This window comes from Streptomyces sp. MRC013 (assembly GCF_023614235.1).
In the GTDB taxonomy this organism is placed as follows: domain Bacteria; phylum Actinomycetota; class Actinomycetes; order Streptomycetales; family Streptomycetaceae; genus Streptomyces.
Genome location: NZ_CP094264.1, coordinates 4,463,476 through 4,520,588 on the forward strand (window position 1 = coordinate 4,463,476; position 57,113 = coordinate 4,520,588).

General features: G+C 75.8%; 43 protein-coding genes, 1 tRNA gene and 10 pseudogenes (2 of these 54 only partly in view). 30 read left to right on the forward strand and 24 right to left on the reverse strand.

Going from position 1 to position 57,113, the window contains the following annotated elements; translation table 11 throughout:
* Together LUW75_RS20235 and LUW75_RS20240 are read left to right on the forward strand one after the other, a co-directional pair.
* Window positions 1-321, forward strand: partial view of an SGNH/GDSL hydrolase family protein gene (locus tag LUW75_RS20235; RefSeq protein ID WP_250336883.1) — the 3' end only. It extends 489 nt beyond the left edge of the window; the window shows 321 of its 810 coding nt (coding positions 490-810); its start codon lies beyond the left edge, outside the window; it ends in the stop codon at window positions 319-321.
* 328 nt (window positions 322-649) lie between these two features.
* Window positions 650-913, forward strand: a complete 264-nt coding sequence (locus LUW75_RS20240) for a hypothetical protein (protein WP_250336884.1) — start codon at window positions 650-652, stop codon at window positions 911-913.
* A gap of 334 nt (window positions 914-1,247) precedes the next feature.
* Here LUW75_RS20240 and LUW75_RS20245 read toward each other — a convergent pair whose 3' ends face one another.
* The gene (locus tag LUW75_RS20245; RefSeq protein ID WP_250336885.1) at window positions 1,248-4,208 is read right to left on the reverse strand and encodes an AfsR/SARP family transcriptional regulator; all 2,961 of its coding nucleotides are present in this window, start codon (window positions 4,206-4,208) and stop codon (window positions 1,248-1,250) included.
* Between the two features lie 523 nt (window positions 4,209-4,731).
* Here LUW75_RS20245 and LUW75_RS20250 point away from each other — a divergent pair.
* Window positions 4,732-5,418 (forward strand): DUF4232 domain-containing protein, encoded by a 687-nt coding sequence (locus LUW75_RS20250; RefSeq protein ID WP_250336886.1) that lies wholly within the window; start codon window positions 4,732-4,734, stop codon window positions 5,416-5,418.
* 740 nt (window positions 5,419-6,158) lie between these two features.
* Here LUW75_RS20250 and LUW75_RS20255 read toward each other — a convergent pair.
* Window positions 6,159-6,908: a GntR family transcriptional regulator gene (locus LUW75_RS20255; protein ID WP_250336887.1), complete on the reverse strand. Its 750-nt coding sequence runs from the start codon at window positions 6,906-6,908 to the stop codon at window positions 6,159-6,161.
* 48 nt (window positions 6,909-6,956) lie between these two features.
* Window positions 6,957-8,291 carry a homogentisate 1,2-dioxygenase gene (hmgA, locus tag LUW75_RS20260; protein ID WP_250336888.1) on the reverse strand — a complete coding sequence of 445 codons (1,335 nt, stop codon included), beginning with the start codon at window positions 8,289-8,291 and terminating at the stop codon, window positions 6,957-6,959.
* 273 nt (window positions 8,292-8,564) lie between these two features.
* Here hmgA and LUW75_RS20265 point away from each other — a divergent pair, with 273 nt between their 5' ends.
* The 6 genes and pseudogenes from LUW75_RS20265 to LUW75_RS20285 all read left to right on the forward strand — a co-directional run bounded on the left by LUW75_RS20265 (window position 8,565) and on the right by LUW75_RS20285 (window position 13,308).
* Window positions 8,565-9,239, forward strand: a complete 675-nt coding sequence (locus LUW75_RS20265; RefSeq protein ID WP_250336889.1) for a hypothetical protein — start codon at window positions 8,565-8,567, stop codon at window positions 9,237-9,239.
* 90 nt (window positions 9,240-9,329) lie between these two features.
* Complete coding sequence (locus LUW75_RS20270) at window positions 9,330-10,046, forward strand: class F sortase (protein ID WP_349816445.1); 717 nt, start codon at window positions 9,330-9,332, stop codon at window positions 10,044-10,046.
* Window positions 10,047-10,179: 133 nt separating this feature from the next.
* Entirely contained in the window at window positions 10,180-10,380 is a 201-nt protein-coding gene (locus LUW75_RS25010) for a hypothetical protein (protein WP_462933760.1), read from the forward strand.
* On the forward strand, window positions 10,377-10,646 hold the full coding sequence (locus LUW75_RS25015; protein WP_462933761.1) for a DUF3574 domain-containing protein: 270 nt from the start codon (window positions 10,377-10,379) through the stop codon (window positions 10,644-10,646). Before LUW75_RS25010 ends, LUW75_RS25015 begins: the two co-directional genes overlap by 4 nt.
* Window positions 10,647-10,771: 125 nt before the next feature.
* Complete coding sequence (locus LUW75_RS20280) at window positions 10,772-12,163, forward strand: aldehyde dehydrogenase family protein (protein WP_250336890.1); 1,392 nt, start codon at window positions 10,772-10,774, stop codon at window positions 12,161-12,163.
* 61 nt (window positions 12,164-12,224) lie between these two features.
* Window positions 12,225-13,308: pseudogene (locus tag LUW75_RS20285) on the forward strand (zinc-binding dehydrogenase).
* Here LUW75_RS20285 and LUW75_RS20290 read toward each other — a convergent pair.
* Together LUW75_RS20290 and LUW75_RS20295 are read right to left on the reverse strand one after the other, a co-directional pair.
* Entirely contained in the window at window positions 13,305-14,312 is a 1,008-nt protein-coding gene (locus LUW75_RS20290) for a DMT family transporter (RefSeq protein ID WP_250336891.1), read from the reverse strand. The pseudogene LUW75_RS20285 and the gene LUW75_RS20290 overlap by 4 nt on opposite strands.
* Before the next feature lie 85 nt (window positions 14,313-14,397).
* Window positions 14,398-15,114 carry an ArsR/SmtB family transcription factor gene (locus LUW75_RS20295; RefSeq protein WP_250336892.1) on the reverse strand — a complete coding sequence of 239 codons (717 nt, stop codon included), beginning with the start codon at window positions 15,112-15,114 and terminating at the stop codon, window positions 14,398-14,400.
* A 311-nt stretch (window positions 15,115-15,425) separates the two neighbouring features.
* Between LUW75_RS20295 and LUW75_RS20300 the strand changes: the two genes are divergently transcribed.
* The 3 genes and pseudogenes from LUW75_RS20300 to soxR all read left to right on the forward strand — a co-directional run.
* Window positions 15,426-15,713, forward strand: a complete 288-nt coding sequence (locus LUW75_RS20300) for a YiaA/YiaB family inner membrane protein (RefSeq protein WP_250336893.1) — start codon at window positions 15,426-15,428, stop codon at window positions 15,711-15,713.
* Window positions 15,714-15,784: 71 nt separating this feature from the next.
* Window positions 15,785-16,411, forward strand: coding sequence for a TetR/AcrR family transcriptional regulator (locus LUW75_RS20305; RefSeq protein ID WP_250336894.1), 627 nt, complete (start codon window positions 15,785-15,787; stop codon window positions 16,409-16,411).
* A gap of 553 nt (window positions 16,412-16,964) precedes the next feature.
* Window positions 16,965-17,438, forward strand: a pseudogene (gene soxR, locus LUW75_RS20310) (redox-sensitive transcriptional activator SoxR); the annotation flags it as partial.
* Between the two features lie 279 nt (window positions 17,439-17,717).
* Here soxR and LUW75_RS20315 read toward each other — a convergent pair.
* Together LUW75_RS20315 and LUW75_RS20320 are read right to left on the reverse strand one after the other, a co-directional pair.
* Window positions 17,718-18,337 (reverse strand): annotated as a pseudogene (locus LUW75_RS20315) (hypothetical protein).
* Between the two features lie 186 nt (window positions 18,338-18,523).
* Window positions 18,524-19,801: an exo-beta-N-acetylmuramidase NamZ family protein gene (locus LUW75_RS20320; protein ID WP_250336895.1), complete on the reverse strand. Its 1,278-nt coding sequence runs from the start codon at window positions 19,799-19,801 to the stop codon at window positions 18,524-18,526.
* Window positions 19,802-19,961: 160 nt separating this feature from the next.
* Here LUW75_RS20320 and LUW75_RS20325 point away from each other — a divergent pair, with 160 nt between their 5' ends.
* Window positions 19,962-20,726 (forward strand): SDR family oxidoreductase, encoded by a 765-nt coding sequence (locus LUW75_RS20325; RefSeq protein WP_250336896.1) that lies wholly within the window; start codon window positions 19,962-19,964, stop codon window positions 20,724-20,726.
* A gap of 79 nt (window positions 20,727-20,805) precedes the next feature.
* Window positions 20,806-21,402, forward strand: coding sequence for a TetR/AcrR family transcriptional regulator (locus tag LUW75_RS20330; RefSeq protein WP_250336897.1), 597 nt, complete (start codon window positions 20,806-20,808; stop codon window positions 21,400-21,402).
* 292 nt (window positions 21,403-21,694) lie between these two features.
* On the opposite strand, the pseudogene LUW75_RS20335 reads toward LUW75_RS20330, so the two are convergent.
* From LUW75_RS20335 to LUW75_RS20360, 6 genes and pseudogenes are all read right to left on the reverse strand, one after another.
* Window positions 21,695-22,381: pseudogene (locus LUW75_RS20335) on the reverse strand (phosphotransferase family protein); the annotation flags it as partial.
* 187 nt (window positions 22,382-22,568) lie between these two features.
* The gene (locus LUW75_RS20340; RefSeq protein ID WP_250336898.1) at window positions 22,569-23,480 is read right to left on the reverse strand and encodes an MBL fold metallo-hydrolase; all 912 of its coding nucleotides are present in this window, start codon (window positions 23,478-23,480) and stop codon (window positions 22,569-22,571) included.
* 106 nt (window positions 23,481-23,586) lie between these two features.
* The gene (locus LUW75_RS20345) at window positions 23,587-23,883 is read right to left on the reverse strand and encodes a hypothetical protein (RefSeq protein ID WP_250336899.1); all 297 of its coding nucleotides are present in this window, start codon (window positions 23,881-23,883) and stop codon (window positions 23,587-23,589) included.
* A 258-nt stretch (window positions 23,884-24,141) separates the two neighbouring features.
* The gene (locus tag LUW75_RS20350; protein WP_250337747.1) at window positions 24,142-24,456 is read right to left on the reverse strand and encodes a DUF202 domain-containing protein; all 315 of its coding nucleotides are present in this window, start codon (window positions 24,454-24,456) and stop codon (window positions 24,142-24,144) included.
* Between the two features lie 31 nt (window positions 24,457-24,487).
* Complete coding sequence (locus tag LUW75_RS20355) at window positions 24,488-24,880, reverse strand: YidH family protein (protein WP_250336900.1); 393 nt, start codon at window positions 24,878-24,880, stop codon at window positions 24,488-24,490.
* Between the two features lie 9 nt (window positions 24,881-24,889).
* Complete coding sequence (locus LUW75_RS20360) at window positions 24,890-25,411, reverse strand: NUDIX domain-containing protein (RefSeq protein ID WP_250336901.1); 522 nt, start codon at window positions 25,409-25,411, stop codon at window positions 24,890-24,892.
* 112 nt (window positions 25,412-25,523) lie between these two features.
* On the opposite strand from LUW75_RS20360, the pseudogene LUW75_RS20365 reads away from it, so the two are divergent.
* Window positions 25,524-27,180 (forward strand): annotated as a pseudogene (locus tag LUW75_RS20365) (FAD-binding dehydrogenase).
* 332 nt (window positions 27,181-27,512) lie between these two features.
* Here LUW75_RS20365 and LUW75_RS25020 read toward each other — a convergent pair.
* Window positions 27,513-28,100, reverse strand: a pseudogene (locus tag LUW75_RS25020) (ASCH domain-containing protein); the annotation flags it as partial.
* 385 nt (window positions 28,101-28,485) lie between these two features.
* Between LUW75_RS25020 and LUW75_RS20380 the strand changes: the two are divergent.
* A pseudogene (locus LUW75_RS20380) lies at window positions 28,486-29,950 on the forward strand (amino acid permease).
* Between the two features lie 12 nt (window positions 29,951-29,962).
* On the opposite strand, the pseudogene LUW75_RS20385 reads toward LUW75_RS20380, so the two are convergent.
* Both LUW75_RS20385 and LUW75_RS20390 read right to left on the reverse strand, forming a co-directional pair.
* Window positions 29,963-30,888 (reverse strand): annotated as a pseudogene (locus LUW75_RS20385) (pseudouridine synthase).
* Window positions 30,889-31,040: 152 nt separating this feature from the next.
* A tRNA-Leu gene (locus tag LUW75_RS20390) sits at window positions 31,041-31,128 on the reverse strand.
* A 168-nt stretch (window positions 31,129-31,296) separates the two neighbouring features.
* Here LUW75_RS20390 and LUW75_RS20395 point away from each other — a divergent pair.
* The 3 genes from LUW75_RS20395 (at window position 31,297) to LUW75_RS20405 (ending at window position 33,886) form a co-directional block, all read left to right on the forward strand.
* Window positions 31,297-32,625, forward strand: a complete 1,329-nt coding sequence (locus LUW75_RS20395) for a M20/M25/M40 family metallo-hydrolase (protein ID WP_250336902.1) — start codon at window positions 31,297-31,299, stop codon at window positions 32,623-32,625.
* A 153-nt stretch (window positions 32,626-32,778) separates the two neighbouring features.
* A complete protein-coding gene (locus LUW75_RS20400; RefSeq protein WP_250336903.1) occupies window positions 32,779-33,012 on the forward strand; it encodes a chaplin in 234 nt (77 codons plus the stop codon).
* Window positions 33,013-33,160: 148 nt separating this feature from the next.
* Window positions 33,161-33,886 carry a chaplin gene (locus tag LUW75_RS20405; RefSeq protein WP_250336904.1) on the forward strand — a complete coding sequence of 242 codons (726 nt, stop codon included), beginning with the start codon at window positions 33,161-33,163 and terminating at the stop codon, window positions 33,884-33,886.
* 86 nt (window positions 33,887-33,972) lie between these two features.
* On the opposite strand, the gene LUW75_RS20410 is transcribed toward LUW75_RS20405, so the two are convergent.
* Complete coding sequence (locus tag LUW75_RS20410; protein ID WP_005319466.1) at window positions 33,973-34,161, reverse strand: DUF5703 family protein; 189 nt, start codon at window positions 34,159-34,161, stop codon at window positions 33,973-33,975.
* 47 nt (window positions 34,162-34,208) lie between these two features.
* Here LUW75_RS20410 and LUW75_RS20415 point away from each other — a divergent pair, with 47 nt between their 5' ends.
* On the forward strand, window positions 34,209-34,871 hold the full coding sequence (locus LUW75_RS20415; protein ID WP_250336905.1) for a hypothetical protein: 663 nt from the start codon (window positions 34,209-34,211) through the stop codon (window positions 34,869-34,871).
* Window positions 34,872-34,928: 57 nt separating this feature from the next.
* On the opposite strand, the gene LUW75_RS20420 is transcribed toward LUW75_RS20415, so the two are convergent.
* Window positions 34,929-37,076 (reverse strand): helix-hairpin-helix domain-containing protein, encoded by a 2,148-nt coding sequence (locus tag LUW75_RS20420; RefSeq protein WP_250336906.1) that lies wholly within the window; start codon window positions 37,074-37,076, stop codon window positions 34,929-34,931.
* A complete protein-coding gene (locus LUW75_RS20425) occupies window positions 37,073-38,062 on the reverse strand; it encodes an aldo/keto reductase (protein ID WP_250336907.1) in 990 nt (329 codons plus the stop codon). Before LUW75_RS20425 ends, LUW75_RS20420 begins: the two co-directional genes overlap by 4 nt.
* A 139-nt stretch (window positions 38,063-38,201) precedes the next feature.
* On the opposite strand from LUW75_RS20425, the gene LUW75_RS20430 reads away from it, so the two are divergent.
* Window positions 38,202-39,254, forward strand: coding sequence for an LLM class F420-dependent oxidoreductase (locus LUW75_RS20430; protein ID WP_250336908.1), 1,053 nt, complete (start codon window positions 38,202-38,204; stop codon window positions 39,252-39,254).
* 228 nt (window positions 39,255-39,482) lie between these two features.
* Window positions 39,483-40,268 carry a ferritin-like domain-containing protein gene (locus LUW75_RS20435; RefSeq protein WP_250336909.1) on the forward strand — a complete coding sequence of 262 codons (786 nt, stop codon included), beginning with the start codon at window positions 39,483-39,485 and terminating at the stop codon, window positions 40,266-40,268.
* Window positions 40,269-40,342: 74 nt separating this feature from the next.
* Here the strand turns inward: LUW75_RS20435 and corA are convergent, their stop codons facing one another.
* On the reverse strand, window positions 40,343-41,335 hold the full coding sequence (gene corA, locus LUW75_RS20440) for a magnesium/cobalt transporter CorA (RefSeq protein WP_250337748.1): 993 nt from the start codon (window positions 41,333-41,335) through the stop codon (window positions 40,343-40,345).
* A 52-nt stretch (window positions 41,336-41,387) separates the two neighbouring features.
* Between corA and LUW75_RS20445 the strand changes: the two genes are divergently transcribed.
* The 4 genes from LUW75_RS20445 (at window position 41,388) to mshC (ending at window position 44,883) form a co-directional block, all read left to right on the forward strand.
* A complete protein-coding gene (locus LUW75_RS20445; RefSeq protein ID WP_250336910.1) occupies window positions 41,388-42,074 on the forward strand; it encodes a histidine phosphatase family protein in 687 nt (228 codons plus the stop codon).
* An 81-nt stretch (window positions 42,075-42,155) separates the two neighbouring features.
* Window positions 42,156-42,746, forward strand: coding sequence for a DUF3090 domain-containing protein (locus tag LUW75_RS20450; RefSeq protein WP_250336911.1), 591 nt, complete (start codon window positions 42,156-42,158; stop codon window positions 42,744-42,746).
* Complete coding sequence (locus LUW75_RS20455; RefSeq protein ID WP_250336912.1) at window positions 42,710-43,543, forward strand: SCO1664 family protein; 834 nt, start codon at window positions 42,710-42,712, stop codon at window positions 43,541-43,543. Before LUW75_RS20450 ends, LUW75_RS20455 begins: the two co-directional genes overlap by 37 nt.
* A gap of 110 nt (window positions 43,544-43,653) precedes the next feature.
* Window positions 43,654-44,883 carry a cysteine--1-D-myo-inosityl 2-amino-2-deoxy-alpha-D-glucopyranoside ligase gene (gene mshC, locus LUW75_RS20460; protein WP_250336913.1) on the forward strand — a complete coding sequence of 410 codons (1,230 nt, stop codon included), beginning with the start codon at window positions 43,654-43,656 and terminating at the stop codon, window positions 44,881-44,883.
* 190 nt (window positions 44,884-45,073) lie between these two features.
* On the opposite strand, the gene LUW75_RS20465 is transcribed toward mshC, so the two are convergent.
* The 4 genes from LUW75_RS20465 to LUW75_RS20480 form a co-directional block, all read right to left on the reverse strand.
* Window positions 45,074-46,165, reverse strand: coding sequence for a PAC2 family protein (locus LUW75_RS20465; protein WP_250336914.1), 1,092 nt, complete (start codon window positions 46,163-46,165; stop codon window positions 45,074-45,076).
* A gap of 386 nt (window positions 46,166-46,551) precedes the next feature.
* Entirely contained in the window at window positions 46,552-48,084 is a 1,533-nt protein-coding gene (gene glpK, locus LUW75_RS20470) for a glycerol kinase GlpK (RefSeq protein ID WP_250336915.1), read from the reverse strand.
* Window positions 48,085-48,129: 45 nt separating this feature from the next.
* Entirely contained in the window at window positions 48,130-48,888 is a 759-nt protein-coding gene (locus LUW75_RS20475; protein WP_250336916.1) for an MIP/aquaporin family protein, read from the reverse strand.
* A 261-nt stretch (window positions 48,889-49,149) separates the two neighbouring features.
* Window positions 49,150-49,914: an IclR family transcriptional regulator gene (locus LUW75_RS20480; protein WP_250336917.1), complete on the reverse strand. Its 765-nt coding sequence runs from the start codon at window positions 49,912-49,914 to the stop codon at window positions 49,150-49,152.
* Window positions 49,915-50,153: 239 nt separating this feature from the next.
* Here LUW75_RS20480 and metH point away from each other — a divergent pair.
* The 4 genes and pseudogenes from metH to LUW75_RS20500 form a co-directional block, all read left to right on the forward strand.
* Window positions 50,154-53,685, forward strand: a pseudogene (metH, locus tag LUW75_RS20485) (methionine synthase).
* Window positions 53,686-53,836: 151 nt separating this feature from the next.
* The gene (locus LUW75_RS20490; RefSeq protein ID WP_250336918.1) at window positions 53,837-54,568 is read left to right on the forward strand and encodes an HAD family hydrolase; all 732 of its coding nucleotides are present in this window, start codon (window positions 53,837-53,839) and stop codon (window positions 54,566-54,568) included.
* 440 nt (window positions 54,569-55,008) lie between these two features.
* Window positions 55,009-56,614, forward strand: a pseudogene (locus LUW75_RS20495) (ABC transporter substrate-binding protein).
* 38 nt (window positions 56,615-56,652) lie between these two features.
* Window positions 56,653-57,113, forward strand: partial view of an ABC transporter substrate-binding protein gene (locus LUW75_RS20500; protein WP_250336919.1) — the beginning only. The gene runs 1,126 nt beyond the window's last position; the window shows 461 of its 1,587 coding nt (coding positions 1-461); it begins with the start codon at window positions 56,653-56,655; its stop codon lies off the right edge, out of view.

Consider the following 57,113-nt stretch of genomic DNA (forward strand, 5'->3'; position numbering starts at 1 on the left):
AAGGCCCCCTCCGCCCGGGTCGTCGTCCTCGGCTACCCCCGCTTCTACAAGCTCGGCGGCTCCTGCATCGCCGGGCTGACCGAGAACGAGCGGCGTGCCATCAACGAGGCCGCCGACCACCTCAACGCCACCACCGCCAAGCGCGCCGCCGACCACGGCTTCGCCTTCGGCGACGTCGTCCCGACCTTCACCGGCCACGAGATCTGCTCGGGTTCGGCGTGGCTGCACAGCGTCAACTGGCTCAACATCGGCGAGTCGTACCACCCCACGGCCGCGGGCCAGTCGGGCGGCTACCTCCCCGTCCTCAGGAGCGCCGCGTAGGCGCGGCCCCGCCACCCGGCCCGGCGGCGGGGCCGCGACCGCGCCCCGCCGCCCGGCCGGACCCGCACGCCCCGCCCGCACCGCCGGCCGACGCCCCGTCAGGGCGCCTGCCGGGAAGGCCCACCGGTCCGCCGCGGCCCCTTCCCCTGCCGGTGCCGGACGACCGGGGAGCGACCAACCCGCGCCGCCACCGGACATATTCGGAGAGTCACCGTCAACCCCCTTATCCGGGCGGTGGATCCCGATACCGGGATACACGGCTGCAAGGCGGGGACGATAAGGTTAACGTTGGCCCGGGCCGGGTGCCCTCGTACGGGTGGGGAGTGTCATGGAACAGATAACGATGCGCAGCAGGCCGCGCGTGCCTGCCATCACCTGCGGCGGCGGCGCGACCGGTTCGCGCCTCGACCGCCACCTGTCGGTGCTCGGCGGCCCCGCCGTCCCGCGGCGCGAGACCGCCGAGGCGACGTCCCTGATGCTGGAGCTGACCACGCGCGACGTCGCGCGCAGGCACCGCAGCAAGAGCGCGCGCGTCTCGCTCCTCGCGCCGCTGAGCCGGCTGCGCCGCTCGCTCTTCGGCAACCACGGCTGAAGCGGCCCGGAGCGGACGGGATTCGGCCCTCCGCCCGCCGACGTCCGCGTGGGGCGGCCCGGCCCGCCCGTCCCCGGCAGGACCGCACCCCGCCCACCGGCACCGGCCGCCACCCGCCCCGCGCGTCCGCGCGCGGTCCCCGCAGCGCCGCGCCCGTGAGCCCGGCCGGCACCGCCGCCCGTCGACCGGTTCCGTCCGCCTGCCCGGCGCGCCCGGCGAGTGCCCGGTGGACACCCGGCCACTGGGACCTCCCGCCCGTCGCGTCCGCCCGGGGACGAGCGGGGCGTGCGGGACCCGCCCGGCGGACCCGCCGCCCCCGCGGGCGCCGACGCGGTCAGCCCTGGAGCACCCGCCCGTCCTCCTGCTGCGCCTGCCCCCGGTAGTCCTCGGCGGCCTCGGCGTCACCGAGCTCTTCGGCGATCTCGGCGAGCTGCCACAGCACCTGGGCGGTGTGGACCCGCAGGTGGTGCCGGCGGGCGAGGACCAGGGCGTGCCGGAGGTGCTCGCGGGCCTCGGCCAGGTGGCCGGTGCGGCGCAGCTCCCGGCCGTGGACGCCGGCCATCCAGGCGCGCCACAGCTGGTACTGGTCGGCCGGTGCCAGCGCGAGGGAGCGGGCGAAGTGGTCGGAGGCGTCCTCCAGCCGGTGCTCCGCCAGGGCGAGTCGGGCCTGCCGGTAGTGCGCCAGCATGCCGGGAGGGCACACGCCCGCCCCGACCGCCGACGTGAGGGCGCGCACGTGCACGTGATCGGCCCGCTCCGGGCGGCCGAGGCGCGCCTGGGCGTTGCCGAGCATCATCAGGACCTGTGCGTTGGTGGCGTGCTGAGCGTGGTGCCGCAGGAGCGCGGCCGCCACGGCGAGGTGCCGGCCGCCCTGGGGCAGCCGACCGGTCTCGGCGTACAGCCGTCCCAGCGCGGCGTGCAGCCGGGCACGCGCCACGGGCACGGCGGAGCCCTCGGGCGGGGGGACGGCGGTGGCGGGCGGGGCCTCGACGGCCCGCAGGGCCCGTTCCAGCACCGGTGTCCAGCCGCCGTGCGGGCGCCACACGACGAGTGGCCACAGCAGTGCGGGCAGGAGCCAGGCCCGGTGGCCGTCCTCCGCGCCGGGGGGCGTGCCGGCCGCGGAGGCGAGGGCGAGGGCGGCGGCGGCGCGGAGGTTCTCGTGTTCGGTGCTGTACCAGTGGAGCGCCCGGGCGCTGTCGTCGAAGCGCGGGCCGTGCGGACCCGCGCCGTCGTGGACGGGCAGGGGGACCGGCGGATCACCGCTGGGGTCCACCACCGTCACCGCGTGCCGCAGGGTACGGGCGTAGTGGTCGAGCAGGCGGCGTCGTGCGGCGTCGGCTCCGGCGGTGTCGTGGCTCCCTGCATCGCGGGCGAAGAGGCGTACCAGGTCGTGCAGGACGTAACGGCCGGGCCGCTCCTCGTGGACCAGGTGGGCGGCGCCCAGCCGGTCCAGGCCCTCGCTCGCCTCCGGGCGGGGAAGGCCGACGAGGGCGGCGGCCGTCCAGTCGTCGAACTCGCGGCCGGGGAAGCGGCCCAGGGCGTGGAACAGCGCGGCGTCCCGGGCCGTCAGCTGGGCGACGGAGACCCCGAGGGCCGCCGCCACCGACATGTCCTCGGCCCGCAGGAGGAGGAGGCGCTGCTGCTCGTTGGCGAGTTCGTCGGCCATGGCGCGCAGGGGCCAGGAGGGACGGGCCCGCAGGCGTGCCGCGGTGATCCGCAGCGCGAGGGGCAGTCCGTCGCACAACCGGGCCAGGCGGTGGGCTTCGGCCTCCTCGTCCGCCACCCGGGCCTCGCCGAGGACGGCCCTCAGCAGCGCGACTCCCGTCCGGGCGGGGAACTCCCGCAGCACCAGGGACTCGGCGCCGTCGGTGACGACCAGTCCGTCGAGGCGGTTGCGGCTGGTCACCAGCGTCGTGCAGTGGCGGCCGCTGGGGAGCAGCGACCGCACCTGGGCGGAGTCGCGTGCGTTGTCCAGCACGACGAGCAGCCGGCGGTCCGCGACCCGTGAGCGGTACAGGGCCGCCGCGGCCTGGGAGGCGTCCGGTACGTGGGATGCCGGGACGCCCAGGGCCTGGAGGAACATGCGCAGCACCTGCATCTCGTCGGCTTCGCCGTTCGGGCTGAAGCCGCGCAGGTCGGCGAAGAGGCATCCGTCGGGATAGCGGGCGGTGTGCTGGTGCGCCCAGCGCAGTGCCAGCGACGTCTTGCCGACGCCGGCCGGGCCGGTGATGAGGACGACGGGCGGCACGGAGGCGGCCGGGCCGTCCGCGGGGCCGGCCAGGGCGGCGAGGTGCCGCAGTTCCGGCGCGCGGCCGATGAACCCGGCCGGAGGCCGGGGCAGCAGGTCGGGCCTCCTCCGCGGGGCGGGGCCCACCTCGGGGGCGGGGGCCGGGCGCCGGGCCTCCGGGGGGTACGGGCGCGCGGCGTCGGGGGCGGGCGCGGCCCACCCCTCGCCCGCCCTGCGGGGAGGGCCCAGAAGGCCGGCGTACACGCTGCTCAGGACGGGGCCGGGCTCGACGCCCAGATCCTCCTTGAGGAGCCGGCGGGTGCGATGGAACGCCTCGATGGCCGAGGACTGCTGCCCGCAGGCCGCCATGGCCTCCAGCAGTACGGCGAGGAGGGTCTCGCGCAGGGGGTGCGCGGCGGCCTCCGGGCGCAGCAGGACCACCGCCTCGGAGGCGTTCTGCGACCGCAGGAGCGCCGCCCCCAGGTTCTCGACGGCCGTCAGGCGCGCGTCCTCCAGGGACTGCGCCGCGGCGGTGAGCACGCCGGTGCGCGCGGTGCCGGCGAGCGCCGCTCCGTGCCACAGGCCGAGTGCGCGACGCAGCAGCGGAACGGCGGCGGCCGCCGCCGCCCCACGCGCCCGCGCGGTCAGGGCGGCGAACCGGTGGCTGTCGAGGTGCCCCTCCGGAGCCCGCAGCACATAGCCCCCGCCGAGGGTGGCCAGCTCGATCCCCCACGCGGGGGCGTCCGCCTCCGCCAGCTCGGCGCGGATCCGCGATATGTGCCCCTGCACGACGGTACGGCTGTGCCGCGGCGGCTCCTCGTCCCACAGGGCACTGGTCAGCAGGTCGGGGCTGACCGTCCGGTTGAGGTGGAGCAGGAGCGCGGCGAGCACGCTGGTCCGCTTCTCGGGACCGGTCAGCGCCCGGCCGCCGGCCGTCCGCAGCCCCACGGGGCCGAGCAGCGTGAACGTCGGGGCGGTGTCGTCGGTGGACGCACCCGGTGTGCGGTCCTCTCCGGAGGGGGGACCCGTCGGCCGGGTACCCACGCTCTCCGCGTCTGCGCTCGTCACGGCTACCGCCGCCTCCTCGTCCATTCCCCACCGGTCGCTGCCGGCGAGAGGTGACCATATGCGGTGGGCAGGTCCGCCCCCCGACCCGGAGCCCGGACCGGCGACCCCGCACTGCGCGGCCTCCGCCGCAGCGTCCCGCGCGGCGCCGGCGCGGCCCGGTAGCCGCGGCCCCCGGTGCACCGCTCCGGGCTCCCGGTGGCGCGGCGCCGTCCGCCGTCGCCGGATCGCCGTCGCGCCGGAGGAGCCGGACGACGCCGGTGACGCGGGGCCCCGCTCCGGCCGCCCGCGCGGGGCCGCGTTCCCGGGCCGGAGGGCTCGGGCGGCCGGCCGGCTGAGCGGCCACGCCGACGGGGCGGCCGCGGGGCGGAGCCGTACCGGCGCCCCTTCGGGCACGGCCGCGCCGGCACCGCGCGGGGCGTGGCAGCGAGATGTTACCGAGGCGTTAGCGCGGGCGTCGAGAGTGGCCCGAGAAATCCGCTCCCGGAACCAGCGGGGGCCGCTCCACCTGCGAAAGGCACGACACATGTCCGGCAAGCACACCCGCAAGGCAGTCATCACGGCAATGGGCCTCGCGGCCGTGTTGTCACTCACCGCGTGCAACGGGGACGAGTACGGCGGTGCCGACACGCCGGACGCGTCCTCGGCCTCCGTCGGCGGTGCGGCCGGCTCCGCCTCCTCCGGTTCGAGCGGCGGCTCCTCCGGTTCGAACGCGTCCGGCTCCGGCGGCTCCTCCGGAAGCTCCTCCGGCGGTTCCTCCACCTCCTCCGGCGGAGAGGGCGGCGGCTCCGACGCGGGCAGCGCGACGGACATCTGCCGTACCGGCCGGATGCAGATCGACGCCGTCGACAACTCCACCGACGGCAAGGAGGGCGTCGTCACCGTCAGCCTCAAGAACACCGGGTCCGGCCCCTGCAGGATCAAGGGCTACGCCGGCGTCGACCTGAAGACGGGCGACGGGGACACCGTGTCCCTGGACCGCAACGGCGACGCGGCTCCCTCGAACGTCCTCGCCGGCGGCGAGACCGCCGCGTTCAACATCTACTACCCGAAGAACGACTCCGGCGGCACCGGCGTCCGCCCCACCACGATCGTGGTCACGGCACCCGACGACACCGCCCAGGCCACCGTCGCCTGGCCCGGGGGATCGATTCCCGTCACCGGGGACTCGGGCGGCGGCCTGGAGATCAGCCCCGTCGCCAAGGTCGGCTGACCCCGGGGCCGGCGCGGGGCGCCGGGTGGGACCGGGGAGGGGACGCCCGTGCCCGTACGGAGGGCCCGGTGCGCCGGGGGCGCGGCACCGGCTCGCCGTCCCGCCGGCCGTGACGGCCGCCTCCGCCCCGCCGCCCCGGTCCGCGGCCGCCGCCGGCGCACTCGCGGCGGCGCTCCCGCCCGCCGGGACCGTACGCCCGCGGCGCCGCCCGCGCCGTGGTGACGGGCGGTCACCTCACGGCGGGCGCGGGACGCCTTCCCCGCGCCCCACCCGGCCCGGCCGGGGGCGCCGGAGGGGCCTTCTCGGCGTCCGGCGCCCCCGGCCGGGCCGGTGCGCGTGCCGTGATGCCGCCGCGCGGCCGTCCCGACGGCCCCGGGCACCGGGACCGGCGCTCCCGGGTCGCCCCGCGTCCCCTCCCGTCCGCCGGCCGGTCGCCGCCCCGGCGGTGCCGGCCTTCGCCCGCCGACCACCCGTGCCCGCCGGGCGGCCGGTGCGGCCCGGACGAGGGCGGGCACCGGCCGCGCCGCCCCGGCGCGGTCCCGGCCTCCCCACCGGCGAACGGCGGATCCCACGCGACGGAAGGGCCCGTCCTCGGGAACGCCCCCGGCGGCGTCCGCCCACCCGGCGCCTCCCGCCGCCCGGCGCTCCGGCCGATCGCGCACGCGCCGGCCGCGGCACCGACGGCGGGGCTGCCGGCGATCGCCACCCCGGCCGCGGACGCCCGCCCGTCCCGCCCCGCCTCAGTCCGCCTCGACGGTGACCGTGAAGGAGAACCGGTCCCCGCGGTAGCGGATGCGGGCCACGTCCGCCACGCGGCCGTCCTCGTCGTACGTCACGCCCGTGTAGTGGAGGATCGGCGACAGCAGCGGCACGTCCAGCAGCTCCGCCGTCGCCGGGTCGGCGAGCCGCGCCTCGACCGTGTCGGTGATCCGGCTGATGCGCACCCCCACCGTGTCCCGCAGCACCTTCGTCATCGGCCAGCGTTCCAGGTCCGCCACGTCGATCCGGTCCGCCAGCTCCGGACGGACGGCGTTCTCCGCCCAGTTCGTCGGCTCGCCCGTCTCCACGTCCCGGCGGAGCCGCCGGTACGTGACGACCTCCGCCACGTCCGGGAAGTACTCCGCCAGCTCGCCGGGCACCCCCGCCGCCCCGTGCCCGAGGACCGTGGTCCGCTCGCCGGACTGCTGCGCCACGATCGCGTCGATCGAGCCGAGCACCCGGCGCGGGGCGCTGCGCCGGGCGCCCGGCTCGATGAAGGTGCCGCGCCGCCGGTGCCTGCTGATCAGGCCCTCCTGCTCCAGCTCCCGGAGCGCCTGGCGCATGGTCAGCACGCTCACCCCGTAGTGCGCGGCGAGCTGCTCCTCGGTGGGCAGCCGCAGCGGCGCGTCCGGGGAGCGCCCCAGTATCGAGGCGCGCAGGGACTGGGACACCTGGTACCAGAGCGGCAGCTTCCGGTTCAGGGCCAGGGAGTCGGGGGCGAAGGCGGACACGGCGTCTCCGTACTGCTGCGTGCGGCGTGGAGCCCCGGCGAGGGCGTCCTACGGGCGGAAGTGGCGCTCGAGACCCTGCCACACGTCGTCGTAGCCCCGCTGCAGGTGGTCCGCCTCCGCCGCCTGGGCGGTGGTCGCGATCGGCCAGCGGGTCTCGAACATGAAGGCCAGCCCGTCGTCGATCTTCTGCGGCCTCAGCTCGGCGGCGCTGGCCCTGTCGAACGTCTCCCGGTCGGGGCCGTGGGCGGACATCATGGTGTGCAGCGAGCCGCCGCCGGGCACGAAGCCCTCCGCCTTCGCGTCGTACGCGCCCTCGACGAGGCCCATGTACTCGCTCATCACGTTCCGGTGGAAGTACGGCGGCCGGAAGGTGTCCTCGCCCACCAGCCAGCGCGGGGCGAACACCACGAAGTCCACGCCGGCGAGCCCCGGCGTGTCGGTCGGCGAGGTCAGCACCGTGAAGATCGACGGGTCGGGGTGGTCGTAGCTGATCGTCCCGATGACGTTGAAGGTCCGCAGGTCGTAGACGTACGGGAGGTAGTTGCCGTGCCAGGCGACGACGTCCAGCGGGGAGTGGCCGTACTCGGCCCGCCACAGGTTCCCGCAGTACTTGTTGACGACCTCGACGGGGCCCTCCACGTCCTCGTACGCGGCGACCGGCGCCCGGAAGTCGCGCGGGTTGGCCAGGCCGTTGGCGCCGATCGGGCCGAGGTCCGGGAGCTGGAACGGCTGCCCGTAGTTCTCGCACACGTACCCGCGGGCCGTCCCGTCCACCAGCTCCACGCGGAAGCGGACGCCGCGCGGCACCAGCGCCACCTCGCCGGGGCCCACGGCGAGCAGGCCCAGCTCGGTGCGGAGCAGCAGCCCGCCGCGCTCCGGGACGATCAGCAGCTCGCCGTCCGCGTCGCTGAAGACCCGCTCCATGGAGGCGTTCGCGTGGTACAGGTGCACGGCCATGCCGGTGCGCTGCGCCACGTCGCCGTTGCCGCCGAGCGTCCACAGGCCGGCCAGCCAGTCCGTCCCGGGCGCGGGGTCCGGGAGGGGGTTCCAGCGCAGCCGGTTCGGGTCCGGGACGGTCTCGGTGAAGGGCGCCGAGCGCAGCGCGCCGTTGTCGGCGCGGGTGAACGGCGGGTGCGCCGCCGAGGGGCGGACGCGGTACAGCCACGAGCGGCGGTTGCGGGCCCGCGGCTCGGTGAAGGCGCTGCCGCTCAGCTGTTCCGCGTACAGCCCGAGCGGCGCCCGCTGCGGGGAGTTGCGGCCCAGCGGGAGGGCGCCGGGAACGGCCTCCGACTGGTGCTCGTTGCCGAAGCCGGAGAGGTACTCCAGGCCCTCGGCGGTCTTCCTCGTCTGCTCGTCCGCCTGCGCGGCGCCACCCATGTTCATCGCGTGCTCCTGCTGCTCCTGCTGCTCATGGAATCCTATGGAAGACCGTAGGATTTCAGGCCGCCCGCGTCAACGGGGCGGTCCGCCGAAGCTCCGGGCCGCCCCGCCGCGGGCCCGCCCCCGGGCGGCCGCGCGGGGCGGCCGTCCGCCGCCGCGGAGGGCCGACCGGGCGAACCGGCGGCGGCGCGCCGTACACGCTGCGGGCCCCGGGGGAATGTGACGGATAGTCGGATTATCGGTTGATCCGTACGACTCCTCCCGGAGGAACCCGTCATGACCGCAGCTCGACCCCTCCTGCGCACCGCCGTCGCCGGACTCGCCGTCGCCGGACTCGCCGTGGCCGGCGCGCCCGCCGCCGTCGCCCAGACCGGTGAGAGCGGCGACATCAAGGTCCACGACACCGACACACCACCGCTCGACCAGCGCAGCGAGTCCAAGGTGTGCCGTTTCTACCTCGCCGCCTTCAACTTCGCGGGGCTGCAGCAGATCACCTACACCCTCACCCCGGAGCCGCTGGAGGCCGGGGACCCCACCCTCCAGGGGGCGATCACGCTCACCGCGACCGGGACCGGGCAGACCACCGAGCTGACGCTGCCGGACGGCCAGTACCGCCTCACCTGGACCCTCCCCGGCGCCGCCGGCCCCAAGCTGAAGACCTTCCGCGTCGACTGCCCCGACAAGGAGCACGGCAAGGACGGCAAGAAGGACGCCAAGGACAAGGACGGCAAGGAGGCCAAGGAGGGGGGCCACGAAGGCGGCGGAGGCAACGGCGACGACCGGGTCCACAAGGAACCGCGCGGCGGTGTGGGCGCGGGCGGCGGCGGCATGGCCGGCACGGCCGACGACACGTCGGCGCTGGGCGCCGGAGCGGCGCTCGCGACCGGCCTGGCGGCGACCGCCGGGCTGATCCTCGTCCGTCGCCGCCGCCGCGCCGATGGCGCCGCGTAGGCCCCGGTACTCACGGTTCACCCGCCGGCAGCGACGCCTCCTGCGCCTCACCAGGACGGTGGCGGCGGTGCTGGTCCTCGGCGGGGCCTGGTGGGCCCGGGACGACGAGCCGTCCGTGCCCTCCCCGGCGGCGGTGGCGGCGCCGCCGGGGCCCGCGGCCGCGCCGCCGCCCACCGCCGAGTCGAAGGCCGGGCGGCCGGCCGGCCCGCCGGCGCCGCGGGGCGCCGAACCGCGGGCGCGGCGGGGAGCGGGGCCGCCGGCGGGCCGGGGGGCCGGGCGGCCACGGCCCGGGGCGCCGAAACCGCCGGCGAAACCGCCTCCCGCCCCGCTTCCCCCTCGCCCGCCGAGCGGATCGCCGTCCCGGCCATCACCATCGAGGCCCCGGTGATGCGCCTGGGCCTGGACCGGGCGGGACGGCTGAACTCCCCGCCCGTCGACCGGCCCAAGCTGGCCGGCTGGTACGAGGGCGGCGCCGCGCCCGGCGAGAAGGGCACCGCGATCGTGGTCGGCCACCGCGACACCCGCACCGGTCCGGCCGTCTTCCTGAACCTCGACTCGCTCAAGCCCGGCAACACCGTCCGGGTCACCCGCGAGGACGGGATCACCGCCGTGTTCACGGTCGACCGCGTGCGCACCTACGACAAGGCGGACTTCCCCGACCGGGAGGTGTACGGGCCGGCGAACCGCCCGGAGCTGCGCCTGCTCACCTGCGGAGGGGCCTTCCACCCCCGCGAGGGGTACGCGGCCAACGTCGTGGTCTTCGCCCACCTCACCGACACGGTCCGCACCGGCGCCCGCAGGGTGTGACACGGCGGGCCCGTGCCCCCGGCGCGGGCCCGCGCGGCGTTTCCCCCGGGGAGGCCCGCCCCGGGGGGACGCTCCCCCCGCCACGGTGGCCGCGGTACGGCCCGTGGACACCGGACCGGCAGAGGAGACCCGCATGACCCGCCCCGCACCCGCACCCGCCCGCGCCCGCGCCGCGGCCCTCGTCGCCGCCTGCCTCCTGGCGGCGGGCGCCCCGGCCGCGTACGCCGCCCTCGGCGACGATCCCGCCCCCGCCGCCGGCGCACCCGGATCGCGGGCCCACGTCGAGACCCGCCTCCTCTTCGGCACCGCACGGCCGGACGGGGGCCGGCGGTGACGGACGCGCAGTTCACGTCCTTCGTCGACCGCGAGGTCACCCCCCGCTTTCCCGCGGGGCTGACCGTCCGGCCCGGACGCGGCCAGTGGCGGGACGCCTCCGGACGGATCGTGCGGGAGCGCTCGTACGAGCTGGTCCTGCTGTACCCGGCCGCCGAGGCGGTGGCGGCCGGCCGGGAGGCGGAGCGGGTCCGCGCGGCGTACGCGCGCGCCTTCGGCCAGGAATCCGTGGGGCGCGTCGACGAGCGGGTCCTGGTCGACTTCTGACCGGGGCGGGGTGGCAGGATCGTGCCGAACCCGGGACGCCGGCCCCCGGCGGCGGAGGACCGCCGCCGGCCGGGCGGGCGGCCCGCCCGCGACGGCCGCAGCCGGCCAGGCCGAAGGAGACAGCGATGAAGGCCCACGAGGGGATGTACACGGACGGCGCGTGGCGGCCCGCCACCGGCACCGGCACCGTCACCGTGGTGAACCCGGCGACCGAGGAGCCCTTCGCCACGGTGCCGGCCGGCGGGGCGGAGGACGTCGACGCGGCCGTGCGCGCCGCCCGCGCGGCGTTCCCCGGCTGGTCCGCCACCCCGCCCGGCGAGCGCGCCGCCCACCTCACCGCCCTGCGCGACGCGCTCGCCGCCCGGCAGCACGAGATCGCCGAGACCGTCACCGCCGAGCTGGGCGCCCCGCCGAAGGCCGCGTACGCGGTGCACGCCGGACTTCCGGTCACCGTGGCCGGCTCGTACGCCGAGCTCCTGGCGACGTACCCGTTCGAGGAGAGGGTCGGCAACTCGACCGTGCTGCTGGAGCCGGTCGGTGTCGTCGGCGCGATCACGCCGTGGAACTATCCGCTCCACCAGATCGTCGCCAAGGTCGCCCCGGCCCTCGCGGCGGGCTGCACCGTCGTCGTCAAGCCCGCCGAGGAGACCCCGCTCACCGCGCGGCTCTTCGCCCGGTGCGTCCACGAGGCGGGCCTCCCCGCCGGTGTCGTCAACGTGGTCACCGGGCTCGGGCACGTCGCCGGCCGGGCCCTCGTCGACCACGACGGCGTCGACATGGTCTCCTTCACCGGTTCCACCGCCGTCGGCCGGCGCATCGGCGCGGCGGCCGGCGGCGCGGTCAAGCGCGTCGCCCTGGAGCTGGGCGGCAAGTCCGCGAGCGTCGTCCTGCCCGGCGCCGACCTCGCCCGGGCGGTCGCCGGGAGCGTCGCGAGCGTCATGTCCAACTCCGGCCAGCGGTGCAACGCCCTCACCCGCGTCCTGGTCCGCGCGGACCGCTACGAGGAGGCCGTCGCCCTCGCCGCCCAGACCGTCGCGGAGTACCCGCCCGGCGACCGGATCGGCCCGCTCGTCAGCGCCGCCCAGCGCGACCGCGTGGTCTCCTATATGGAGAAGGGCCTCGCCGAGGGCGCCCGGCTCGTCGCGGGCGGCCCCCGGCCTCCCCTGGCGCGCGGCTACTACGTCGCGCCGACCGTCTTCGCCGACGTGACACCGGAGATGACGATCGCCCAGGAGGAGATCTTCGGCCCGGTCGTGGCGTTCCTGCGGTACGAGGACGAGGAGGACGCCCTGCGCATCGCCAACGGCACGGTCTACGGCCTCGCGGGCGCCGTGTGGGGCGAGCCGGAGGCCGCCGCCGCCTTCGCCCGCCGGATGCAGGCCGGGCAGGTCGACGTCAACGGCGGCCGCTTCAACCCGCTGGCCCCGTTCGGCGGGTACAAGCAGTCCGGCATCGGCCGGGAACTGGGCGCCCACGGCCTGGCCGAGTACCTCCACACCAAGTCCCTCCAGTTCTGACGCCCGGGGAGCCCCGGGCACCCCGCACACCGTGAACCTCACCAGCCGGGAGAAACCGATCGTGGTCGTCCGCGCCGCCGTCCTGCCCTCCGTCGGGTCTCCACTGGAGATAACCGGCATCGAACTGCCCGAGCCCGGGCCCGGGCAGGTCCGGGTCCGCCTCGCAGCCGCCGGGGTCTGCCACTCCGACCTGTCCCTGTCCGACGGCACCATGCGGGTGCCCGTCCCCGCCGTCCTGGGCCACGAGGGCGCCGGCACCGTCGTCTCCGTGGGGGGAGGGCGTCACCCACCTCGCCCCCGGCGACGGCACCGTCCTCAACTGGGCGCCGGCCTGCGGCTCCTGCCACCACTGCGGGATCGGCGAGGTGTGGCTGTGCTCCGAGGCGCTGTCCGGCGTCGGCCGCGTGCACGCCGTCGCCGAGGACGGCAGACGGCTCCACCCGGGGCTGAACGTCGCCGCGTTCGCGCAGGAGACGGTCGTCCCCGCCGCCTGCGCCCTGCCCCTCCCGGAGGGCGTGCCGCTCGTCGACGCCGCCCTCCTCGGTTGCGCCGTGCTCACCGGCTACGGCGCCGTCCACCACTCCGCTCGGGTGCGCGAGGGCGAGTCCGTCGTCGTGTTCGGCGTCGGCGGGGTCGGCCTGGCCGCCCTCCAGGCCGCCCGGATCGCCGGCGCCGGGCCGATCGTCGCCGTCGACGCGTCACCGGGGAAGAAGGGGCTGGCGAGGGCCTGCGGGGCCACCGACTTCCTCGTCGCCTCGGACACGACCGCGCGCGAGGTCCGCGGCCTGACCGGCGGGCGGGGCGCCGACGTGGCCGTGGAGTGCGCCGGCCGGGCCGCCGCCATCCGCGCCGCCTGGGACTCCACCCGGCGCGGCGGCCGCACCACGGTCGTCGGCATCGGAGGCAAGGACCAGCGGGTGTCCTTCAACGCCCTGGAGGTCTTCCACTGGGGCCGCACCCTGTCCGGCTGCGTCTACGGCAACTCCGACCCCGCCCGCGACCTGCCCGTCCTCGCCGGGCACGTCCGCGCGGGGCGCCTGGACCTGGCCGCCCTCGTGACCCACCGGATCGGCCTGGACGGCATCCCGGAGGCGTTCGGCACCATGCTCGCCGGCCGGGGCGGGCGCGCCCTGGTCGTCTTCTAGCGCCCCGGGCGGCGGGGCGCGCCCGCCGCCCGGACGCCCTCCTGCCCGGGCGCCTCCCGGTCCGCGCGCCTCCCGGCCCCCGGCCGCGCCACGGCCCCGTCCGGGGCGGGGCGCGGCCGGGAGCGCGAGACCGCCACCCCCGCCAGGCACAGCGCCCCGCCGGCCAGCGTCAGCATCCCGGGCACCTCGCCCAGCGCCAGCCACGACATCGGCACCACCAGCGCGGGCACCGCGTACGTCGTCGCCCCCATCCGCCCGGCCGGCGTGCGGGCCAGCGCGTACGCCCACGTGGTGAACGCCAGCGCGGTCGGGAAGACCCCCAGGTACACCATGTTCAACGTGGCGGACGGCGGCGCCCGTCCGGCCTCGGCGACCAGCGCCCCGGAGAACGGCAGGCACGCCACTGTCCCGACCAGGCACCCGTACCCGGTCACCTGCAGGGCGCTCGCGTGCCGCAGCGCCGGTTTCTGCGCGACCACCCCGGCCGCGTACCCGGCCGCCGCGAGCAGGCACAGGCCCACGCCGAGCACCGACGCCCGCCCCTCGTCCGACAGCGACAGCCCGACCGCGACGGCCCCCGCGAACGACAGCACCGTGCCGGCCACCAGCCGGGGCGGCGCCGCCTCGCCCAGGAACCGGGTGCCCAGCAGCACGATGAGGATCGGCCCGGTGTTCACCACCATGGCGGCCGTCCCCGCGTCGACCTCGCGCTCGCCCCAGTTGAGCACCACCATGTACACCCCGAACCACAGCAGCCCCGACACGGCGATGCCCGGCAGGGCGGCGCGCGGCGGCAGCCCCTCGCGGCGCACCAGCAGCAGGCACCCCAGGGCGAGCGAACCGGCGAGCAGCCGTCCGAGCGCCAGGGCCCCGGGCGAGTAGGCCGTGCCCGCGCTGCGGATCGACACGAACGCCGACGCCCACAGGACGACGCTGACGGCGGCCGCCGCGAGGGCGGCCCAGCGCGCACGCGAGGAGGAAGGGGAAGGGGGAGGGGAATCCATGGCCCGACCGTACGGCCGGAACGGTTCGCCGCCCACCGCAGCGTCGTCGCCACCCGCCCGGGACGCCCCGCCGCCCCGGGCGGCGTCAGCGCAGCGCCTCGGCGCCGATCCCTAGCAGGTCCGCCAGCGCCTGCTCCCCCTCACCGGTCACCCTCACCGCGCGTTCCGTCCCGACGCGTACGCACCACCCGGCGTCCAGCACGTGCCGGCACAGCGCGGCGCCCGCCGCCCCGGCCAGGTGCGGTCTGCGCTCGGTCCAGTCGAGGCAGCCGCGCGCCAACGGCCGCCGCCCCCGCACGGCGAGTTCGAGGCCGAGCTCCCCGAACCAGCGCAGGCCCTCCTCGCTCGGCGCGAACCCGGCGTCCTGGCGGAGCAGGCCGCGTGCGGTCATCGCGTCCGTGATGGCGATGCCCAGCCGCCCGGCCAGGTGGTCGTAGCAGGTGCGCCCCCGCGCCATGGCGCTCCTCGCGCCCGCCTCCCGCAGCGTGCGCGGCGGCGGCGGGGGTCCGGCATCCGCGACGGTGTGCGCGACGAGGTCCTCCACCAGCCGGGCCGCCCGGGCGTCGGCGAGCCGCACGTACCGGTGGCGTCCCTGCCGCTCCTCCGCGAGCAGCCCGCCCCCCACCAGCCGGCCCAGGTGGCTGCTGGCCGTGGACGGCGCCACGCGCGCGTGGCGGGCCAGCTCGCCGGCCGTCCAGGCGCGGCCGTCCAGCAGGGCGAGGCAGAACGCGGCGCGCGTCTCGTCGGCCAGCAGCGCGGCGAGCGAGGCGAGGTCCCGGGCGGCGGGGGAGCGGGTCGTCATGCCTCCAGCATGGCGCGGTCATCCTTCGGCCCCGGCCGTAGCGTGCCCGCCACCACCGCGTCCCGGGCGCGGCCCTCCGCCCCGCGGGGCCGGCGTCCGGCGCGCCGGCGACGCCCGCGGGCCTCCGGCGGCCACGGCCGCGACGCCGGGCACCCGGCCGGCAGGCCGCCGCGGGACGCGCGCGGCGACTCCGCACGAGGTCGCCGGCCGGGTCCGGGAAGCGGGCCGCCCGCGGTGCCCCGGCGCCCTGAGTACCGCGCTGAGTAGCCCGGCGGATGTCCCGGGCGCCGCGGCGCCGCATCCTCGACCGCATGAGTGACACACCGGTCAAGCAGCAGAACACCGCGGCCTACTACGCCCAGGCGGTCGCCTCCTTCGCCGTCGCCCTCGCCGCCGTCGCCCTCGGCATCGGCAACCTGGAGGCGGACGTCTGGGTGCGCGCCTTCCTCGGCATCGCCGTCCTCTACCTCACGACCTCCGCCTTCACCCTGGCCAAGGTCATCCGCGACCGCCAGGAGGCCGGGCAGATCGTCAGCCGCGTCGACCAGGCGCGGCTGGAGAAGCTGCTCGCCGAGCACGACCCCTTCCAGAAGCTGTGAGCCCGTGACCTAAGCGCTTGCTCACCCTCGCGGTAAGGTATCCGTCCCGGTACCGGTGGAAGGAGCGAGCGATGGGCACCGCGGAGGGAACGGCCGGCGGCGAGGACGTGCTGTGGGGCGAGGTCACCCCGGACGCGGCCCGGCGACTGCTCGTGGCCGCCGTCGAGGCCTTCGCCGAACGCGGCTACCACGCCACGACCACCCGCGACATCGCGGGCCGCGCCGGGATGAGCCCGGCCGCGCTCTACATCCACTACCGGACCAAGGAGGAGCTCCTCCACCGGATCAGCCGCATCGGCCACGACAAGGCCCTGGAGATCCTCGAGCACGCGGCGGACGGCCCCGGGACCGCGGCCGAGCGGCTCGCCGGCGCCGTGCGGTCCTTCGTCCGCTGGCACGCCGAGCGCCACACCACCGCGCGCGTCGTCCAGTACGAGCTCGACGCGCTCGACCCCGAGCACCGGGCGGAGATCGTCGCCCTGCGCCGCAGGATCGACGCCGTGGTGCGCCGCGTCGTCGGCGAGGGCGTCGCCTCCGGCGAGTTCGACGTGCCGGACCTGCCGGGCACCACCCTCGCCGTGCTCTCCCTCTGCATCGACGTGGCGCGCTGGTTCAACGCCGGGGGCGACCGCACGCCCGACGAGGTCGGCGCGCTCTACGCCGACCTCGTCCTGCGCATGGTGCGCGCCCGCGTCTAGGGGGAGGGGGCCCGGCCCGGACGGGACTCGGGGGAGGAAGCGGGACACCGGCCCGGAGGCGCACACCGACCCGTCGCCGCCCCCGCGCTCCACCGTCACCACGGGAGCGCCCGCGCCCGCCGGCGATCTCCTCGACCGCCTTCACGACGGCGGTCGCCCGCACCCGCGACCCGGCCGTCACCGGTGCCGGGAGGCGCACCCGGTCCGTGCCCCCTCCGCCCGCACCGCCCGCGGCACCGGCACGGGCAGCGGGGACGGGGCCGGACAGCCGTGCGCGAGGGTCGTCCCGAACGGGCCGGACGCCGCCCGTTCCCGGTCGACCTGGATCCACCGGCGGCCCCCGGTGGCGCCGGCGAACAGACCGGTCCGCCCCCGGCCGGTCGCCGTGCCCCGGTCGCTCGCCCACCGCGGCCCGCCGGCCGGGGCGGAGACCCCCGGCTCCGCCCCCGCCCCCGCCCCCGCTCCCGGTCCCGTGGACCACGGCCATGTCCGAGTGCTCGCCCGGCACGGTGGGGGCGGTCTCCCCCGTCGGCGGACCAGTAGGGTGCGGGGGGTGCCGCAGATCCCGGAGAAGATCCACGAACTGACCGTCGGCCAGCTCTCCGCCCGCAGCGGCGCGGCCGTCTCCGCCCTGCGCTTCTACGAGGCCAAGGGCCTGATCACCAGTCGGCGCACCAGCGGCAACCAGCGCCGCTACAGCAGGGACGCGCTGCGGCGCGTCGCCTTCGTGCGCGCGGCCCAGCGCGTCGGCATCCCCCTCGCCACCGTCCGGCAGGCCCTCGCCGAGCTGCCGGAGGAGCGCACGCCCACCCACCGGGACTGGGCGCGGCTCTCCCGCGCCTGGCGTGCGGAACTGGACGCGCGCATGGAGCAGCTCGCCCGGCTCCGCGACCACCTCACCGACTGCATCGGCTGCGGGTGCCTCTCCCTCGACACCTGCGTCCTGTCCAACCCGGACGACGCGTTCGGCGAGAGCCTGACCGGATCCCGCCTGCTTCCGGAGGGCCCCCGCAGGCGCGGGGAGGACGCACGCGGGCCGGGGGAGCGATCAGGGCGGGGGGCGCGCACGGGCGTGGGCCCGGCCCGTACCCCGCGCCGCCCTTTCGGACCGGGCGCGGGACCCGCCCCGGCGTCGCGCGCCGCACGGGTCCTCGCGGGGCGCCGGGTCCCCGTGCCCGAGCCCCGGCGGAGCCGCCCGGGCCGCCGCCCGCGTCACGCGCCGTCGGGCGTCGGCCGTACGGGCCCGCCCTCCGAGCCGGTACGGCGGACCCGCCGGGCGCGAGGAGACCGGACGGACCCGCCCGGTTCACCCCACGGCCGCCAGTTCCCGCGCGGCGTCCGCCCGCGCCCGGCGGCGCGCCGCCGCCAGCGCCTCGTCCGACAGCACGGGCGCGGGCACGAGCACCCCGCACCCCCGCACACCGGTCCGCACGCCTCGTCCAGGCCGTCCCACCGCCACGCGAACCGGCTCCCGCCGCAGACCGGGCAGCGGCCGCCCCGCCCCGCCTCCAGGGCCGCGATCAGCCGCCGCAGCGCCTCGGCCAGCGGCAGGTCCGGATGGACCGCCGGGTCGACGCACCGGGCCACGCCGTTGCCGCCCCAGGTGAGCCGGTGCCAGTCGTCGATCGGACCCGGGGAGCGCAGCCCCAGGTGCTTCTCCCGGCGGCGCCGCTCCGCGAACCGCCGCTCGTAGGCGAGCCACACGGCCCGCGCCTCCTCGACCTCGTCGAGCGCGGCCACCAGCCGCGCCGGATCGAGGTCCCGGTCCTCGTGCCCGAACCCGTGCCGCCGGCACAGGTGGTCCCAGGTCGCCCGGTGCCCGTACGGGGCGAACCGCTCCAGGCACTTGCGCAGCGAGTAGCGCCGCAGCGCCACGTCGCACCTCGGGTCACGAACCTGTCTGGCGAGACTCCGGAAACCGGCCATCGCTCCGCCACCTCCGTCACTGGTACTTCGGCGTCGTTGAAGAGACGTACGGGTGCCCGTTCCGGATCCATCGAAAATCGAATGGGTCCCCGCCACCCCGCGCGGGGTGCGGGGGCGGGGCCCGGCACGACGCCGGCGGGCGCGTGACGGGCCGTCACCCCCGCGGCCGGACAGGCGCGTTCCGGTTCAGCGGTACAGCAGGTACTCCTCGCGCACCGCCCGGAAGGCCGCCAGGTCCCGCGCCCACGCGGCGGCCACCTCGTCCGGCCCGGCGCCCGCGTCGATCAGCGTCCGCACGGTCGCCGAGCCGGTCAGCTTGTCGATCCAGCGGTCGGCGCGCCAGGCGAAGCCGCTCCACGTCCGCTTCGCCGTCACCAGCAGCCCGATCCCGGTCCGCACGGGGTCGAACGCCGCCCGGTCGTGGACGTGCAGCTGCACCCCGCCGACCGTCCTCCCCTGGAACTTGGAGAACACCGGCGTGAAGTACGCCTCCCGGAACACCACCCCGGGCAGCTCCAGCGCGTTCGCCGCCTCCGCCCACCGCCGGTCCACGCCCTCGGCGCCCAGCAACTCGAACGGCCGGGTCGTGCCGCGCCCCTCCGACAGGTTGGTGCCCTCGAACAGGCAGGTGCCGCCGTACACGAGGGCCGTGTCGGGCGTCGGCACGTTCGGGCTCGGCGGCACCCACGGCAGCCCCGTCGCGTCGAAGAGGTCGCGCCGCCGCCACCCCGCCATCCGCACCGTCTCCAGGCGCACCGGCCGCGCCAGGAACTCCCCGTTGAACAACCGGGCCAGCTCCGCCACGGTCATCCCGTGCACCTGCGCGATCGGCTCGCGCCCCACGAACGTGGCGTACGCCCGGTCCAGCACCGGCCCCAGCGCCGCCCGCCCGCCGACCGGGTTGGGCCGGTCCAGTACGACGAACCGCCTGCCCGCCAGCTCGGCGGCGACCATGCAGTCGTACATGGTCCAGATGTAGGTGTAGAAGCGCGCGCCCGCGTCCTGGACGTCGAACACGACCGTGTCCACCCCGGCCGCGGCGAACACGTCCGCCAGGGCCCGCCCGCTCCTGCCGTACGTGTCGTACACCGGCAGCCCGGTGGCCGGATCGTCGTACCGCCCCTCCGAGCCGCCCGCCTGCGCGGTGCCGCGGAAGCCGTGCTCCGGCCCGAACACCGCCACCAGCCGCACCCGGTCGTCGGCGTGCATCACGTCCACGACGTGCCGCACCTCGGCGGTCACCCCGGTCGGGTTGGTCACCACGCCCACCCGCTGCCCGGCGAGCGCGGCGTACCCGTCCGCCGCCAGCCGCTCGAAGCCGGTCCGCACCCGCCGCCCCCCGCGGGCCGCCGCCGCGGACGCCCCGGCGGCCGTTCCGGGAACCGCCACCGCCGCGCTCCCGGTCGCCCCGGCGGCCCCCAGCACACCGCCCGCCGCCAGCAGACCCCGTCTGGACACGCCCATCGGCCACCTCCGTGATCGTTCCGTCACGCTCCGGCACAGGACCTCGCAGGCTAGCCCGGCGTCCCTTCCCGGCGGACATACCAACCGGTTAGTCTGCCCGTCGGGCGGCCGGTCCTCGACGGTCGGCCCGGTCGGCGCAGGCATGACGAAGGGCGGTCGCATGAGCACGTTCCAGGGTGCGCGGGTGATCGTGACGGGCGCGGGCGGCGGGATCGGGGCCGCACTCGCGCGCAGGTTCGCCGCCGAGGGCGCCCGGGTCGCCGTCAACGACCTCGACCGGGCCCGGAGCAGGGCCGTGGCCGACGAGATCGGCGGCGTCCCCGTGCCCGGCGACGCCTCCGCCGTGGTGGAGGAGGCCCGCGAGGCGCTCGGCGGCGCCGTGGACGTCTACTGCGCCAATGCCGGGCTGGCCTCGCCCGGCGACGTCTCCGCCGACGAGGAGGTGTGGGCCGCCGCCTGGGACGTCAACGTCATGGCCCACGTCCGCGCCGCCCGCGCGCTGCTGCCGGGCTGGCTGGAACGGGGCGCCGGCCGGTTCGTCTCCACCGTCTCGGCGGCCGGCCTGCTCACCATGGTCGGCGCCGCCCCGTACAGCGTCACCAAGCACGGCGCGTACGCCTTCGCGGAGTGGCTGTCCCTGACGTACCGGCACCGGGGGATCAAGGTCCACGCGATCTGCCCGCAGGGCGTCCGCACCGACATGCTCACCGCCGCCGGATCGGCCGGCGAACTGGTCCTCGCACCCACCGCCATCGACCCCGCCGACGTCGCGGACGCCCTCTTCGCCGGGATGGCCGAGGACCGGTTCCTGGTCCTCCCGCACCCCGAGGTGGCCGGCTACTACCGGGCGCGCGCGGCCGGGCCGGAGCGGTGGCTCGACGGCATGAACCGCATCCAGCGCACCTGGGAGGCGACCGGACGGTGATACGGGCCCGGACCGGTGAGAGGATCGGTCGCACGACCAGCCGACCAGCCGACCGGACGACGAGGAGACGTGGCGACACATGACCAGGACGACGGACGGGAACGGGGTCGCCCCCGTCCCCCGCAGACTGCTGGCCGCCGCCACCCGCCTCTTCGCGGAGCAGGGCTACGCCCGCACCTCCGTGCAGGAGATCGTCGAGGCGGCGGGGGTCACCAAAGGGGCCCTCTACCACTACTTCGGCTCCAAGGAGGACCTGCTGCACGAGGTGTACGCCCGCGTGCTGCGCCTCCAGCAGGAGCGGCTGGACGCCTTCGCGGGCGCCGACGCGCCGGTCGAGCAGCGGCTGCGGGACGCCGCCGCCGACGTCGTCGTCACCACCATCGAGAACCTCGACGACGCGGCGATCTTCTTCCGCTCCATGCACCACCTGAGCCCGGAGAAGCACCGGCAGGTCCGCGCCGAGCGGCGCCGCTACCACGAGCGGTTCCGCGCCCTCGTCGAGGAGGGCCAGCGTGCCGGGGTGTTCTCCACGGACACCCCCGCCGACCTGGTCGTCGACTACCACTTCGGGTCGGTGCACCACCTGTCGACCTGGTACCGCCCCGACGGTCCGCTCGGCCCGCGGGAGGTCGCCGACCACCTCGCCGGCCTCCTGCTGCGGGCCCTGCGCCCGTAGTCCCGGACCGGACCGGGCCGTCCGGTCGCCGCGCCGCCCCGGCCCGCGCCCCGGCCCCTCGGGCGCACCGCTCGGACCGCGCCGGGCCGGCGGCCGCCGGTGCGCCCCGGCCCGCACCGCCCGCCCCCCCTGCGGCCGCACCGCCCGGCCGACGGCCTCCGCGACCGTGCGCGGCGCGGCGACCGGACGGCCCGGATCCCGGCGCGGGCGCCCCGGTCGCCGACCGCGTCCATCGGCCGCGCCGTCCCCGGCGCCGGCAGTCGCGACCACTCCGCCCGGTGCGCGCGGCCACGAGGACGGCGGTGATCCGGTCGTCGTCGCCGAGGAGGACGTTGCCGAGGCGGTAGCCGCCGTGGACGACGGCGACGGCGGGGGAGGCGGGCACGCCGCGCCGGAGAGCGGCGTGCGGCTCGCCGATCCCGGCCGGCTCGCGGCCGCGCGGGGCGGCGAGCCGCTCGCCCCAGCGGCGCAGCTGCCGCTCCAGGAAGCCGTCCGGCCTCCCGAAGCCCCCGAGGCCCGCGCCCCGCGGGTCCACCGCGTGCAGTTCGACCAGCGTGTCGACCAGGCCGAGCACGGCCGCCCGGGTGCGCTCGGCGCCCAGCGGGGCCAGCTGCCCGGCGGTCCGGTAGGGGGTGCCCGGCACGAACCCCCTCACGTGGAACGGCGCCCCGAGCACCGACTCGTCCTCGCACCGCAGCACCGGCCGGGGCACCGGCACGGCGGTCGGGCGCAGGGCGCTCAGGACGCGGTGCTCGCGCCCCATGCCGTGCGCGGTGGCCAGGACGTGGCCGAGCGGCGGGCGGCGGACGACCCACCGGCCGGTGCCGTCCGTGACGGCGTACGTCGGGTCGGAGCGGCCGCCCTCGATCAGCCGGGCCTCCAGCGGCGCGCCCACCAGCCCGGGCAGCTCGCGGTCGAGCAGCCCGCGCAACCGCTCGGGGTCGAGGCCCGGCGGCGGGGCGGGGCTCGTGGTGCGCACCTCTCGGCAGGGGGTGCGGATCGCCCGGGCGCCACGACCGGCCGGCAGGCACGCCGCCCACCCGGCACGGGCGGTTCCGACCCCCGGGCCGGCGCCCCGGGCCGGCCCGGCGGGTGCGGACGGACCGCCGCGCCCGTCCGCGCACCGGTGCCGGAGCACCGGGACCGCGGGGCCGGGCCGGACGCCGTCAGGCGTGGCAGGCCACCGGCCGGCCGCCGTTCATCGCGGTCATGTCCCCGAACACCGCCGCCACGTCCAGCGGCGACCCCTCCGGCAGCCCCTCCAGCTCCGCGTAGGCACGGTGGACGTTGGCCACCAGACGCTCCGGTTCGCGCAGCTCGCCGAAGACGCCCAGATCCGCGCGGCGCGCCACCTCCAGCGGCGTCAGCCCCCTGGCGTGCCCGTCCTCCGCCAGTTCGGCCACGAACCGCAGGTACGCCTCCGTCTCGTCGTACACGGAGGGGTCCGCGAGCGGCCCGTGCCCCGGCACGACCGTCTCCGCGTCCAGCGACCGCAGCAGCCCGACGGCCCGCAGCGACCCGCGCAGCGATCCGGTGGCCAGGAACGGCGTCCCGCCGTGGAAGACCAGGTCCCCGGTGAACACGACGCCCCGCTCCGGCAGGTGCACGATCGTGTCGCCCGTGGTGTGGGCCGTGCCCGGGTGGATCAGCCGCACCTCCGTGCCCGCCGCGTGCAGGGTCATGCGGTCGCGGTAGGTCACCGAGGGCGGGGTGACGCGGATGTCGCCGAAGTCGGTCCGCGGCCAGAGCAGGTGCAGCTGCCGGTCCGCCGCCAGCACCTCGCGGCGGCACTCCTCGTGCCCGACGACGGTCGCCCCGGGCAGGAAGACGCAGTTGCCGTACGTGTGGTCCCCGTGATGGTGGGTGTTGACCACGGTGTCCGGCGGCGCGGCGCCGTGGGCGAGGAGCGCGCCGCGCAGGGCCAGCGCCCGGCGCTCGGTCGCCGCGGTGTCGATCAGGACGGTCCGTGTGCCGTCGCCGATCCACCCGGCGTTGTTCAGGCACCATCCGCCGTCCGGCTGGACGTAGGCGTACACGTCGGACGCGAGCTGGACGGTGTACGGATCGGTCGCGGGCATCGCTGTCTCCCCGAGTCGTGGCCGAACTGGACGTGCAGAGCCTGCCAGTCCGGGGCGGCGGGGGACAGGGCGGGGATGCCCGCGGGCACCCGGACCGGCCTTCCGGTCAGTGGTCGTCCCAGTGCCCGTCGTGGGCGGCGTGACGGTGCCCGTCGTGCACGTAGTCCGTGTGGTCCCCGTGCGCGACCGCCGGGTGGCCGCAGGTGTCGCCGTGCTCGTGGGCGTGGCCGCTGTGGGCGACGTGCTCGCCCGGCTCGCACTCGTCCCAGTGGCCGGAGTGCTCGCGGTGCAGGTGCCCGTCGTGGGCGTAGTCGACGTGGTCCCCGTGGACCACGGACCGGTGGCCGCAGGCGGGGCCGTGGTCGTGGGGGTGCGCCTGGTGTTCCTGGTGCGGGGCCGTCATGGCGGGACCTCTGTGTGAAGGGTCGCTGACACTCCCAGGCTATCCCGGTACACCCGATCGGTCCCCTTCTGCGGAGTCCGTCCCGTGGCGGCGGCCGGTCACCGCCGCCGCGGCGGGCCCGGGGGGCACGGCGGCCGCCGCCCCGGCCGACCGGGGGTGCCGGGCCGGCCGCTCCGACACGGGCCCGGACGCGTTCCTCCCCGTCCCGTCCGGCCGGGGCGTGCCGTGCCCGTCCCGTCCGGCCCGCCGGCGGGCGGCTCAGAGCACCACGGCCACCGCGAACCCGGCCAGCGCGACCGTGCAGCCCGCCGCGGCCACGGCGGCGGGCGCCCCCAGCGCGCGGGGCCGCCCCCGACCCAGCGCGGCGATCCGCCGCTGCGCCACCGCCAGGAACGCCGCCCACACCAGCAGCGAGAACCCCGCCCCCAGCGACCCGGCCGCCGTCACGCCTCCGCCGTACACGCTCTGCCGCGCGGCCAGCACGGCGGCGACGGTGCACGACAGCGTCGTGCGCCGCCACGCCAGCCGCGTCCGCTCCGGCTGCAGGCCGGGGTCGCGCGGGTCCTCCGTCACCCCGTCCACCCCGTCCACCCGGTCCGTCCCGTCACCCCGTCCACCCCGCCGCCACCGCCAGCACCATCGCGAACGCCACCAGCCCCACCGCCAGGCTCAGCAGCGCCGGGAAGCGGCTCACCGGCAGGTCCTCCCCGCGCCGCATCGCCCGCTCGCACCGCACCCAGTGGTGGACCGCCCGCAGCGCGCACAGCGCCCCGGCGCCCAGCAGCACCAGCGCCATTCCGACCCGCACCCCCCACCGCAGGTCCGGCAGGAACTGGTCCACGGCGAACCCGCCGCCCACCAGGGCGAGACCGGTCCGCAGCCACGCCAGGAAGGTCCGCTCGTTGGCGAGCGAGAACCGGTAGTCCGGCGTCCGGCCCTCCTCCCGCACCCGCTGCGGCGAGAACCACAGCCGCACGCTCCGTCCGAAGTCACCCACGACCGCACCCTAACCGCGCGCCGCGCGCAGCCGCCGCCACGCCGCGAGCCCGTCCGGCACCCACGTCCGCCCGCCCAGCCGCCGCTCCAGCTCCGCGTCGGTCCAGAACGCGTGCCAGGCGACCTCCTCCGCCTGCGGCGACACCGGCAGGACGCACCGCGCCTCGTACACCCGCGACCACCACGAGCCGCGCCCGCCCGGCCCGTCGTCGTACAGGAACGACAGGACCGGCACCGGCCGGGGCAGGCCGCGCACGCCCAGTTCCTCCTCGGCCTCCCGGAGCGCCGCCGCGTCGTACGACTCCCCGGCCCCGACGACCCCGCCGACGAACATGTCGTACAGCGACGGGAAGAGGAGCTTCGACGCGGTGCGCCGGTGCACGAAGATCCGGTCGGCGGCGTCCCGGACGAGGACGAGGACGCAGCGGTGGCGCAGCCGGCGGGCGTACACCTCGCCCCGCGGGAGCCGTCCGACCACCTCGTCCCGCTCGTCGACGACGTCCAGGAGCTCCTCGGCGGGCGACGTGTGCACGTTCCGTCCTCTCCGGTCGTCCGGGGGCTTCGCGATTCGGAGGGTTGACGCGGTTACCGTCGGGTACGGAAGATCGGTCATCCGCATCATCCCGGAAGAAGGACGGAAGCCCATGGCCTACGACGCCGACGTGATAGTGATCGGCGCGGGCCTCGCCGGCCTCGTCGCCACCGCCGAGCTCGTCGACGCCGGGCGCAGCGTCATCCTCCTCGACCAGGAGCCCGAGCGGTCCGTCGGAGGGCAGGCCCACTGGTCCTTCGGCGGGCTGTTCCTCGTCGACTCGCCCGAGCAGCGCCGCATGCGCGTCCGCGACAGCCGCGACCTGGCCCTCCAGGACTGGCTGGGCACGGCCGGCTTCGACCGGCCCGAGGACCGCTGGCCGCGCCGCTGGGCCGAGGCGTACGTGGACTTCGCGGCCGGGGAGAAGCGGGCCTGGCTGCACCGGCGGGGCGTCCGCTTCTTCCCCGTCGTGGGCTGGGCGGAGCGCGGCGGCTACGGCGCCGTCGGGCACGGCAACTCCGTCCCGCGCTTCCACATCACCTGGGGCACGGGGCCGGGCCTGGTCGCCCCCTTCGAGCGCCGCGTCCGCGAGGGCGTCGCCCGGGGCCTCGTCCGGACGGGGTTCCGCCACCGCGTCACCGGCCTCGGCCGCACCGGCGGCGCCGTCGACACCGTCAGCGGCGAGATTCTGGAGCCGTCCGACGCGCCGCGCGGCACGGCCAGCAGCCGCGAGGTGGCCGGCGCCTTCGAGTACCGGGCCCAGGCGGTCGTCATCGCCTCCGGCGGCATCGGCGGCAACCACGACCTGGTCCGCGCCCAGTGGCCCGAGCGGCTCGGCACCCCGCCGAAGCGCATGCTGTCCGGCGTACCCGCGCACGTGGACGGGCTGATGCTCGGCATCGCCGAGGAAGCCGGCGCCCACCACGTCAACCGGGACCGCATGTGGCACTACACCGAGGGCATCGAGAACTGGAACCCGATCTGGGCCCGCCACGGCATCCGCATCCTCCCCGGGCCGTCGTCCCTCTGGCTGGACGCCCTGGGCCGCCGCCTGCCCGTGCCCCTCTTCCCCGGCTTCGACACGCTCGGCACGCTGGAGCACATCATGGGGACCGGCCACGAGCACACGTGGTTCGTCCTCGACCAGAGGATCATCGGCAAGGAGTTCGCGCTCTCCGGCAGCGAGCAGAACCCCGACCTCACCGGCAAGTCCGTCCGCGACGTCATCGGCCGCGCCCGCACCGACGTGCCGGCACCGGTGCGGGCCTTCATGGACAAGGGCGCCGACTTCGTCGTGGAGCGGGACCTGACCGCCCTGGTGCGCGGCATGAACGCGCTCACCGGGGAGCCGCTGATCGACGAGGCGGCGCTGCGCCGCGAGATCGTCGCCCGCGACCGGGAGATCACCAACCCCTTCACCAAGGACCTCCAGGTCACCGCCATCCGCGGCGCCCGCAGGTACCTCGGCGACCGGCTGATCCGCACCGCCGCCCCGCACCGCATCCTCGACCCCAAGGCGGGCCCGCTCATCGCCGTACGGCTGAACATCCTCACCCGCAAGTCGCTGGGCGGCCTGGAGACCGACCTGTCGTCGCGGGTCCTCACCGCGGAGGGCGGACCGCTGCCGGGCGTCTACGCGGCCGGCGAGGCGGCCGGCTTCGGGCGGGGGAGGGGTCCACGGCTACCGCGCCCTGGAGGGCACCTTCCTCGGCGGCTGCCTCTTCTCCGGCCGCGCGGCCGGCCGGGCGGCGGCGCGGGCCGTGGCCTGACCCGCCGGGGCGCGGCGCCCCACCCCGACGGCGGGGACGGGGCGCGGCCGGGGCGGGCTCACCCGCCGTCCGGGACCGGCGTCCCCTGGTGGTGGTACATCCGCCAGGGCGCCCCCGTGCCGTCCGCCGCCCGCCGCCACAGCGAGGAGCGGCGCACCCGCCGGCCGTGCAGGACCGTCTCGTACGTCAGGTGCACCACGCCCGGCGCGAGCGGCACCCCCGCCATGCCGGAGACCTCGTAGCGGGGGCCGTCCGCCGTCCCGCCCCCCCATCGCGGGCAGCTCGGCGAGCATCTCCTCCCGCGTCCAGCGCCGCCCCGAGGCGCCGACCTCGGTGAACTCCGGGTCGAGCAGCCGCGCCGCCTCCTCCCGGGACGTCCGCACGGCCGGTTCCAGCAGCCGCAGCTCGCCCGCGACGGCCGCGGCGACCGGGTCGGGGAAGTCCACCACGCGCAGCCGCTGCGCCACCACCGGGGTCGTGTCGTCCACCGTGAAACGCGGGTCGCCGAGCGCCGTCCGCACCGCCTCCCCGTGCCAGAGCGCCTCCTGCACGGCCCGCCACTCGGCCACCGAGCGGTGCCCCCCGCCCTCGCCGACGACGTGCGCGAGGTCCACCCCACCGAGCGGCAGCACCCTCACGTCCGTCACCTCCACCACCGCGACGGCCCGGCCCGCCGAGTCGGCCAGCACAGTCCGGGCGCCCGGCGCGGGCAGCGGCCGGCCCGCCGCCCCGTACTCCGCGAGCAGTCCGGCGGCCGCCGTCCTCGCCCCGGTCAGGACGGCGGCGACCAGCCGGTCGTGCGCCGGGTCGGGAAGGGCCGGTTCGTACGGGGGAAACCCCTGGGGTCGTTCGTGCGCCGTAGCCTCACACGGACACGGGGCCGGGCGCCTCCCGTCTCGGGCCCGCCCGGTGCCGTGCACCGCCGACCGCCGACCGCCGACCGCCGGACACCGGCACGGCCCCCGGTGCGCCCCGTCCCCGCGGGCCGCACGCGAACAGGACGCGTCCGGCTCGGAGGCGACCCGGCGAGGTGCCCCGACACCCGCGCGAGCGGGGCTTCCTCACTCTCCGTACCGGTTCGCGACACCCTGGGGACACCCACTCTTACCCCCTCCCATACCGGTACGTAATCTCAAACACACCTCAGATCCCACTTTGCGTCCCCTCGATGTGACGCCGGCCACAGCCAATGCCCCGCGCTGCTGTGACGATGTGCCCCATGCCCGCCGCCGCGGTGAACCACCCCCTCCACCCGGCCCCTGGCGGTGCACCGCATGATCCCCTCACAAAGGCGAACCACTCCCCATGAGCGACCGAACGCCGCCCGCGGGCACCACCCCGGGCCCCGGCTCCCCCGGAACGCCCGGGCCCCCGTCACGTCGACGCCGGCGACGTCGGCTACAGCAAGGCCCTCAAGTCCCGGCACGTCAACATGATCGCCATCGGCGGGGCGATCGGCACCGGCCTCTTCCTCGGCGCGGGCGGCCGGCTGGCGGGCGCGGGCCCGTCCCTCGCCATCGCCTACGCGGTCTGCGGCGTCTTCGCCTTCTTCGTCGTCCGCGCCCTCGGCGAGCTCGTCCTCTACCGCCCCTCCTCGGGCGCCTTCGTCAGCTACGCGCGCGAGTTCATGGGCGAGAAGGGCGCCTACACGGCCGGCTGGCTGTACTTCCTGAACTGGTCGACCACCGCCGTCGCGGACATCACCGCGGCCGCCACGTACGCCCACTTCTGGGCGATGTTCAGCGACATCGACCAGTGGGTCCTGGCGCTGATCGCCCTCGCCGTCGTCCTCGCCGCGAACCTCATCTCGGTGAAGTACTTCGGCGAGATGGAGTTCTGGTTCGCCATCGTCAAGGTCGCCGCCCTGGTGGTCTTCATGGGCGTGGGCATCTTCCTCGTCGTCACCTCCCACGACGTCGGCGGCCACACCCCCGGCCTGCACACGGTCGCCGACAACGGCGGGATCTTCCCGCTCGGCATGCTCCCGCTGCTGCTGGTCGTCCAGGGCGTCGTCTTCGCCTACGCCTCCGTCGAGCTGTGCGGCGTCGCCGCCGGCGAGACCGAGAACCCCGAGAGGGTCATGCCGAAGGCGATCAACTCGATCATGTGGCGCGTGGGCCTCTTCTACGTCGGCTCGGTCGTCCTCCTCGCCCTGCTCCTGCCGTACACCGCGTACTCGGCGGACGAGAGCCCCTTCGTCACCGTCTTCGACGAGCTCGGCGTCCCCGGCACGGCCGGCGTGATGAACTTCGTCGTCCTCACCGCCGCGCTCTCCAGCCTCAACTCCGGCCTCTACTCCACCGGCCGCATCCTCCGCTCGATGGCGATGGCCGGCTCGGCGCCGAAGTTCACGGCCCTGATGAACCGGGGCCAGGTCCCCTACGGCGGCATCCTCCTCACCGCCGCCTTCGGCGTCCTGGGCGTCGGCCTCAACTACCTCATGCCGGGCGAGGCGTTCGAGCTCGTCCTCAACTTCGCGTCGATCGGCATCCTCGGCACCTGGGGCATGATCATGCTCTGCTCGCTGGTGTTCTGGCGGCGCGCCGAGCAGGGCGGGGTCGTCCGCCCGGCCTACCGCCTGCCGTGGGCCCCGTACACGCAGATCGTCACCCTGCTGTTCCTCGCCTCGGTGCTGTTCCTGATGTGGTGGGGCGGCGGCGTCGGCCGGACCACCGTGAACTGCCTCCCGCTGATCGCGGCGCTCCTGGTCGGCGGCTGGTTCCTCGTCCGCAGGCGGGTGCTGGCGCTCGCCGCCGAGCGGCGGGGCTGACCCCCGGGCGGCTCACCCGGGCCAGGGGAGCCGCAGCCGGCTCTCGAACCGCACGGGCGAGCCGCCGAACGGGTCGGTGAACTCCAGGACCCGGGCCAGCAGCCGCAGCGGGCGCCCGTGGTCCTCGGGCCCGTCCTCCCGGACCACCGGGTAGAGCGGGTCGTCGAGGATCGGCACCCCGAGCGCGCTCATGTGGACCCGCAGCTGGTGGGTGCGGCCGGTCTCCGGGACCAGTCGGTACCGGGCGAGGCCGCCCCGCCGCTCCACCAGCCCGATCCGGCTCTCGCTGTTCGGCTCGGCGCCCGGCACCTCGTACGCGGCGACGACCCCCGCTCCTTGACGATGTGACTGCGCACGGTCGCCGGCAGCACCACCTCCGGGTCGTACGGCGCCAGCGCCTCGTACTCCTTGCGCACCCGCCGGTCCCGGAACAGGGTCTGGTACGCGCCCCGGTCCTCCGGCCGCACGACGAACAGCACCAGCCCCGCGGTCAGCCGGTCCAGCCGGTGCGCGGGCTGCAGGTGCGGCAGGTCCAGGTCCCGCCGCAGCCGGGCGAGCGCCGTCTCGGCCACATGGCGGCCGCGCGGGGTCGTGGCCAGGAAGTGCGGCTTGTCCGCGACGACGATCCGCTCGTCCCGGTGGACGACGCCCACCTCGAACGGCACCGGCTCCTCGGGCGGAAGCTCCCGGTGGAACCACAGGACCCGTCCCGGGGTGTACGGCTCGTCACCCGCCGCGGGGCGCCCGTCGGCCCCGACGAACGCCCCCTCGGCGAGCATGGCGTCCACCCGCGCGACCCCGACGGCCCGCGCGTACCGCTCGACGAGGTGGTCCCGCAGGCTCGCCCACTCTCCGGCGGGCAACCGCACCCGCACCGCGTCGATCCCGCCGCGCTGTCCCAGCGGCCCGACGATCCCGCGCACCCTCCGACGCCCCACGTCCCCACGCTAACCGACGGGCCCGGGCCCGCCGCGTCGTGCGCGGCCCGCGGGACCGGTCCGCCGCACGGCCGCCCCGCCGCCACGGGGTCCGCGGTCTCCCGCGTCGACCCCCGGCAGCAGAAAGACCCCAGGTTCACTGGGGTCTTCGCTGGTGTCCGAGGGGGGACTTGAACCCCCACGCCCGATAAAGGGCACTAGCACCTCAAGCTAGCGCGTCTGCCATTCCGCCACCCGGACAAGGTGTCTGTCTCGCGGCCCTGGGCCGTTCCGACGTGGAAAACCATAGCAAACATTCGGCGTGCCCGATCACGCCCCGTCCCGGTGGCGCCCTTGGTCCGGCGCCCCGCCGGTAGCAGGATGGCGCCAGACCAGCCACACCGACAGCACGACGCGGGAGGAACCAGCGTGAGCGAGTCGAAGCCGACCAGGCCCGGCCCCGGTGCCCGGAGCGAGGTCGTCGACCTCTGCAGCGAGCTCATCCGTATCGACACCAGCAACTACGGCGACCACTCCGGCCCGGGCGAGCGGGCCGCCGCCGAGTACATCGCCGAGAAGCTCGCGGAGGTGGGCCTGGAGCCCCGGATCCTCGAGTCCCACAAGGGCCGGGCCTCCACGGTCGCCAGGATCGAGGGCGAGGACCCCTCGCGCCCGGCCCTGCTCATCCACGGCCACACCGACGTCGTCCCGGCGAACGCCGCCGACTGGACGCACGACCCGTTCTCCGGGGAGGTCGCCGACGGCTGCGTCTGGGGCCGCGGCGCGGTCGACATGAAGGACATGGACGCGATGACCCTCGCGGTCGTCCGCGAGCGGATGCGCACCGGCCGCAAGCCACCCCGCGACATCGTCCTGGCGTTCCTCGCCGACGAGGAGGCGGGCGGCACCTACGGCGCCCGCTTCCTCGTCGACCGGCACCCCGAGCTGTTCGAGGGCGTCACGGAGGCGATCGGAGAGGTCGGCGGCTTCTCCTTCACCGTCAACGAGGACCTGCGCCTGTACCTCGTCGAGACGGCGGAGAAGGGCATGCACTGGATGCGCCTCACCGTCGACGGCACCGCCGGGCACGGTTCGATGACCAACGGCGACAACGCCGTCACGGAGCTCTGCGAGGCCGTGACCCGCGTCGGCCGCCACCGGTGGCCGATCAGGGTCACCAAGACCGTGCGGTCCTTCCTCGACGAGCTGTCCGACGCGCTCGGCACCCCGCTCGACCCGGACGACATGGAAGGCACCCTGGAGAAGCTGGGCGGCATCGCCAAGATGATCGGCGCCACCCTCCGCAACTCCGCGGCCCCCACCATGCTCGGCGCCGGGTACAAGGTGAACGTCATCCCCGGCCAGGCGACGGCCCACATCGACGGAAGGTTTCTGCCGGGGTACGAGCAGGAGTTCCTGGCCGATCTCGACCGGCTCCTCGGGCCGCGCGTGCGGCGCGAGGACGTCCACGCCGACAAGGCGCTGGAGACGAGCTTCGACGGCGCCCTCGTCGACGCCATGCAGACGGCGCTGCGGGCCGAGGACCCGATCGCCCGCGCCGTGCCGTACATGCTCTCCGGCGGTACCGACGCCAAGTCCTTCGACGACCTCGGCATCCGCTGCTTCGGTTTCGCTCCGCTCCGCCTCCCGCCGGAGCTGGACTTCGCGGGGATGTTCCACGGCGTGGACGAGCGGGTGCCGGTGGACGGCCTGGAGTTCGGCGTACGGGTGCTGGACCGCTTCATCGACGCGAGCTGAAAGTCGGCTGAAACGACCCTCCAATAATCGCCCATGTGTGCACATCGGACTGGAAAGGGTGAACAGGACCGTCGCCTCGTAGCCCGCCCTCCTCCCCCTCGTTACAGGTGGTGCGGTCCGCGGCTGGGACCGCACTGCCAACTAGGAGGAAGAATGATCAAGAAGGTTGTCGCGACCGCGGCCGCCACCGGCGGTCTGATGCTGGCCGGCGCGGGTGTGGCCGTCGCCGACGCGGAGTCCTACGGGGCGGCCGTCGGCTCCCCGGGCGTCGTCTCCGGCAACGTGGTCCAGGCCCCGGTCCACGTGCCGGTCAACGCCTGTGGCAACACGATCGACGTCGTCGGGCTGCTGAACCCCGCCTTCGGCAACACCTGCGTCAACGACTGAGCCGTCCCCGACGCTGAGTCTCGACCCCTCAGGGGTCGGAGCCCGGCCGGCCTCGGAGCGCGCCCCACGCGCTCCGGGGCCGGTGGGCATTCGGCTCCCGCGCGAGGTGCGCGGGGGCAACCGGAAGCCAAGAAGGCAGGAACAAGCTATGCGACAGGTCACGCGCAAGGGCCTGACCATTGTGGCGGCGGCGGGCGGCGTACTCGCCCTCGGCGGCTACGCCCACGCGGCGACGGGGGCCGGGGCGGACGGCGCCGCGGTCAACTCCCCGGGTGTCGCCTCGGGCAACAACGTGCAGGCGCCGATCAGCGTCCCGGTGAACGTCTGCGGTAACACCGTCGACGTCGTCGGCGCGCTCAACCCGGCGTTCGGCAACAACTGCGTCAACGAGTCCGGCGGCGCGCAGGCGAACGGCTCGGCCGCCGACTCCCCGGGTGTCGCCTCGGGCAACAACGTGCAGGCACCGGTCGACGTCCCGGTGAACGCCTGCGGCAACAGCGTGAACGTGGGCGGCGCCCTGAACCCGTCCTTCGGCAACGGCTGCGCCACCGGCGCGACCCCGGACAAGCCCGGTACGCCGGACAAGCCCGATGCCCCGGGCAAGCCCGACGTCCCGAACAAGCCCGGTACGCCGGACAGGCCGGGTACGCCGGACAAGCCCGGTGCGCCGGACGGGCACGCCGGGCCCGCTGCTCCGAGCACGCCGAGCCCCTCCCCGCAGGGCGGCGCCACGCCACAGGGCGGCACCGCGCCGCAGGGCGGTGAGCAGCTCGCCGAGACCGGCGCCTCCGCGCTCGGCCTGCTGGCCCCGGCCGGCGCCGCAGCGCTCCTCGGCGGCACGATCCTCTACCGCCGCGCCCGCCGGACCGCGTAAGCGCAGCGCACCCGGTCGTGCACACGACGGAGCGGGCCCCGCAGTGTGCGGCGCCCGCTCCGTCCCGTTCCGTCACTCCCCGTCCCTCACCAGGTGGCGCGCACCTGACGGATGATGCGCCTCCGCAGCCGCACCCGGCGGCTCCCGTCCCGGTGCAGGCTGAGTCGGTCCAGCTCCCAGTGCCCGTACTCGGCGTGGTCGGTCAGCAGTCGCGTCGCCTCCTTCCGGGAGACTCCCCGCGGCACATACACATCGACGAATTCATATTCCGGCATCGCATCTATTGTGCGGGCACGGCCCCGGTACGGATAGCGTCTGCGGTATGTCTGATGCTGCGCAGCCCACCGCTGCCGAGGTACGCGCCGCCGCCGAGGCGGTCAAAGCCGCGCTCGACCGGCACCTGGCGGCGGTCGAGAACCGCACCGGTGACGACGACCCGGCGGTCTACGCCGCGTTCAACGACCTGGCCGCCGCGGCCGAGGCGTACGACGAGCGGCTCTACGACCGCTACGACGAGGTCACGCCCTTCGAGATCCCCGGAGCCGAGGACTCCCTGCCCCCGTACGCGGGGCCGGCCCAGCCCACCGCGCTGAGCGTGCTGATCCGCCGTGACTACGCCGTGGCGGAGCCCCAGCGGCTGCTCGCCCAGGCCCAGCGCATCGCCGACGCCGAACGCGACGACGAGACGCCGGGGGCGGCCGCCGCGGTCGGCTCCAGCGTCCACGCGGCGGTCGGCGTGCTGTTCGGCGAGTACGAACCGGACGAGATCGCCTCCCGCCACAAGGAGTTCGGCCTCGACGAGGGCGACTCCACCCTGTGGGTGGCGGCGGCCGACGAGCTGCCCGAACCGGGGGAGTGGCTCAGCACGCCCTTCGACCAGGCCGACCCGAGCCGTGTCATCTGCCGCTTCGACGTGAGCGCCGTCTTCGACGAGGACGAACTCTACGAGGAGGACCCGAGCGGCAGGTCCCACGAACTGCCCTGACCCCCGTCCGCCGCGCCCGCCCTCCTCGGGAGGGCGCGGCGGACGGGAACCGGGACCCTACTCCCCGGCCGGCTCCGCGAGGGCTTCCAGCAGGCCCCGCAGCCGCGTCACCCGCTCCCGGCCCGGCGGCTCGGCGACGGCCCGCGCCAGCGCCCGGTCGACGCCGTGGACGACCGACAGGTGCCGCTCGCCCCGGCCGAACGCCGTGTACGCCCACGCCCGGTTCAGGCCGCCCACCGCGTCGCCCGGCAGCACCACGACCGCCGCGGGCCAGCGCATCCCGGCCGCCTGGTGCGCGGTCAGCGCCCAGCCGTGCCGCACCGCCGGCTCCACCCGGTCCTTCGGCACGACGACCGGCTCCGGTCGCCCCTCGCAGTCGAGGTGCAGCCCCTCCGCGTCCGCCGACACCACCCGCCCCTGCAGCGTGCGGCCCGGTGCCTCCGCGTACGCCACCCGGTCGCCCGGGTCGAAGCCGCCGAAACGGCCCGGCCCCGGGTTCAACCGCTGCTTCAGCGCCGCGTTCAGCGCCCGTGTCCCCGCCGAGCCGCCGTGGCCCACCGTGATCACCTGCGTCCGCTCCGCCGGCAGGCCCAACGCCCTCGGCACCGAGTCGGCGACCAGCTGCACCGTCCGGTGCACCGCCTCGCCCGCGTCCCGTACCGGGACGATCACGACCTCCCGGCCCGGCGCGTCCACCTCGACCAGCTCGCCGGCGGCGATCCCGGACACCAGCTCCCCGATCGGTCCCGGGTCCGGCGTGCGGGACGCGATCTGCGGGCACACCCGCGCCGCCAGCAGATCCCCGAAGACCCGCCCCGCGCCGGCCGACGGCAGGACGTGCGGATCGCCGCTCAGCACCAGCCGGCAGCCGTCCGGCACGGACTCCACGAGCATCGCCGCCGTCTCCACGTCCAGCTGCGGGGCGTCCAGCACCACCAGCAGGTCGAGGGCGAAGGCCCCGTCCTCGTCCCGTCCCGGGCCCGCCGCGCCCGACAGCAGCGCCGCCACCGTGACGGCCCCCACCTCGGGGCCGAGCCTGCGGCGGCCGTTCTCGCCGTGGACCGCCACGGCCGAACGCAGCCCCAGTCCGCGCGCCGCCCCGGCCAGCGCGACCGGCTCGGCGCGCGCCGCCTCACCGCCCGTGTGCACCACCAGGCCCTGCGCGGCGACCGCCCGGGCCAGCTCCGGCGGGGCGGCCCCCGTCCAGCGCGGGTCGGGACCGGAGCGGGCCAGCCGGGACAGGCCGTCCGCGAGGCTCTCCTCGGCCAGGGCGTATCGGTCCAGGCCCAGCAGCACCGGCGGCTCCCCGGCCCCTTCCGCGTCCGCCTCCTCGTCCCCCTCGCCGCCTCCTCCGTCGTGGAAGTCCAGCACGGCACCCTCCGCGACGGCACGCCGCACGGCCTCCCCGGGGTCCGGCACGGACCGCTCGGCGAGCGCCGCCCGCACGGCCGCCGCCTCCATCGCCGTATGTCCCCGCAGCGCGGCGCGCTCCAGCAGCCAGCCCACGAGGGCGTCCGTCCGCCGCGCGTCACCGGGCCCGTCCTCCGCGCCGAGCAGTGCCCGCGCGAAGCCGTCCGCCTGCTCCGGCCGCACGCCCGGTACGGCCAGGAGCCGCCAGGGGTCCGCGCGCAACAGCGCGCCGGCCTCCTCCCCGAGCACGTCCGCGACCCGCACCGCCAGTGACTCGGGCGCGCCGCCCTCGGTCAGCACGGACCGCACGGCCCGCACGGTCTCCGGCGCCGCGCGCGGCCCGGCCGGCGTGGGCGGCCCGGTCCGCGGGGGCGCCGCGGGCGGGGGAGCGGCCCGGTGCGGCGCCGCCGCCGGGGCGGGGGAGGATTCGAACGCGACGGCCGGCTTCTCCCCGCTCTCCACGGCCCGTACCGCAGCCAGCAGGTCGGCGGCCCGCCCGCTCAGCTTGGCGCCGCTCGCGATCGGACCACCGCGTTCGGCCTTGCGGCGCTCGATCCGCTCCCGCAGCTCCCGCTGGGCCGCCAGGACGGCCTGAGCCCCGGAATCCTCCGAGGCGGACCCCGCGCCGTCCGCGTCCGTCTCCGCGCCTTTCGCGCCCTCCGCGTCCGCCCCGGGCGCCCCCGCCCCGGCGGTGGGCGCGGGCCCCGCGGTGTCCCGCTCCGGCGGGGCGGGGGCGCCCGGGGCGGTCTCGGCGGCCGGGGAGTCGGGGTTCTCTTCCCGGGGGTGCGCGGTCACAGGGTGCTCCAGTCCTGGTCGGGGTAGCGGTGTACGGGCGCCGACACGTCGTCCAGCGCCCTGCGGATCTCGTCAGGAAGGGTAAGGCCCTCCACCGACAGCGCCGCCGTGAGCTGCCGCGCGGTCCGCGCCCCCACCACCGGCGCCGTCACGCCCGGACGGTCCCGCACCCAGGCCAGGGCGACCTGGAGCGGCGTCACCGCCAGCCCGTCCGCCGCCGTCGCCACGGCGTCCACGACGCGCTGCGCCGACTCGTCCAGGTACGGCTCCACGAACGGCGCCATGTGCTCCGACGCGCCCCGCGAGCCGGCCGGGACGCCCTTGCGGTACTTGCCGGTCAACACGCCCCGGCCCAGCGGCGACGACGGCAGCAGGCCCACGCCCAGGTCCCGGGCGGCGGGCAGCACCTCCCGCTCCACGCCGCGCTGGAGCAGCGAGTACTCCATCTGCGCACCGGCCAGCCGCGTCCGCGCGCCCGGCGCGGACAGCTGCCACGTCGCCGCCTTGGCCAGCTGCCAGCCGCAGAAGTTCGCCACCCCCACGTACCGGGCCCGGCCGCTGGCCACCGCCGTGTCGAGGGCCTGGAGCGTCTCCTCCAGCGGCGTCCACCGGTCGTAGGCGTGCACCTGCCACAGGTCCACGTAGTCGGTGCCCAGCCGCGCCAGCGACGCGTCCAAGGCGGCCAGCAGGTGGCCCCGCGAGCCGTCGAAGCGCCGCTCGGGGTCCGGGTCGGGCACGCTCCCGGCCTTCGTGGCGATGACCAGGTCGCGGCGCGGCACCAGCCGCTCCACCAGCTGCCCCAGCAGGTACTCGGCCTCCCCGCCGCCGTACACGTCCGCCGTGTCGACGAAGGTCCCGCCGGCCTGCCAGAACGCCTTCAACTGCTCGGCCGCCTCGTGCTCGTCCGTGTCCCGCCCCCACATGAGGGTGCCCAGCCCGATCCGGGACACGCGCAGGCCGGTGCTGCCCAGATGCCTCTGCTCCATGGCCGCGAGATTACTGGCCGGGGGCACGGGCCGAGGGACCCTGTGGACAACGCGCCCGACGGGCCCGCTGCCCCGGCGGCCGCCCGCGCGCTAGAGTCCGCACACCACGGACGTTACTGATCGGTAAAAGGGGATCGGCATGCGGCTCGGCATCAACCTCGGCTACTGGGGGGCGGGCATGGACGGCGACAACCTCGCCGTCGCCAGGGAGGCGGACCGCCTCGGCTACGACGTGTGCTGGGCCGCCGAGGCGTACGGCTCCGACGCGCCCACCGTCCTCGCCTGGGTCGCCGCCCGGACCTCGAACATCGACGTCGGTTCGGCGATCATGCAGATCCCGGCGCGCCAGCCGGCCATGACCGCCATGACGGCCGCCACCCTCGACTCGCTGTCGGACGGCCGCTTCCGCCTCGGCCTCGGCGTGTCGGGCCCGCAGGTGTCCGAGGGCTGGTACGGGGTCGCGTTCGACAAGCCGCTCTCGCGCACCCGCGAGTACGTCGAGATCGTGCGCAAGGCCATGTCCCGCGAGCGCCTCGTCCACGACGGCGAGCACTGGACCCTGCCGCTGCCCGGCGGCCCCGGCAAGCCGATCAGGCTGACCGTCCACCCGCGACGCGAGCGCATCCCGCTCTACATCGCCGCCATCGGGCCCAGGAACCTCGAACAGACCGGCGAGATCGCCGACGGCGCGCTGCTCGTCTTCGCCTCGGCCGCCCACCTGGAGGAGACCGCCCTGCGGCACGTCCGCGCCGGACGCCGGAAGGCCGGGCTGACCATGGACGGCTTCGACGTCTGCCCCACCGTCCCGCTCGCCGTCGGCGACGACGTCCACGCCCTCGCCGACGTCTTCCGCCCCCACACCGCCCTGTACGTCGGCGGCATGGGCAGCCGCCGGCAGAACTTCTACAACCGGCTCGCCCGGAGCATGGGGTACGAGAAGGAAGCCGCCGAGATCCAGGACAGGTACCTCGCCGGCGACAAGCACGGCGCCGCCGCGGCCGTGCCGCACCGGCTGATCGACGACACGACGCTGCTCGGCCCCGTCGAGCGGATCGCGGACCGGATGCGGGAGTACGCGGCGGCCGGCGTCACCACCCTCACCCTGACCCCCGCCGGCTCCACCCTCGACGAGCGGATCGCCGCGCTGCGCGCCGGCACCGAGGCGCTGGAGCGCGCCGGCCTCGCCGGCTGACCGCGCCCGGTGCCCCGCGACCGCCGGGCAGGCCTGCGGCCGTGGTGGGGGCTCGGGGTCATCCCCGCCACGGCCGTCACGCAGCACAACGCGCCACCCGCCGCCCGGTTACGCCCGGCGGCGGACGGGTCCCGCCCGCTGCTCCGTTCGGCGCAGCGGGGGGCGGCGCGGTGTTGCCTCCCCTCCGGCACGGGCTTTGACTCGTGCCGACACGTGGAGGTGACAGCGATGCTCTCGGCCCGCAGCCTGTTCCAGGAGATCGTCGACAGCGACGAGGCCTACCAGCTGTTCTGCTCGATCGCGGCCGGGGGCGAGGCGCAGGGCGGCTGGGAGAACGCCCGGATCGCCGCCCTGGTCCCCCCGTCCCTGAGCCACCTGGCCCCCAAGATCACCCGGCACGGCGCCGACGAGGACAAGCACGGCCGCATCTTCGGCGCGCTGCTGAGGAAGCGCGGGCTCGACCCGGTGCCCGTCCCGCCCGAGACCGACTACACGATGCTCCTCGAACGCTCCGGCATCGGCCTCGCCCACGACCGGCTGCGCCGCGACGAGCCGCTCACCGAGCACGACGTCGTCGTCTACCTCGCGCACAGCCGCGTCACCGAGCAGCGCGCCGCGGAGCAGATGAACCTGCTCGTACGGCACTTCGGCGACCACCCGGAGATCGGCAGGGCCGTCCGGATGATCGGCGACGACGAGGACAACCACCTCGCCTACTGCCACGAGGAACTGCTGCGTCTGGCCCGCGCCGGCCACGACCGCGCCGTCCGGCGCACCCTGCGCGAGTGCGCCCTCGCGGAGATCGCGGTCCACCGCGACGTGAGCCTCGCCGTCACGGACCACCTGGGCGGCATCCTGAAGTGGCCGCGCGCCAAGTCGGCCGTCCTCGAGGCCGGCATCCGCGCCCGGTACGCGTACGAGCGGGCCTTCGGCTGGCGGCGCATGGTCGCCCTCTCCCCGCCCGAGCGCCGCGACGCCCTCGGCGGCCCCGCCCGGCCCGCGCCCGTCCTCTGACGCGCCCGCCCGCACGGCCCGCCGGGCCCCGGCGCGCCGCGCGGCCGGACCGGTCCGCCGCGGACCCGGGCGCGTCACAGCCAGCCGCGCCGCTTGAACAACCGGTACAGGCCGGTCACCGCGGCCGCCATCAGCCCCACCGCCGCCGGGTACCCCCACCGCCAGTGCAGTTCCGGCATGTGCGTGAAGTTCATCCCGTACACGCCCGCGACCATCGTCGGCACCGCCGCCATCGCCGCCCAGGCGGAGATCTTCCGCATGTCGTCGTTCTGCCGCACGCCCATCTGCGCCAGATGCGCGGACAGGATGTCGGTCAGCAGCCGGTCCAGCCCCTCCACGTGCTCCCCGGCGCGGGTCAGGTGGTCGCTGACGTCCCGGAAGAACGGCCGCGCCGCCTCGTTCACGTACGGCACGCCCGCCCCCGCCAGCCGCTCCATCGGCCCGCCCAGCGGACCCGTCGCGCGCCGGAACTCCAGCACCTGCCGCTTGAACTGGTAGATCCGCGCGGCCGTGTTCTTCGCGTCGCCCCCCGTCGGCTGGAAGACCTCCGCCTCCAGCTCCTCCAGGTCCAGCTGGAGCTCGTCGGCGACCTCCACGTAGTGGTCGACCACGGCGTCGCTCACCGCGTACAGCACCGACGTCGGTCCCTGCCGCAGCACGTCCGGATCGGACTCCAGCCGCCGCCGCACCTCCGCCAGCGGTGACCCCTCGCCGTGCCGCACCGTCACCACGAACGAGTCGCCCATGAACACCATCAGCTCGCCGGTGGAGACCGTGTCGCCCTCCGGCTCGTACACCACCGGCTTCAGGACCAGGAACAGCGAGTCGTCGTACACCTCCAGCTTCGGCCGCTGGTGCGCCTTCAGGGCGTCCTCCACGGCCAGCGGGTGCAACCCGAACTCCGCCGACACCCGGTCGAACTCCTCGGCGGTCGGCTCGTACAGCCCGATCCACAGGAACGCGTCGACCGCGTCCCGCGCCTCCTCCAGAGCGGTGACGACATCGGAGGGGCCCCGGCGGCGGCGCCCGTCCCGGTAGATGGCACAGTCCACGATCACGGCGCGTATTCTTCCCCGGACCACGGCCCCCACGCCTGCCCCGCCGCCTACCCTTGCCGTCATGGCGACGCTGATCCTGGTCCGGCACGGCCGGTCCACCGCGAACACCGCCGGCGTCCTCGCGGGCCGCACCCCGGGAGTCGCCCTCGACGAGCGCGGCGCCGCCCAGGCCGCCGCGCTGCCCGGGCGGCTCGACGGGGTGCCGCTCGCCCTGGCCGTCAGCAGCCCCCTGGAGCGCTGCCGCCAGACGCTCGCCCCGCTCCTCGCCGCCCGTCCCGGGCTGGCCCTCCACACCGAGGAGCGGGTCAACGAGTGCGACTACGGCGACTGGTCCGGCCGCGAGCTGGCCGAGCTCGCCGGCGAGCCGCTCATGGACGTCGTCCAGCACCACCCGTCCGCCGCCGCCTTCCCCGGCGGCGAGTCCATGCGCGCCATGCAGGCCCGCGCCGTGGACGCCGTGCGGGACTGGAACGCGCGCGTGGCGTCCGGGCACGGCGAGGACGCCGCGTACCTGATGTGCTCGCACGGCGACGTCATCAAGGCGCTCGTCGCGGACGCCCTCGGCCTCCACCTCGACCTCTTCCAGCGCCTCCACGTCGACCCGTGCTCCGTCACCGCGATCCGCTACACCCGCACCCGCCCGTTCCTGATCCGCCTCGGCGACACCGGCGACCTCGGCGCCCTCGCCCCCCGCGAAGGCGGCACGGGGGCCGCCGCGCAGGTCGGCGGCGGCGCGGGCGCACCGTGATCGCTCCGCACAGTAGGGTTGGACGCGCCGCCGGGCGGCCGTGGCGTCCGACCCGCGAACCGAGACCAAGGGAGAGGGAACGTGTCCCGTCAGGTGTTCCTCTACGACCCGCCGGAGCGCTTCGTGGCCGGTACGGTCGGGCTGCCTGGCCGCCGCACGTTCTTCCTCCAGGCGTCCGCCGGAGGCCGGGTCACCAGCGTCGCCCTGGAGAAGGCCCAGGTCGCGGCGCTCGCCGAGCGCATGGACGAACTCCTCGACGAGGTCGTGCGCCGCACCGGGGGCAGCGCCCCGGTCCCGGCCGTCGCCCCCGCCGACGCCACCGACACCGCGCCGCTCGACACCCCCGTCGAGGAGGAGTTCCGCGTCGGGACCATGGCGCTCGCCTGGGACGGCGAGGACCAGCGGCTCGTCGTCGAGGCGCAGGCGCTCGTCGAACTCGACGCGGAGTCCGAGGAGGACCTCGCCGAGGCGGAGGAGCGCCTCCTCCAGGACGAGGAGAACGGCCCCCCGATGCTCCGCGTCCGGCTCACCGGAGCCCAGGCACGGGCCTTCGCCAAGCGCGCCCTGGACGTCGTCAACGCCGGCCGCCCGCCGTGCCCCCTGTGCAGCCTGCCGCTCGACCCGGAGGGACACGTATGTCCGCGTCAGAACGGATACCGCCGCGGGGCCTGACGGCCACCGCCGACGTGCTGGAACTGCTCGCCGAGGGTGAGCTGACGGTACGCGGGCGGGTCCGCGGGGCGTCCAACGCGGTGCTGCTGTGCTCCGTCGCGTACCAGGGTGCCGAGGCCGACTGCGCGTACAAACCGGTCGCGGGCGAGCGGCCCCTGTGGGACTTCCCGGACGGCACGCTCGCCCGGCGGGAGGCCGCCGCGTACGCCGTCTCCGACGCCACGGGCTGGGGCCTCGTCCCGCCCACCGTCCTGCGCGACGGGCCGTACGGGCCGGGCACGGTCCAGCAGTGGATCGACGCCGACCCGTCGGCGCCGCCGCTGCTCTCGCTCGTCGACGGCGACGAGGCGGGCGACGGATGGCGGCCGGTGGGCCGCGCCGACGTGGGCGGCGGCCGCACGGCACTGCTCGTCCACGCCGACGATCCGCGGCTGCGGCGGCTCGCCGTGCTCGACGCCGTGATCAACAACGGGGACCGCAAGGGCGGCCACCTGCTCCCGTCCGCCGACGGCCGGCTCCACGCCATCGACCACGGCGTCACCTTCCACGTCGACGACAAGCTGCGGACGCTGTTCTGGGGCTGGGCGGGGGAGCCCCTGCCCGAGGAGGCGCTGGACGTCCTGGCCCGCCTCGACGCGGAGCTGGCTCCCGGCGCCCCGCTCACCGCCCGCCTGGAACAACTGATCACCCCGGCCGAGCTGGACGCCCTGCGCGCCCGTGTCGCGGCCCTGCGCACCACCTCCCGGCACCCCGGGCCCTCCGGCGGCTGGCCGTCCATCCCCTGGCCGCCCGTCTGACCCGGGCCGGGGCGGACAGCACACCGCGGCGCAGTGCGCAAGAACGCCGAACCGGTCGTGCTTCCGCATCCGGTTCGTATCCGGAACACCCGTCCGGTTACGCTCGGGGCATGCATGCCTGGCCCGCTTCCGAGGTCCCCGCCCTGCCCGGCAAGGGCCGCGACCTCCGGATCCACGACACCGCGACCGGCGGACGAGTGACCCTCGACCCCGGCCCCGTCGCCCGCATCTACGTCTGCGGCATCACGCCGTACGACGCGACCCACATGGGTCATGCGGCGACCTACAACGCGTTCGACCTCGTTCAGCGCGTGTGGCTCGACACCAAGCGGCAGGTGCACTACGTGCAGAACGTCACCGACGTGGACGACCCCCTCCTGGAGCGGGCCGCCCGCGACGGCGTCGACTGGACCGGGCTCGCCGAGCGCGAGACCTCCCTGTTCCGGGAGGACATGACGGCCCTGCGGATGCTGCCGCCGAAGCACTACGTCGGCGCCGTCGAAGCGATACCCGGCATCGTCCCGCTCGTCGAGCGGCTGCGCGACACGGGCGCCGCCTACGAACTGGACGGCGACGTCTACTTCTCCGTGGAGGCCGACCCCCACTTCGGCGAGGTCTCCCACTACGACGCCGGCGTCATGCGGGCCCTGTCCGCCGAACGCGGAGGCGACCCCGACCGCCCCGGCAAGAAGAACCCGCTCGACCCGCTGCTGTGGCTGGCCGCCCGCGAGGGCGAGCCCAGCTGGGACGGCGGGTCCCTCGGCCCCGGCCGCCCCGGCTGGCACATCGAGTGCGTCGCCATCGCGCTCGACCACCTCGGCATGGGCTTCGACGTCCAGGGAGGCGGTTCCGACCTGGTCTTCCCGCACCACGAGATGGGCACCTCCCACGCCCACGCGCTGACCGGCGAGTTCCCCTTCGCCAAGGCGTACGTGCACGCCGGGATGGTCGCCCTGCACGGCGAGAAGATGTCGAAGTCCAGGGGAAACCTGGTCTTCGTCTCCGCGCTGCGCCGCCGTGGCGTCGACCCGGCCGCGATCCGCCTCGCCCTGCTCGCCCACCACTACCGGGCCGACTGGGAGTGGACCGACCGGGTCCTCGACGACGCCGTCGAGCGGCTCGGCCGCTGGCGCGCCGCCGTCTCCCGCCCCGACGGGCCCTCGGCCGACCGGCTGGTCGAAGAGGTCCGCGAGGCGCTCGCCGACGACCTGGACACGCCGGCGGCGCTCGCCGCCGTCGACCGCTGGGTGGAGCTCCAGCGCGCCGAGGGCGGTACGGACGAGGGTGCGCCCGGCCTGGTCTCCCGCACCGTCGACGCCCTGATGGGCGTGGCGCTCTGACGGACGCGGTGCCCTGAGGGGCGCGGTGCCCCCGACCTCCCGGCCCCCGCCGGCCGCTCGGGAGCCCTCGTCCCGGGGCGGCGCCGGCGTCGCGGACCCGCCGTACGGCGCGGGTCCGCACCGGCCCGAAAGGCACGGCGGCGGGGCGGCCCCGCCGTGACGGCGCCGCCCCGCCGCGAACTCGCGGGTCCTACTCCGCCGAGCCCTCCCGGCCGCCGTCGCCCGAGCCGTCGCCCGAGCCGCTGTTCGAGTCGCCGTCCTCGGCGTCCTCGGCGCCCTCGTCCCGGCCGCCGCCCGCCGGGCCCCCGGCGCCGGGGCCGGGGCCGGGGGCCTTCGGCGGGCGCGGACGGCCGCCGGCCGGGTCGCGCAGGTACGAGGCGTCACCGCCGTCGGTGGCGTGCCCGCCCGCACCGGGGGGACCGCCCTGCCCCGCGCCCGGGCCGCCGTCCCGACGCCGCAGGTAACGCTCGAACTCGCGGGCGATGGCCTCGCCGGACGCCTCGGGCAGTTCGGCCGTGTCCCGCGCCTCCTCCAGCGTCTGCACGTACTCGGCCACCTCGCTGTCCTCGGAGGCCAGTTGGTCCACGCCGAGCTGCCACGCGCGGGCGTCCTCGGCCAGTTCGCCGAGTGGGACGCGCAGCCCGATCAGGTCCTCCAGCCGGTTGAGGAGGGCCAGTGTGGCCTTGGGGTTCGGCGGCTGGGACACGTAGTGCGGCACCGCCGCCCAGAGGCTGACCGCCGGGACGCCGGCGTGCGCGCACGCCTCCTGGAGGATGCCGACGATGCCCGTCGGCCCCTCGTACCGGGTCTCCTCCAGCTCCATCCGCCGCGCCAGGTCCGGGTCGGACGTGACGCCGCTGACCGGGACCGGCCGCGTGTGCGGGGTGTCGCCGAGCAGCGCGCCGAGGATCACGACCATCTCCACGCCCAGCTCATGGGCGAAGCCCAGCAGCTCGTTGCAGAACGACCGCCAGCGCATCGACGGCTCTATGCCGCGGACCAGCACCAGGTCGCGAGGCTTCTCACCGCCCACGCGGACCACGGACAGCCGGGTGGTGGGCCAGGTGATCCTCCGCACCCCGCCGTCCAGCCACACCGTGGGCCGGTTGACCTGGAAGTCGTAGTAGTCCTCGGCGTCGAGCGCCGCGAACACCTCGCCCTTCCACTCCCGCTCCAGGTGCGCGACCGCGGTGGAGGCGGCGTCGCCGGCGTCGTTCCAGCCCTCGAACGCGGCCACCATGACCGGGTCGATCAGCTCGGGAACCCCCTCGAGCTCGATCACCCAGGCCTCCTTCCGAAGTTCCGTGCGTACGAACCAACCTTACGGCGTTCGGGCACCCCGTCCGCAGCCACTTGCACACCTCCGGGTGCGGTGCCGGCCCTCCCGCCCCTACCCCCGGCAGGACCCCGGACACCCGGGATCCGCCGGAGGACCCCCGCCCCGCCGGGGGACGGGGAGGCACGTCCGGGACGCCCGTCGGCGTCCGCCGGACGGACCGGCCGGGGACCCCGCCCCCGCGGGACCGGGCGCCCGGCGCGCGGGCCGCGCGGGGGGCGGGCTCCCCCGCGGGGGCGCGGGGGAGCGCCGGGGACCTCGCCCCCGCCCCGGTGGGGGCCCGGGGCGGGTACGGCCCGGCGGCCAGGACGTTCCGCGGGGCGGCGGCCGGCCTACTTCCCGTCCTCCACCCAGCCCATGGTCCGCTCGACGGCCTTGAGCCACTTCCGGTACTCGCGGTCGCGGGTCTCCGCGTCCATGCGCGGGGTCCACTCGGCGTCCCGCCGCCAGTTGGACCGCAGCGCGTCGGTGTCGGGCCAGAAGCCGACGGCCAGGCCGGCGGCGTAGGCCGCGCCGAGGCAGGTGGTCTCGGCGACCACCGGGCGCACCACGGGCACGCCGAGTACGTCCGAGAGGACCTGCATCAGCAGGTTGTTGGAGGTCATGCCGCCGTCGACCCTCAACGCGGCGAGCTCGACGCCGGAGTCCCTGGTCATGGCGTCGGAGATCTCACGGGTCTGCCAGGCGGTGGCCTCCAGCACCGCACGGGCGAGGTGCGCCTTGGTGACGTACCGGGTCAGGCCGGCGATCACGCCGCGGGCGTCGGAGCGCCAGTACGGGGCGAACAGCCCGGAGAAGGCCGGCACGAAGTAGGCGCCGCCGTTGTCCTCGACGGACAGGGCCAGAGGCTCGATCTCGGCCGCGGTGCCGATGAGGCCCATCTGGTCGCGCATCCACTGGACGAGAGAGCCGGTGACGGCGATGGAGCCCTCCAGGGCGTAGACCGGCGCGTCACCGCCGATCCGGTATCCCACGGTGGTGAGCAGTCCGCTGTAGGAGTTGATCACTCTGCCGCCGGTGTTCATCAGCATGAAGGTGCCGGTGCCGTACGTCGACTTGGCCTCGCCCTCCGCGAAGCAGGCCTGCCCGAACAGGGCCGCCTGCTGGTCGCCGAGCGCGGAGGCGACGGGGACGCCGTCCAGGGCGCCGCCCCTGACGCGGCCGTAGACCTCGGCGGAGGAGCGGATCTCCGGGAGGATCGCGGCGGGCACCTCCATGGACCGCAGGATCCGCTCGTCCCACTCCATCGTGTGGAGGTTCATCAGCATGGTGCGGGAGGCGTTGGTCACATCGGTGACGTGGCGGCCGCCGTCGGCGCCGCCGGTCAGGTTCCAGACGATCCAGGAGTCCATGGTGCCGAAGAGGATCTCGCCGCGCTCGGCCCGCTCGCGCAGGCCCTCGACGTTGTCGAGCAGCCAGCGGATCTTGGGACCGGCGAAGTAGGAGGCCAGCGGGAGGCCGGTCTCGCGGCGGAAGCGGTCCTGGCCGACGTTCCGGCCGAGTTCCCTGCACAGCGCGTCGGTGCGGGTGTCCTGCCAGACGATCGCGTGGTGGACGGGCTCACCGGTCCTCCTGTCCCAGAGCAGCGTCGTCTCGCGCTGGTTGGTGATGCCGACGGCCCTCACGTCGGCCGCGGTGACGCCGGCCCTCCCGACGGCGCCGTCGACGACCTCCCGGACGTGCGCCCGGATCTCGGCGGCGTCGTGCTCCACCCAGCCGGGCCTGGGGAGGATCTGCCGGTGCTCCTTCTGGGCGACGGAGACGACGCGCCCGTCGCGGTCGAAGACGATGCAGCGGCTGGAGGTGGTGCCCTGGTCGATGGCGGCGACGAACGGGCCGGTGCCGCGGGAGGCCGTGGCGGTCATGGGGTGCGCTCCTCGGGGTGGGTGGGCGGATCGGGCCGGTCGGGCTCAGGCGAACGCGAGGGAGTGGATCCCCGCGGCCGCGGCCGCGCCGACCAGCGGGCCCGCGACGGGGATCCAGGCGTACCCCCAGTCGGAGCCGCCCTTGTTGGGCAGGGGCAGCAGGGCGTGCACGATGCGGGGACCGAGGTCGCGGGCCGGGTTGACGGCGTAACCGGTCGGGCCGCCGAGCGACAGGCCGATGCCGACGACGACGAGGGCGACGACCAGGCCGCCGAGGGCGTTCAGACCCCTGCCGCCCTCGTTGAGTCCCTGGGTGAGCACGGCCAGGACGAGCACCAGGGTGCCGATGGCCTCCGTCGCGAGGTTCTGCCAGACGTTGCGGATCTCCGGGCCGGTGGAGAAGACCCCGAGCACCGGTCCGGGACCCGCGGCGGCGGGCTCCGAGGCGGTCTCCGGGTCGGTCAGGTGGGCCCGGAACTGGCCGTAGTAGGCCACCCAGACGAGGACGGCCCCGATCATGGCGCCGAGGAACTGGCCGGCGAAGTAGAAGGGGACGACGTCCCACTCCCCGTTCCCGAGGGCGATGCCGACGGTCACCGCCGGGTTCAGGTGGGCGCCGGAGAGGGAACCGGCCGTGTAGACGGCGGTCATGACCGCGAAGCCCCACCCGAAGGTGACGGCCGGCCAGCCGGCGTTCCGCGCCTTCGAGCCCTTGAGCACCACGGCGGCGACGACGCCTCCGCCGAGCAGGACGAGCACGGCGGTGCCGATGGTCTCGCCGATGAAGATGTCGGAGCTGGACACCCGCGACTCCTTTGTCCTTCGTCCGGAGGAGAGGGGGGACCCGGATCTCCCGGCGCCCGGGCCCCGGGGCGAGGGCGGCACCGGCCTCCCGGCGTGCCCACACCCTAACGCGCTGTTCCGTTCACTGTTCGACGATGACGACCATCGAACGGCAGTCTCGTCTCCGTGTGACAGCGCGTCAAGACTCCGGGCCGAACGGGTTCGAACACCGCGGCCCCGTGCAGCACCGGCCCCGCCGCGGGTCCGGGCGGGGTCCACGGGTCAGAAGCGCCCGGCGCCCAGGTCGCGCGAGACGGCGCGCGCGCACTCGCGTACGGCGGCGACCAGCCCGGAGCGCGGCTCGCCCCCCTCGCAGATCCGCTCGACGGCGCCGGTGACGGCCACCGCCCCCACCGCCGTCCGCCACCGGTCGTGGACGGGCGCCGCCACCGACGCGACGCCCTCCCAGGTCTCCTCCACGTCCGCGGCCCAGCCGCGCGCCCGCGCCAGCTCCAGCAGCTCCTCGAGGTCGTCCGCCGCCGTGACCGTACGGGAGGTGAACGCCTCGCGGCGCCCCCGCGCGACCTCGCCGCGTGCCACCGGGTCGTACGCCGACAGCACCTTCCCCAGCGCCGTGGAGTGCAGCGGCTGCATCGCGCCGACCTCCGGGACCTGGCGGCTGCCGTCCGGGCGGAAGACGTGGTGGACGACGAGCACCCCGTGCCGGTGCGGGACGCCCAGGTGCACGCTCTCGCCGCTCGACCTGGCCAGGTCGTCCGTCCACGCCAGCGCCCGTGCCCGCAGCTCGCTCACGTCCAGGTAGCCGCAGCCGAGCCGCAGCAGCTCCGCCCCCAGCCGGTACCGGCCCGACGCGGCGTCCTGCTCGACCAGCCCCTCCGCCTGCAGCGTGCGCAGGATGCCGTGCACCGTCCCCTTGGCCAGGCCGAGGGCCGACGCGATGTCGGAGAGGCCCAGCCGGCGCTCCCCGCCCGCGAGCAGCCGCAGCGTCGCCGCCGCTCGCTCGAGCGACTGGATGTTCTTCGCCATCCCGGCCTGCTTCCTCACTCCGCGGTTCGACGCTGCCGAACGATATCCGTCTCCGCCGACCCACGGCCACACGGGACGCCCCCGTACGAGCTGTACGGACGGCACTCCGCCCCCGCCCGGCGTGCCGTCCGTCACGTGGGACGGCGTGTCCGTCCCACCCGATGGCGGCTACGCTGGCGGCGTGCGCCCCCTCCCGGGGGCGCAAAGCCGACAGCCGTCGCATCCCAGGGAGCACCTCCATGGCCTCGTCGCCGTCCCCTTCCCCCACGTCCGCCGACAGCCGCGCCCGGGTGGCCGCGCTCCGCGACGCACTCGCCACACGGGTGGTCGTCGCCGACGGGGCCATGGGCACGATGCTCCAGGCGCAGGACCCCACCCTCGACGACTTCGAGAACCTCGAAGGCTGCAACGAGGTCCTCAACCTCACCCGGCCCGACATCGTCCGCTCGGTCCACGACGCGTACTTCGCCGCCGGGGTCGACTGCGTCGAGACGAACACCTTCGGCGCCAACTTCTCCGCGCTCGCCGAGTACGACATCGCCCACCGCGTCCACGAGCTCTCGGAAGCCGGCGCGCGCATCGCCCGCGAAGCCGCCGACCGGCACACCGCCGCCGACGCCCGGCAGCGCTGGGTCCTCGGCTCCATGGGCCCCGGCACCAAGCTCCCCACCCTCGGCCACGCCCCGTACACCACCCTCCGGGACGCCTATCAGAGCAGCGCCGAGGGCCTGGTCTCCGGCGGAGCCGACGCCCTGATCGTCGAGACCACCCAGGACCTCCTCCAGACCAAGGCCGCCGTCGTCGGCGCCCGCCGCGGCCTGGAGGCCCTCGGCGCCGACGTGCCGCTCATCGTCTCCGTCACCGTCGAGACCACCGGCACCATGCTCCTCGGCTCCGAGATCGGCGCCGCGCTCACCGCGCTCGAACCCCTCGGCATCGACATGATCGGGCTGAACTGCGCCACCGGACCCGCCGAGATGAGCGAGCACCTGCGCTACCTCGCCCGCCACTCCCGCGTCCCCCCTGTCCTGCATGCCCAACGCGGGCCTGCCCGTCCTCGGCAGGGACGGCGCCCACTACCCGCTCACCGCCCCCGAACTCGCCGACGCGCAGGAGGCGTTCGTCCGCGAGTACGGCCTGTCCCTCGTCGGCGGCTGCTGCGGCACCACCCCCGAGCACCTGCGCCGGGTGGTCGAGCGGGTGCGCGGCCTCACCCCGGCGCCCCGCGACCCGCGCCCCGAGCCGGGGGCCGCGTCCCTGTACCAGAGCGTGCCGTTCCGGCAGGACACCTCGTACCTCGCGATCGGCGAGCGGACCAACGCCAACGGCTCCAGGAAGTTCCGCGAGGCCATGCTCGAAGGCCGCTGGGACGACTGCGTGGAGATGGCCCGCGACCAGATCCGCGAGGGCGCGCACATGCTCGACCTGTGCGTCGACTACGTGGGCCGCGACGGCGTCGCCGACATGGAGGAACTCGCCGGCCGCTTCGCCACCGCCTCCACCCTGCCCGTCGTGCTGGACTCCACCGAGGTCGACGTGGTCCGCGCCGGCCTGGAGAAGCTCGGCGGGCGCGCGGTGATCAACTCGGTGAACTACGAGGACGGCGACGGCCCCGACTCCCGCTTCGCCCGGATGGCCGCCCTCGCCCGGGAACACGGCGCCGCGCTCGTCGCGCTCACCATCGACGAGGAGGGCCAGGCCCGCACCGCCGGGAGGAAGGTGGCCGTCGCCGAACGGCTGATCGCCGACCTCACCGGCAACTGGGGCGTCCGCGAGGAGGACATCCTCGTCGACTGCCTCACCTTCACCATCTGCACCGGGCAGGAGGAGTCCCGCAAGGACGGCGCCGCGACCATCGAGGCCATCCGCGAACTCAAGCGCCGCCACCCGGACGTGCAGACCACCCTCGGCCTGTCCAACATCTCCTTCGGCCTCAACCCGGCCGCCCGCATCCTGCTCAACTCCGTCTTCCTCGACGAGTGCGTCAAGGCGGGCCTCGACTCGGCGATCGTCCACGCCTCCAAGATCCTGCCGATCGCCCGCTTCGACGAGGAGCAGGTCACCACCGCGCTCGACCTCATCTACGACCGCCGCCGCGAGGGCTACGACCCGCTCCAGCGGCTGATGGAGCTGTTCGAGGGCGCCACCGCCAAGTCCCTCAAGGCGGGCAAGGCCGAGGAGCTCGCCGCCCTCCCGCTGGAGGAGCGCCTCAAGCGCCGCATCATCGACGGCGAGAGGAACGGCCTGGAGGCCGACCTCGACGAGGCCCTGCGCACCCGCAAGGCCCTCGACATCGTCAACGACACGCTCCTGGACGGCATGAAGGTCGTCGGCGACCTGTTCGGCTCCGGCCGGATGCAGCTGCCGTTCGTCCTGCAGTCCGCCGAGGTCATGAAGACGGCCGTCGCCCACCTCGAACCGCACATGGAGAAGGTCGCGGACGGCGGGGACGCCGTGGGCAAGGGCACCATCGTGCTCGCCACCGTCCGCGGCGACGTCCACGACATCGGCAAGAACCTCGTCGACATCATCCTCTCCAACAACGGCTACAACGTCGTCAACCTCGGCATCAAGCAGCCCGTCTCCGCGATCCTGGAGGCCGCCGAGGAACACCGGGCCGACGTCATCGGCATGTCCGGGCTCCTCGTCAAGTCCACCGTGATCATGAAGGAGAACCTGGAGGAGCTCAACACCCGCGGCCTCGCCGCCAAGTACCCCGTCATCCTCGGCGGCGCCGCCCTCACCCGCGCCTACGTCGAGCAGGACCTGTACGAGATCTACCGGGGCGAGGTCCGCTACGCCCGCGACGCCTTCGAAGGGCTGCGCCTGATGGACGCCCTCGTCGCCGTCAAGCGAGGCGTCCCCGGAGCGGCCCTCCCCGAACTCCGGCGGCGCCGCGTCCGCACCGCCGCCGCGGCCGTCGAGGAGCGCGAGCCCGAGACCGGCGTCCGCTCCGACGTGGCCACCGACAACCCCGTGCCCGAGCCGCCCTTCTGGGGAACCCGCGTCGTCAAGGGGATCCAGCTCAGGGAGTACGCGTCCTGGCTGGACGAGGGCGCCCTGTTCAAGGGGCAGTGGGGTCTGAAGCAGGCCCGCACCGGCGAGGGACCCGCGTACGAGGAGCTCGTCGAGACCGAAGGCCGTCCCCGGCTGCGCGGCTGGCTCGACCGGCTCCACACGGACAACCTGCTCGAAGCGGCCGTCGTCCACGGCTACTTCCCCTGCGTGTCCAAGGGCGACGACCTCATCGTCCTCGACGAGGCCGGCAACGAGCGCACCCGCTTCACCTTCCCCCGCCAGCGCCGCGGCCGCCGCCTGTGCCTGGCCGACTTCTTCCGGCCCGAGGAGTCCGGCGAGACCGACGTCGTCGGCTTCCAGGTGGTCACCGTCGGCTCCCGCATCGGCGAGGCCACCGCCGAGCTGTTCGCCTCCGACTCCTACCGGGACTACCTGGAGCTGCACGGCCTGTCCGTCCAGCTCGCCGAGGCCCTCGCCGAGTACTGGCACGCCCGCGTCCGGGCCGAGCTCGGTTTCGCCGGCGAGGACCCGGCGGACGTCGAGGACATGTTCGCGCTCAGGTACCGCGGCGCGCGCTTCTCCCTCGGCTACGGCGCCTGCCCCGACCTGGAGGACCGCGCCAAGATCGCGGACCTGCTGCGGCCCGAGCGGATCGGCGTCCACCTCTCCGAGGAGTTCCAGCTCCACCCCGAGCAGTCCACCGACGCCATCGTCGTCCACCACCCGGAGGCGAAGTACTTCAACGCCCGCTGACCCGCCCGGCACGCCCCGCCCGCCGCCGGGCGCCCGGCGGCGCGGCGCGCCGTACACTGGTCGGCCCAGCGCAGGCCGGCCGCGTGCCCCCACCGGATCCCCCGGCGGGGGGCACCCGGCCGGCCTTCCCGTCCCCATGGAGGTGTGCCGGATGACCAGCACGGTCCCCGCGTTCCCGAGCCGAGCGGCCGACGGGTCGGCCCTCCAGGCGGTGTTCCTCGACATGGACGGCACGCTCGTCGACACCGAGGGCTTCTGGTGGGACGTGGAGGTCGCGGTCTTCCGGGACCTCGGGCACGAGCTGGAGGAGTCCTGGCGCGACATCGTCGTCGGCGGCCCCATGACCCGCAGCGCCGGCTACCTCATCGAGGCCACGGGCGCCGACATCGCCCTCCCCGAACTGACCACACTGCTCAACGACCGGTTCGAGGAGCGCATCGGCGGCGGCGTCCCCCTCATGCCCGGCGCCGCCCGGCTGCTGGCGGAGCTGAGCGGGAACTCCGTGCCCACGGCGCTGGTGTCCGCCTCCCACCGGCGCATCATCGACCGCGTCCTGCGTTCCCTGGGCGCCGAGCATTTCACCCTCACGGTGGCCGGCGACGAGGTGCCCCGCACGAAGCCGCACCCCGACCCCTACCTCCTCGCCGCCCGCCGCGTCGGAGCCGACCCGGCCCGGTGCGCCGTCGTCGAGGACACGGCCACCGGGGTCGCGGCCGCCGAGGCGGCCGGCTGCCGGGTCGTCGCCGTACCGTCCCTCGCCCCCATCGCCCCGGCCGACGGGCGGGTCGTCGTCGGCTCCCTCGAAGAAGTGGACCTGGGATTCCTGCGCGCCCTGATCACCGGGACGGACCGGCACGCCCACCGGGCGCGGCCCGCAGGGTGAAGGCGGACCCTCGGCGCCGGGACGTGCGCCCTGGGTGACGGAGGGGGAGCCGCCCCGCGTGACCTTGCTCACCCAGAGTGGCAGCCGCCGGGCGTCCGCACCCGTACGCGTGTCCGGATCGGGCGTTTTCCGAGGTGCCCATCCGTCCGGATTGGCCGGAATGCGCGGGAACCTTCCCGCGCCCCCGAAACCGTACGGTCACGGTCGGAGACCGCCTCCCCGGAGGCCGCACGCTCCGCCCCGACCCGGAATGAGTGGTGAGGGCACTAATCTTTCCGCCGAGCACCCCGCCGCACCCCCGGCGCCGCGGCCGCCGCGAGACGGCCGCGGACACGAGGCCGGCCGGCCCCCGTCCGGGCCCGGTCGCCGCGCCCCGCCGGAGGCCCGCGACGGGAGGCCCCTCGGACGCGCCACCCCCGTGCCGGACCAGGAGTACGCCCATGAACCGCAAGCGCGCGGCACTGCCCGCGATCGCCGGACTGCTGGCCCCCCTCCTCGTCGCCTGCAACGTCGTCGGGACGGGCGAGGGCGGCGCGGGCGGCGCCATCGTCGTCGGGACCACCGACCGGTTCGCCGTCTCCCGGGACGCCCCCGCCCCCTTCGACCCGGCCTACGCGTACGACACCGGCGCCTGGAACGTGCTGCGCCAGACCGTCCAGACCCTGATGCGCGTTCCGCGTGGCGGCGGCACCCCGGTCCCCGACGCCGCCTCCCAGTGCGAGTTCACCGACAGCACCAGCGAGAGCTACCGCTGCCTGCTCCGGCAGGGCCTCGTCTTCTCCGACGGCAAGCCGGTCACCGCCCGGGACGTCGAGTACTCGGTCGAACGCGTCCTGGCCATCAAGTCCGACAACGGCGTCGCCGCCCTGCTCTCCAACGTCGACGCCGTCGAGGCCGGGGGGGGACCGCGAGGTCACCTTCCGGCTGAAGACGCCCGACGCCACCTTCCCGTACAAGCTCGCCACGCCCGTCGCCGGCATCGTCAGCCGCGACAGGTACGAGGCCACCAGGCTCCGCGAGGGCTTCCAGGTCGACGGCTCCGGCCCGTACACCATGAGGCCCCGCGTCCGCGACGGACGCCTCGCCGGCGTCTCCTTCACCAGGAACCCCCGCTACAAGGGCGACGTCGCGGTCCGCAACGACGGCGTCGAACTGCGCTCCTTCGACGACGCCGCCTCCATGGCCGAGGCGCTGAGGGCCGGCGACATCGACATGATGACCCGCACCCTGGAGCCCGAGCAGATCGAGGAGCTCGACGCCCAACCGCGGGAGGGCGTCAAGCTCACCGAGGTGCCCGGCCTCGAGATCCGCTACCTGGCCTTCGACACCGAGGCCCCCGTCGTCGGGGACAAGGCCGTGCGCCAGGCCATGGCCGCCCTCGTCGACCGCGACCGCCTCGTCCGCAGCGTGTACGGCCCCACCGCGAAGCCGCTGTACTCCCTGATCCCGTCGACGATCGTCACCCACAGCAACTCGTTCTTCAACAAGTACGGCGACCCCAGCCGCGCCAAGGCCGCGGCCATCCTGCGCGGCGCGGACGTCGACACCCCCGTCAGGCTGACCCTGCACTACACCACCGACCACTACGGGGCCGCGACGGCCAGGGAGTTCGCCGCCCTGCGCGACCAGTTCAACGAGAGCGGCCTGTTCGACGTGACCGTCCGGGGCGCCGAGTGGTCCGCCTTCCGGCCGGCCCAGAAGCGCGGCGACTACGCCGTCTACGGGCTCGGCTGGTTCCCCGACTTCCCGGACCCCGACAACTACATCGCCCCGTTCCTCGACGCCGACAACTTCCTCAACACCCCCTACATCAGCAAGGAGGCCCGCGAGCGGCTCATCCCCGCCTCCCGCCGGGAGGCCGACCGCGCCGCCGCGGCCCCCTCCTTCCAGCGGCTCCAGGACATCGTCGCCGAGGACGTCCCGGTCCTCCCGCTCTGGCAGGGCAAGCAGTACGTCGCCTCCCGCTCCACCCTCACCGGCGTCGAATGGGCCCTCAACACCTCCTCGGACCTGCAGCTCTGGGAGCTCGGCCGGGGTGACGCCTGATTCCCGCCGCACCGAAGAGATCCAGAGGCAAGGTTCCAGTGAAGGCATACGACAAGTGGCTGACGGTCCCGCTCGCCGCGGGACTCGCGGTCGCCGCGATCGGCGGCTGCGGCACCGACGGGGGCGCCGACGCCGGCGGCTCCGAGAGGATCGTCGTCGGCATGTCCGACCGGGTCCTGGCCACCGACCCCGCCGCCGGGTACGACCCCGGCTCCTGGCTGCTGTTCAACAACGTCTTCCAGTCCCTGCTGAGCTTCCCCAAGGGCGCCACCACGCCCCAGCCGGAAGCCGCCGAGCGGTGCGGGTTCGACAAGGGCGACAGCACCGTCTACCACTGCACCCTCCGCGAGGGCCTGGAGTTCAGCAACGGCAACCCGCTCACCTCCGAGGACGTCAGGTTCTCCTTCGAACGCGCCCTGAAGATCGACGACGAGAACGGGCCCGCCCCGCTCCTCTCCACCATCAAGAGGGTCGAGACCCCCGACGCCAGGACCGTCGT

Bases quoted from the DNA above. Each gene is read 5' to 3' on its own strand.
- LUW75_RS20240 (WP_250336884.1), top strand. From the start codon at position 650: ATGGAACAGATAACGATGCGCAGCAGGCCGCGCGTGCCTGCCATCACC.
- LUW75_RS20250 (WP_250336886.1), top strand. From the start codon at position 4,732: ATGTCCGGCAAGCACACCCGCAAGGCAGTCATCACGGCAATGGGCCTC.
- hmgA (WP_250336888.1), bottom strand. From the start codon at position 8,291: ATGAACATGGGTGGCGCCGCGCAGGCGGACGAGCAGACGAGGAAGACC.
- LUW75_RS20265 (WP_250336889.1), top strand. From the start codon at position 8,565: ATGACCGCAGCTCGACCCCTCCTGCGCACCGCCGTCGCCGGACTCGCC.
- LUW75_RS25010 (WP_462933760.1), top strand. From the start codon at position 10,180: ATGACCCGCCCCGCACCCGCACCCGCCCGCGCCCGCGCCGCGGCCCTC.
- LUW75_RS20280 (WP_250336890.1), top strand. From the start codon at position 10,772: ATGAAGGCCCACGAGGGGATGTACACGGACGGCGCGTGGCGGCCCGCC.
- LUW75_RS20290 (WP_250336891.1), bottom strand. From the start codon at position 14,312: ATGGATTCCCCTCCCCCTTCCCCTTCCTCCTCGCGTGCGCGCTGGGCC.
- LUW75_RS20295 (WP_250336892.1), bottom strand. From the start codon at position 15,114: ATGACGACCCGCTCCCCCGCCGCCCGGGACCTCGCCTCGCTCGCCGCG.
- LUW75_RS20300 (WP_250336893.1), top strand. From the start codon at position 15,426: ATGAGTGACACACCGGTCAAGCAGCAGAACACCGCGGCCTACTACGCC.
- LUW75_RS20305 (WP_250336894.1), top strand. From the start codon at position 15,785: ATGGGCACCGCGGAGGGAACGGCCGGCGGCGAGGACGTGCTGTGGGGC.
- LUW75_RS20320 (WP_250336895.1), bottom strand. From the start codon at position 19,801: ATGGGCGTGTCCAGACGGGGTCTGCTGGCGGCGGGCGGTGTGCTGGGG.
- LUW75_RS20325 (WP_250336896.1), top strand. From the start codon at position 19,962: ATGAGCACGTTCCAGGGTGCGCGGGTGATCGTGACGGGCGCGGGCGGC.
- LUW75_RS20330 (WP_250336897.1), top strand. From the start codon at position 20,806: ATGACCAGGACGACGGACGGGAACGGGGTCGCCCCCGTCCCCCGCAGA.
- LUW75_RS20340 (WP_250336898.1), bottom strand. From the start codon at position 23,480: ATGCCCGCGACCGATCCGTACACCGTCCAGCTCGCGTCCGACGTGTAC.
- LUW75_RS20345 (WP_250336899.1), bottom strand. From the start codon at position 23,883: ATGACGGCCCCGCACCAGGAACACCAGGCGCACCCCCACGACCACGGC.
- LUW75_RS20400 (WP_250336903.1), top strand. From the start codon at position 32,779: ATGATCAAGAAGGTTGTCGCGACCGCGGCCGCCACCGGCGGTCTGATG.
- LUW75_RS20405 (WP_250336904.1), top strand. From the start codon at position 33,161: ATGCGACAGGTCACGCGCAAGGGCCTGACCATTGTGGCGGCGGCGGGC.
- LUW75_RS20410 (WP_005319466.1), bottom strand. From the start codon at position 34,161: ATGCCGGAATATGAATTCGTCGATGTGTATGTGCCGCGGGGAGTCTCC.
- LUW75_RS20415 (WP_250336905.1), top strand. From the start codon at position 34,209: ATGTCTGATGCTGCGCAGCCCACCGCTGCCGAGGTACGCGCCGCCGCC.
- LUW75_RS20425 (WP_250336907.1), bottom strand. From the start codon at position 38,062: ATGGAGCAGAGGCATCTGGGCAGCACCGGCCTGCGCGTGTCCCGGATC.
- LUW75_RS20430 (WP_250336908.1), top strand. From the start codon at position 38,202: ATGCGGCTCGGCATCAACCTCGGCTACTGGGGGGCGGGCATGGACGGC.
- LUW75_RS20435 (WP_250336909.1), top strand. From the start codon at position 39,483: ATGCTCTCGGCCCGCAGCCTGTTCCAGGAGATCGTCGACAGCGACGAG.
- LUW75_RS20445 (WP_250336910.1), top strand. From the start codon at position 41,388: ATGGCGACGCTGATCCTGGTCCGGCACGGCCGGTCCACCGCGAACACC.
- LUW75_RS20455 (WP_250336912.1), top strand. From the start codon at position 42,710: ATGTCCGCGTCAGAACGGATACCGCCGCGGGGCCTGACGGCCACCGCC.
- mshC (WP_250336913.1), top strand. From the start codon at position 43,654: ATGCATGCCTGGCCCGCTTCCGAGGTCCCCGCCCTGCCCGGCAAGGGC.
- glpK (WP_250336915.1), bottom strand. From the start codon at position 48,084: ATGACCGCCACGGCCTCCCGCGGCACCGGCCCGTTCGTCGCCGCCATC.
- LUW75_RS20480 (WP_250336917.1), bottom strand. From the start codon at position 49,914: ATGGCGAAGAACATCCAGTCGCTCGAGCGAGCGGCGGCGACGCTGCGG.
- LUW75_RS20490 (WP_250336918.1), top strand. From the start codon at position 53,837: ATGACCAGCACGGTCCCCGCGTTCCCGAGCCGAGCGGCCGACGGGTCG.